This window comes from Gardnerella sialicivorans subsp. sialicivorans, from assembly GCF_056746795.1.
Map to the genome: position 1 here is coordinate 173,014 of NZ_JBWPXA010000003.1, position 57,671 is coordinate 230,684.

General features: G+C 40.9%; 52 protein-coding genes (2 of these 52 only partly in view). 35 read left to right on the top strand and 17 right to left on the bottom strand.

The features are described from left to right. The 3 genes from AC1EKB_RS02985 to AC1EKB_RS02995 all read right to left on the bottom strand — a co-directional run. Positions 1 to 1,019, bottom strand: the 5' portion of a protein-coding gene (locus AC1EKB_RS02985) for an FtsK/SpoIIIE domain-containing protein (protein WP_481248806.1). 757 nt of this gene lie to the left of the window's left edge; the window shows 1,019 of its 1,776 coding nt (coding positions 1-1,019); it begins with the start codon at positions 1,017 to 1,019; its stop codon lies off the left edge, out of view. A 97-nt stretch (positions 1,020 to 1,116) separates the two neighbouring features. Continuing rightward, the gene (locus AC1EKB_RS02990; protein ID WP_481248807.1) at positions 1,117 to 2,466 is read right to left on the bottom strand and encodes an LCP family protein; all 1,350 of its coding nucleotides are present in this window, start codon (positions 2,464 to 2,466) and stop codon (positions 1,117 to 1,119) included. Between the two features lie 201 nt (positions 2,467 to 2,667). Beyond that, positions 2,668 to 4,149 (bottom strand): LCP family protein, encoded by a 1,482-nt coding sequence (locus tag AC1EKB_RS02995; protein WP_481248808.1) that lies wholly within the window; start codon positions 4,147 to 4,149, stop codon positions 2,668 to 2,670. A 100-nt stretch (positions 4,150 to 4,249) separates the two neighbouring features. Between AC1EKB_RS02995 and AC1EKB_RS03000 the strand changes: the two genes are divergently transcribed. Together AC1EKB_RS03000 and AC1EKB_RS03005 are read left to right on the top strand one after the other, a co-directional pair. Then, positions 4,250 to 7,552: a glycosyltransferase family 2 protein gene (locus AC1EKB_RS03000; protein WP_481248809.1), complete on the top strand. Its 3,303-nt coding sequence runs from the start codon at positions 4,250 to 4,252 to the stop codon at positions 7,550 to 7,552. A 71-nt stretch (positions 7,553 to 7,623) separates the two neighbouring features. Then, entirely contained in the window at positions 7,624 to 9,249 is a 1,626-nt protein-coding gene (locus AC1EKB_RS03005; protein ID WP_481248852.1) for a DUF5719 family protein, read from the top strand. A 39-nt stretch (positions 9,250 to 9,288) separates the two neighbouring features. Here AC1EKB_RS03005 and AC1EKB_RS03010 read toward each other — a convergent pair whose 3' ends face one another. Then, entirely contained in the window at positions 9,289 to 9,717 is a 429-nt protein-coding gene (locus tag AC1EKB_RS03010; RefSeq protein WP_415693873.1) for a metallopeptidase family protein, read from the bottom strand. Between the two features lie 118 nt (positions 9,718 to 9,835). Between AC1EKB_RS03010 and AC1EKB_RS03015 the strand changes: the two genes are divergently transcribed. Together AC1EKB_RS03015 and AC1EKB_RS03020 are read left to right on the top strand one after the other, a co-directional pair. Next, positions 9,836 to 10,648 carry an HAD-IIB family hydrolase gene (locus AC1EKB_RS03015; protein WP_481248810.1) on the top strand — a complete coding sequence of 271 codons (813 nt, stop codon included), beginning with the start codon at positions 9,836 to 9,838 and terminating at the stop codon, positions 10,646 to 10,648. A gap of 77 nt (positions 10,649 to 10,725) precedes the next feature. Continuing rightward, complete coding sequence (locus AC1EKB_RS03020; RefSeq protein ID WP_481248811.1) at positions 10,726 to 11,463, top strand: ComF family protein; 738 nt, start codon at positions 10,726 to 10,728, stop codon at positions 11,461 to 11,463. A gap of 67 nt (positions 11,464 to 11,530) precedes the next feature. Here AC1EKB_RS03020 and AC1EKB_RS03025 read toward each other — a convergent pair whose 3' ends face one another. The 3 genes from AC1EKB_RS03025 to glgB are packed head-to-tail and all read right to left on the bottom strand — an operon-like array spanning position 11,531 to position 15,701. Further along, positions 11,531 to 12,580 (bottom strand): sensor histidine kinase, encoded by a 1,050-nt coding sequence (locus AC1EKB_RS03025; RefSeq protein ID WP_409256831.1) that lies wholly within the window; start codon positions 12,578 to 12,580, stop codon positions 11,531 to 11,533. Positions 12,581 to 12,638: 58 nt separating this feature from the next. After that, complete coding sequence (locus tag AC1EKB_RS03030; protein ID WP_481248812.1) at positions 12,639 to 13,388, bottom strand: response regulator transcription factor; 750 nt, start codon at positions 13,386 to 13,388, stop codon at positions 12,639 to 12,641. Between the two features lie 42 nt (positions 13,389 to 13,430). Continuing rightward, positions 13,431 to 15,701: a 1,4-alpha-glucan branching protein GlgB gene (gene glgB, locus AC1EKB_RS03035; RefSeq protein WP_481248813.1), complete on the bottom strand. Its 2,271-nt coding sequence runs from the start codon at positions 15,699 to 15,701 to the stop codon at positions 13,431 to 13,433. A 146-nt stretch (positions 15,702 to 15,847) separates the two neighbouring features. Between glgB and AC1EKB_RS03040 the strand changes: the two genes are divergently transcribed. The 11 genes from AC1EKB_RS03040 to AC1EKB_RS03090 all read left to right on the top strand — a co-directional run bounded on the left by AC1EKB_RS03040 (position 15,848) and on the right by AC1EKB_RS03090 (position 28,345). Beyond that, positions 15,848 to 16,444 (top strand): CarD family transcriptional regulator, encoded by a 597-nt coding sequence (locus AC1EKB_RS03040; RefSeq protein ID WP_415693888.1) that lies wholly within the window; start codon positions 15,848 to 15,850, stop codon positions 16,442 to 16,444. Positions 16,445 to 16,501: 57 nt separating this feature from the next. Beyond that, positions 16,502 to 17,485 carry a tRNA (adenosine(37)-N6)-dimethylallyltransferase MiaA gene (gene miaA, locus AC1EKB_RS03045; RefSeq protein WP_481248814.1) on the top strand — a complete coding sequence of 328 codons (984 nt, stop codon included), beginning with the start codon at positions 16,502 to 16,504 and terminating at the stop codon, positions 17,483 to 17,485. Positions 17,486 to 17,628: 143 nt separating this feature from the next. Then, complete coding sequence (locus AC1EKB_RS03050) at positions 17,629 to 18,588, top strand: cation diffusion facilitator family transporter (RefSeq protein WP_481248815.1); 960 nt, start codon at positions 17,629 to 17,631, stop codon at positions 18,586 to 18,588. An 81-nt stretch (positions 18,589 to 18,669) separates the two neighbouring features. After that, on the top strand, positions 18,670 to 19,647 hold the full coding sequence (locus AC1EKB_RS03055) for a TrmH family RNA methyltransferase (RefSeq protein WP_481248816.1): 978 nt from the start codon (positions 18,670 to 18,672) through the stop codon (positions 19,645 to 19,647). A gap of 53 nt (positions 19,648 to 19,700) precedes the next feature. Continuing rightward, positions 19,701 to 20,768, top strand: coding sequence for a phenylalanine--tRNA ligase subunit alpha (gene pheS, locus AC1EKB_RS03060; protein ID WP_032815474.1), 1,068 nt, complete (start codon positions 19,701 to 19,703; stop codon positions 20,766 to 20,768). A gap of 3 nt (positions 20,769 to 20,771) precedes the next feature. Beyond that, a complete protein-coding gene (pheT, locus tag AC1EKB_RS03065) occupies positions 20,772 to 23,390 on the top strand; it encodes a phenylalanine--tRNA ligase subunit beta (protein ID WP_481248817.1) in 2,619 nt (872 codons plus the stop codon). Positions 23,391 to 23,630: 240 nt separating this feature from the next. Then, positions 23,631 to 24,173 carry an arginine repressor gene (locus tag AC1EKB_RS03070; protein ID WP_016636269.1) on the top strand — a complete coding sequence of 181 codons (543 nt, stop codon included), beginning with the start codon at positions 23,631 to 23,633 and terminating at the stop codon, positions 24,171 to 24,173. A gap of 127 nt (positions 24,174 to 24,300) precedes the next feature. Continuing rightward, complete coding sequence (locus tag AC1EKB_RS03075; protein WP_481248818.1) at positions 24,301 to 25,179, top strand: exodeoxyribonuclease III; 879 nt, start codon at positions 24,301 to 24,303, stop codon at positions 25,177 to 25,179. Between the two features lie 69 nt (positions 25,180 to 25,248). After that, positions 25,249 to 26,085, top strand: a complete 837-nt coding sequence (locus tag AC1EKB_RS03080; RefSeq protein ID WP_415693945.1) for a DUF3710 domain-containing protein — start codon at positions 25,249 to 25,251, stop codon at positions 26,083 to 26,085. Positions 26,086 to 26,154: 69 nt separating this feature from the next. Beyond that, complete coding sequence (locus AC1EKB_RS03085; RefSeq protein WP_415693944.1) at positions 26,155 to 26,928, top strand: DUF3159 domain-containing protein; 774 nt, start codon at positions 26,155 to 26,157, stop codon at positions 26,926 to 26,928. 10 nt (positions 26,929 to 26,938) lie between these two features. Then, positions 26,939 to 28,345: a class I SAM-dependent RNA methyltransferase gene (locus AC1EKB_RS03090; RefSeq protein ID WP_481248819.1), complete on the top strand. Its 1,407-nt coding sequence runs from the start codon at positions 26,939 to 26,941 to the stop codon at positions 28,343 to 28,345. Between the two features lie 417 nt (positions 28,346 to 28,762). Here AC1EKB_RS03090 and AC1EKB_RS03095 read toward each other — a convergent pair whose 3' ends face one another. The 10 genes from AC1EKB_RS03095 to AC1EKB_RS03140 all read right to left on the bottom strand — a co-directional run bounded on the left by AC1EKB_RS03095 (position 28,763) and on the right by AC1EKB_RS03140 (position 39,377). Next, complete coding sequence (locus tag AC1EKB_RS03095; RefSeq protein WP_116440699.1) at positions 28,763 to 30,172, bottom strand: ABC transporter ATP-binding protein; 1,410 nt, start codon at positions 30,170 to 30,172, stop codon at positions 28,763 to 28,765. Continuing rightward, on the bottom strand, positions 30,169 to 30,903 hold the full coding sequence (locus AC1EKB_RS03100; RefSeq protein ID WP_116440700.1) for an energy-coupling factor transporter transmembrane component T: 735 nt from the start codon (positions 30,901 to 30,903) through the stop codon (positions 30,169 to 30,171). The genes AC1EKB_RS03095 and AC1EKB_RS03100 overlap by 4 nt, the downstream gene beginning before the upstream one ends. Then, positions 30,903 to 31,487: an MptD family putative ECF transporter S component gene (locus AC1EKB_RS03105; protein WP_116440701.1), complete on the bottom strand. Its 585-nt coding sequence runs from the start codon at positions 31,485 to 31,487 to the stop codon at positions 30,903 to 30,905. Before AC1EKB_RS03105 ends, AC1EKB_RS03100 begins: the two co-directional genes overlap by 1 nt. Before the next feature lie 47 nt (positions 31,488 to 31,534). Next, complete coding sequence (locus AC1EKB_RS03110; RefSeq protein ID WP_481248820.1) at positions 31,535 to 33,352, bottom strand: ABC transporter ATP-binding protein; 1,818 nt, start codon at positions 33,350 to 33,352, stop codon at positions 31,535 to 31,537. Then, the gene (locus AC1EKB_RS03115; protein WP_174182613.1) at positions 33,285 to 35,039 is read right to left on the bottom strand and encodes an ATP-binding cassette domain-containing protein; all 1,755 of its coding nucleotides are present in this window, start codon (positions 35,037 to 35,039) and stop codon (positions 33,285 to 33,287) included. The genes AC1EKB_RS03110 and AC1EKB_RS03115 overlap by 68 nt, the downstream gene beginning before the upstream one ends. Next, positions 35,036 to 35,782, bottom strand: a complete 747-nt coding sequence (locus AC1EKB_RS03120) for a TetR/AcrR family transcriptional regulator (RefSeq protein ID WP_116440743.1) — start codon at positions 35,780 to 35,782, stop codon at positions 35,036 to 35,038. The genes AC1EKB_RS03115 and AC1EKB_RS03120 overlap by 4 nt, the downstream gene beginning before the upstream one ends. A gap of 375 nt (positions 35,783 to 36,157) precedes the next feature. Continuing rightward, positions 36,158 to 36,361 carry a helix-turn-helix domain-containing protein gene (locus AC1EKB_RS03125; protein ID WP_116439679.1) on the bottom strand — a complete coding sequence of 68 codons (204 nt, stop codon included), beginning with the start codon at positions 36,359 to 36,361 and terminating at the stop codon, positions 36,158 to 36,160. Further along, positions 36,351 to 38,015, bottom strand: coding sequence for a DUF2326 domain-containing protein (locus tag AC1EKB_RS03130; protein WP_116440704.1), 1,665 nt, complete (start codon positions 38,013 to 38,015; stop codon positions 36,351 to 36,353). The genes AC1EKB_RS03125 and AC1EKB_RS03130 overlap by 11 nt, the downstream gene beginning before the upstream one ends. Further along, positions 38,006 to 38,230 carry an ABC-three component system middle component 7 gene (locus tag AC1EKB_RS03135; protein WP_481248821.1) on the bottom strand — a complete coding sequence of 75 codons (225 nt, stop codon included), beginning with the start codon at positions 38,228 to 38,230 and terminating at the stop codon, positions 38,006 to 38,008. The genes AC1EKB_RS03130 and AC1EKB_RS03135 overlap by 10 nt, the downstream gene beginning before the upstream one ends. After that, positions 38,214 to 39,377 (bottom strand): ABC-three component system protein, encoded by a 1,164-nt coding sequence (locus AC1EKB_RS03140; RefSeq protein WP_481248822.1) that lies wholly within the window; start codon positions 39,375 to 39,377, stop codon positions 38,214 to 38,216. The genes AC1EKB_RS03135 and AC1EKB_RS03140 overlap by 17 nt, the downstream gene beginning before the upstream one ends. 371 nt (positions 39,378 to 39,748) lie before the next feature. On the opposite strand from AC1EKB_RS03140, the gene AC1EKB_RS03145 reads away from it, so the two are divergent. The 20 genes from AC1EKB_RS03145 to AC1EKB_RS03240 all read left to right on the top strand — a co-directional run. Continuing rightward, a complete protein-coding gene (locus AC1EKB_RS03145; RefSeq protein ID WP_481248823.1) occupies positions 39,749 to 40,366 on the top strand; it encodes a hypothetical protein in 618 nt (205 codons plus the stop codon). Positions 40,367 to 40,378: 12 nt separating this feature from the next. Further along, entirely contained in the window at positions 40,379 to 41,137 is a 759-nt protein-coding gene (locus tag AC1EKB_RS03150) for a phage antirepressor KilAC domain-containing protein (RefSeq protein ID WP_481248824.1), read from the top strand. Beyond that, the gene (locus AC1EKB_RS03155) at positions 41,130 to 41,498 is read left to right on the top strand and encodes a DUF7768 domain-containing protein (protein WP_481248825.1); all 369 of its coding nucleotides are present in this window, start codon (positions 41,130 to 41,132) and stop codon (positions 41,496 to 41,498) included. The genes AC1EKB_RS03150 and AC1EKB_RS03155 overlap by 8 nt, the downstream gene beginning before the upstream one ends. Next, on the top strand, positions 41,492 to 43,711 hold the full coding sequence (locus AC1EKB_RS03160) for a phage/plasmid primase, P4 family (protein ID WP_481248826.1): 2,220 nt from the start codon (positions 41,492 to 41,494) through the stop codon (positions 43,709 to 43,711). The genes AC1EKB_RS03155 and AC1EKB_RS03160 overlap by 7 nt, the downstream gene beginning before the upstream one ends. A 401-nt stretch (positions 43,712 to 44,112) precedes the next feature. Further along, positions 44,113 to 44,403: a VRR-NUC domain-containing protein gene (locus tag AC1EKB_RS03165; protein ID WP_415692600.1), complete on the top strand. Its 291-nt coding sequence runs from the start codon at positions 44,113 to 44,115 to the stop codon at positions 44,401 to 44,403. Beyond that, the gene (locus AC1EKB_RS03170; protein ID WP_481248827.1) at positions 44,384 to 45,823 is read left to right on the top strand and encodes an SNF2-related protein; all 1,440 of its coding nucleotides are present in this window, start codon (positions 44,384 to 44,386) and stop codon (positions 45,821 to 45,823) included. Before AC1EKB_RS03165 ends, AC1EKB_RS03170 begins: the two co-directional genes overlap by 20 nt. After that, positions 45,783 to 46,211 carry a sigma factor-like helix-turn-helix DNA-binding protein gene (locus AC1EKB_RS03175; protein ID WP_019260867.1) on the top strand — a complete coding sequence of 143 codons (429 nt, stop codon included), beginning with the start codon at positions 45,783 to 45,785 and terminating at the stop codon, positions 46,209 to 46,211. Before AC1EKB_RS03170 ends, AC1EKB_RS03175 begins: the two co-directional genes overlap by 41 nt. 143 nt (positions 46,212 to 46,354) lie before the next feature. Further along, entirely contained in the window at positions 46,355 to 48,565 is a 2,211-nt protein-coding gene (locus tag AC1EKB_RS03180; RefSeq protein WP_481248828.1) for a glycoside hydrolase domain-containing protein, read from the top strand. A gap of 67 nt (positions 48,566 to 48,632) precedes the next feature. Then, a complete protein-coding gene (locus AC1EKB_RS03185) occupies positions 48,633 to 49,082 on the top strand; it encodes a hypothetical protein (RefSeq protein ID WP_019260869.1) in 450 nt (149 codons plus the stop codon). A gap of 259 nt (positions 49,083 to 49,341) precedes the next feature. Next, positions 49,342 to 49,527, top strand: coding sequence for an HNH endonuclease (locus AC1EKB_RS03190; RefSeq protein WP_481248853.1), 186 nt, complete (start codon positions 49,342 to 49,344; stop codon positions 49,525 to 49,527). Between the two features lie 159 nt (positions 49,528 to 49,686). Further along, positions 49,687 to 50,238, top strand: coding sequence for a P27 family phage terminase small subunit (locus tag AC1EKB_RS03195; RefSeq protein WP_032842293.1), 552 nt, complete (start codon positions 49,687 to 49,689; stop codon positions 50,236 to 50,238). 11 nt (positions 50,239 to 50,249) lie between these two features. Beyond that, entirely contained in the window at positions 50,250 to 51,035 is a 786-nt protein-coding gene (locus tag AC1EKB_RS03200) for an S-adenosylmethionine synthetase N-terminal domain-containing protein (RefSeq protein WP_481248829.1), read from the top strand. 14 nt (positions 51,036 to 51,049) lie between these two features. Continuing rightward, entirely contained in the window at positions 51,050 to 52,318 is a 1,269-nt protein-coding gene (locus AC1EKB_RS03205; protein WP_101887640.1) for a site-specific DNA-methyltransferase, read from the top strand. Continuing rightward, entirely contained in the window at positions 52,311 to 53,798 is a 1,488-nt protein-coding gene (locus tag AC1EKB_RS03210) for a DNA cytosine methyltransferase (RefSeq protein WP_481248830.1), read from the top strand. The genes AC1EKB_RS03205 and AC1EKB_RS03210 overlap by 8 nt, the downstream gene beginning before the upstream one ends. 66 nt (positions 53,799 to 53,864) lie before the next feature. Continuing rightward, entirely contained in the window at positions 53,865 to 54,500 is a 636-nt protein-coding gene (locus tag AC1EKB_RS03215; protein ID WP_481248831.1) for a virulence protein, read from the top strand. Then, positions 54,500 to 54,727, top strand: coding sequence for a DUF4314 domain-containing protein (locus AC1EKB_RS03220; RefSeq protein ID WP_481248854.1), 228 nt, complete (start codon positions 54,500 to 54,502; stop codon positions 54,725 to 54,727). The genes AC1EKB_RS03215 and AC1EKB_RS03220 overlap by 1 nt, the downstream gene beginning before the upstream one ends. A gap of 114 nt (positions 54,728 to 54,841) precedes the next feature. Continuing rightward, complete coding sequence (locus AC1EKB_RS03225) at positions 54,842 to 55,126, top strand: transcriptional regulator (RefSeq protein WP_422119066.1); 285 nt, start codon at positions 54,842 to 54,844, stop codon at positions 55,124 to 55,126. Between the two features lie 132 nt (positions 55,127 to 55,258). After that, the gene (locus AC1EKB_RS03230; RefSeq protein ID WP_065189446.1) at positions 55,259 to 55,483 is read left to right on the top strand and encodes a DUF7678 domain-containing protein; all 225 of its coding nucleotides are present in this window, start codon (positions 55,259 to 55,261) and stop codon (positions 55,481 to 55,483) included. Positions 55,484 to 55,603: 120 nt separating this feature from the next. Next, positions 55,604 to 57,196, top strand: a complete 1,593-nt coding sequence (locus tag AC1EKB_RS03235) for a terminase large subunit (RefSeq protein ID WP_481248832.1) — start codon at positions 55,604 to 55,606, stop codon at positions 57,194 to 57,196. Between the two features lie 11 nt (positions 57,197 to 57,207). Next, on the top strand, positions 57,208 to 57,671 hold the start of the coding sequence (locus tag AC1EKB_RS03240; RefSeq protein ID WP_481248833.1) for a phage portal protein. It continues 826 nt past the right edge of the window; the window shows 464 of its 1,290 coding nt (coding positions 1-464); it begins with the start codon at positions 57,208 to 57,210; its stop codon lies beyond the right edge, outside the window.

Here is a 57,671-nt window from a genome sequence, read left to right on the forward strand (position 1 = left end):
TCTCTAACTCTTAAACAAATGTTTATAGACATATTCGCCTTCATATCTGCGTTTACTTGTCCCATTGGGTTTTGTGTGCACGCTATAAGATGCATTCCAAGGGACCTTCCAACCGAAGCTATGCGTATTAGGCGATTCATGTAATCGGGTAGTTGATTTTTAAGGGCATGAAACTCGTCTATAACAATCACCATTGAAGGCTCGATTGGTTTTACTTGACTAATATCGTGGCAGCCTTGATTTGCAACTAATCTTTCTCGCCTGTCTAATTCCATTTCTAATCCTCGCAATGCTCTTGCAGCATGCTTAAGATTTAAGTCTCCAACGTTTCCAACGCTGTGTGGAAGCGTAGAAAGTGAATCGAATGTAGCTCCTCCCTTAAAATCCATAAACACAAATTGCAATAATTTAGGTGAGTATCTAAAAGCTAAAGCCAAACACCAAGATGTTAGTAAAACGGATTTTCCAGATCCTGTTGTTCCTGCTACAAGCGCGTGCGGCCCATTTTTAACAAGATCTATACAAAAATAACCGCTGCTGTTTATTCCGATTGGAGCTTCTAAAGAGTTTTTAGAAGACACTAGCCAAGCGTATACAACATTTTTCCATGGAGGAACACGATTTTGCATGTTTTTAGAGTAATTTGTAGAAACAATTTGATTTGCGTTATTAATCAGCATTGCTTCTAGGTTGATTGGAACAAGAGTTTCTGGAACACCTTTAATATGAGAGTCGACTGTTGTTTTGCTAAAGTGAATGCTTTGATTCGTATTATTCTTTACTAAACTTTTGTTGTTTTTGTTTGAATTATATTGAACAATTTGCGGTATTAAGCAAGCAATATACATCATTATGCTAGGAACAATCATTGCAAGCATCATCCAACTTTTTTGCAAAAACGCCATTATAGCAAGAGCAATATTGGCTAAAATAGGCACAATATTTGCCATTATTTGCATCCAAAACATTGGTTTTGAAGCTATGCTTTTAGTATTATTTGCATTGTTTTCGTATTCCATAACGCAATAGTGTATTGCGATTAAGAAATATGCAAGTAAAAACTATAAATGTGGTTAAAGGCTAAATTGGCTAAATTATGATTAGCCAAAATTATGTTTATTGCTCTGCAAGCGTTCCAACGTTTCCAGGCGCATGCGTTCCAGCAGATAATTGATCGAATAGTTCAATGTTTTTAGCATCGTCTAACAAAACGGATGATCCAACTGAATACACCCAATAATCTGGATTAGTCCAGTAGACTGTGCCTGTTACGCCGTCTTTTCCTGTTGCTTCCTTAAAAGCAAGACCCATGTTCAGCAGTGTTCCAGGATTTGAGTTTTCGTCTAATGTTGCAGAATCAAGCGATGCTTTTGCAAAGCCTTTTACTGTTGAAAAGTTTGTAAGCGTGCTACTAGATAAAGCTTTTTTCATTATTGCGCTAATTACCATTCGCTGTCTTGCAGCTCTTCCAAAATCAGATTGAGGATCCGCATATCTCATTCTAGAAAATGCTAATGCAACGTTTCCGTCTACACTGTGGCATCCTGCAGTCCAATTAAGTCCACTGTAGGCATCGCTAACTGTGCGATCATAGCATAAGTCTATTGTTCCCAGTGAGTTTACAACGTTTGTAAGTCCTGCGAATTTTATTTCTGCAACGTGGTCTATTTTGTGACCCGTAATTTTTTCAACAGTTTTTGTTAGTGCTCTATTTCCAAGATCTTGTGCAACTGTGTTAATCTTCATCTGTTGGCCGTTTACAGAAACTAGCGAGTCTCTTGGAATGGATATTAAGGAGCTGTGCCCACTTACTGGTTTTGTTAAAACAAGAATCGTATCTGTTCTAAATCCAGTTATTTCTTTTGCTTCTTCGCCTTCTCGCTGATCCGATCCCAGGATTAGCCAAGTTGTTTCTTGAGTATCTGGAGTATCCGTTAGCCAATTATCTCGCTTAATTTGAGAGTCAATCCAGTTCCAAGATAAAACGCCGCTTGCTCCTACAAGAATCAATATTATTACTAAAAGCAAGGATAAATACTTTAGTAAGCGATGTTTTTTTCTAAAAGCAAGAGCTCCAACAGAAGAATTACTTGCTATTGGCCTAATTTCATTTTGACTAAAGTTTTGGATTCTGTTTGGAGTAAAGCTAGATGCACTTGCATTATTTTGACTCAAACGTTGATTTTGTTCGGGGTAGTATTGCGAGCTGTAGCCTTGTGCTCTGTGATTTTGTGCTCGATAGCTTTGTGAATTTTGGTTTACTTTTCTAGGCTTTGGCTCAAACGACGGTGCGCGCTGAATAGTTTCTTGCTTGTTTGGTTCGTTGTTTTTATGCGCGTTATTGTGTGCATTCTTAGGCGGAAAACTCGGTATTGAATTTGCGTTTTTGTTGTGTTTATTCGATGGAACAAAGCTAGGTGGATTATTTTGATTCCCCAAAGCGTCTTCTGGACGTTGCTGGCTCATTTATCCTCCCGTAGCATTTTGCAAATTTGATTGCGTTCATCGTTCAGCGTTTAATGTTTAACGTTCAGCGTTTATCTGTAAGCTTGTTTTTGCTTATAGCTTGTTATTGCTTGCTTATTGTTTATTTTTATTGCTAAAAACTAACAATGGCATTATAAAGCAACGTAGTTATAAACGCTTTAACAAAGTTTTATAAGCGCGTTATTTTCCTTTTGGAACAGCGCATACTGTATTATTTAGGTATTTATCTGCAATTCCCATGTAGTGACCAGTTTGCGGGTTTCTTATTGTTCCGTCTTCTGGGTTAACGATTCCGCCGCTATTTGGATCAATAAGTCTGCCTAAGCTGTCTTTTGCTAATCCAGTTTTTGGATCCACGCGCCCAATTTTAACTGCATTTGAATCTGCATAGGAATTAGAGGAATTAAGGCTATTCTCGCCAGAATTTGTAGACTCCGCAGAGTCGTTAGAATCTGCACTAGACGAATTGGAGTTCTCTTTAGAATCAGACTTTTTACTGCTCTTTGAGTTCTTTTTTGAAGACTTTTCACTTTTACTTGATTTTTCGCCTAAATCTTTAGTTAAAGGCTTATCTTTTTGCATTAAATCCCAAACGTCTTGCGCACTTTCGTCTAAAATAACACGATTTTCATCGTATGGGTCGGTCGCAATAGGTATTGTTTGCGCGTAAATGTTCGAAGGTTTTAGATTACGAAGACTTGCAGCTAAACCAACCAGTGTTGTAGGGTTTGCAAGACCCTGGCTCATATTAAGTGACTTTAGAGCTGATTTTGCAAGTTGATAAAGTTGGCCCGACTGTGTTAGAAGATTCTTAGATAGCGCTTGATGAATAAGTTGCTTAAGAAGATATTGCTGGCGCGTTGTTCGCATAATATCGCTTCCGTCGCTTGCGCTGTCGTGCCTCATTCTTGCGTATTGTGTTGCTTGCACGCCATCAAGGTGTTGGAGTCCGCGCTTTAGATTAACGCCCGTGTAGTAATCCCTAGTGTTTACAGGAATGCACAAGGTTACTCCGCCAATCGCATTAATCATATCGCTTAAACCGCTAAAGTCTGCAACAATAAAATCTGTTATGTTTAATCCAGTAATCTCGTTTACTGTTGCAAGCGTACATGATGCTGCACTTGCTAAGTCGCCTCCTTTAGCGTATCCAAGTGCGAAAATCGAGTTAAACATAACTTTACGTCTAGCTGGAATTCTGCCTTTAGACGTATTGCACGATGCGGCTTTAACCATTGAATCTCTTGGAATTGAAACAATGTTTATATAAGACCTATCTGCGCTGATTTGAACAATCATTGCTGTGTCTGATTGATGATTTTCGTCTTCTCCGCCGCCCTGAAAAGCGCGATTCTTACCTTCTCGAGTATCTTGACCAAGAACAAGAATATTAATAGTTTTACCAGCATTAGGGTCTATTGACTGAATCTGTTTGGTGCTTGTTGAGATGGTTTTTATAACGCGCGAACTAATGGTAGAAGAAAAGTCAAGCCATACGGATGCGATTATTGTAGTTAAAAAGGCTAGAACGGCAATAATTGCCATGCAAATGATTTTACGAGTATTATTAAGCATTTGACTATTGAGAGTATGGTGCGGTGCAGATGAGTCCCAATAGTTAGTTTGGTACCGACGGTCTTGATTATACCGAGAGGCTGCCATGCTTCCTTCTTTCGTAAATGCACATATAAATCACCATTATAGTGTATTCTATTGAGATTTTAACATGCATAATACATACCCCTTGCGTAAACTATTATGTATGGATTCAATAACCGCTGAAACTTGCACTTTTGAAAACGATGTTTTACAAGTCTTTTCTGCTATGAATAGAATAAAGCCTCGCGAGGTTGATTCTTCTATTGTTTCAATAATGAGTGTTGAGCAAGATACGCGGTTTTACGAAGAAACTTTGCAAGCGGTTATAAATCAAAGTGTTCTTCCTGGAACTATTGTTGTAGCTGATTGCGCTAGTAAAACACAAAAAGAGTTAGTAAAGTCTTTTAACGTTCAAATAGAGCCAACTCAATTAGCAGAATTAATTTCTAGTGCGGATTTTTCCAACAGTAATCCGTTGTACGGTAACGGGTACGCTAACGACTATAACACTGATTCCTATAAACAATATAAACAAGTAAAAGTTGTTATTCTTCCAATTAAGTCTGCAAAATCATTCGGCGATGCCGTAGAAAAGTCTTTAAGAAAACTCTTACCATTGCAAGGAGTTAAGTCGCTGTGGCTTTTGCACGACGATTCAAAACCTTGCGATTCAAAATGCCTGGAAGCTTTAAGAGAGACTTGGAGAAACACTCCAACAGCTTGCGTTCTTGGTGCAAAACAAGTTGATTGGCAAGGAAAAATTCTTCACAACGTTGGCATGTATGCGTGGAAGCATAAAGTGCATTCGCTTAGCGTAGAAGGCGAGCCAGATCAAGAGCAATACGATTTTAGGGGAGACGTTTATTCTGTTTCTCTTGCAGGCGCTTTAGTTTCGCTTAGCACTTGGCAAACAATGCGAGGAACTCAGCCTTGGCTTACCACTTTTGAAGAGTCTAACGATTTTTGTAGGCGAGTCGTTTTAAGCGGTGGGCGAGTTGTTGTTGTTCCGCAAGCCAGAATCGCGCATAGAAGAGCGCGTTTTGACGGTCTTCGCACTAGGAGCGGCGAAGAGCGCGATGCAGAAAAAACCAATGTTTGCTACGGCTTAGCCTATTCGATTATGGCAAAGCAAAGATATATGTATACAGATGTTAGCGTTATTATGTGGCCGCTTATTTGGCTTTGCACTGTTCCAATGTCAATAATCCGCGCACTTCAATCTTTGTTTGCTAAGCAGCCGTATGTTGCGTTTATGCATCTTATGCTTCCTTGGATTGCGTTAGCACAATTACCTCGCGCTATTTTTGCAAGAAGACGAGTGTCTAGAGTTTCAAAAGTTTCCTTAAAACGACTCACTTCTCTTATAGCAAGTCGTAGTCAAATTACGCGTTGGAAAGACAAAACTATTGCTTTTAAGACTCAAAAAAAGGGTGTTATTTTAAGTCCACTTGCAAGAAAACACTTGCATAGAAGAGTTTTGTTTAGATGGAGCGCAGCAATTTGTGCATCTCTTCTTGTTTTTGCAACCGTAATACTTCTTTACGGAGCGCCAATTAACAAGATTCTTTCTGGCTCTTCGCTTTATTCAAGCCAGCTTCTTTCTACTGGAACAAGTTTTAGCGATTTATTTAATGCTGCGATTGGAGCATACATTCCAGACGACGGTTTTGCGTCTCCTCTTCCTCCATCTCCGCTTCTTATGATTTGGATGCTAGCTTCCATTGTATTTGGTGGAAATACGTTAGCTGCAATAAACGTCATATTTTTCCTTGCTGCCCCTGCAATGCTACTAAGTTTTTGGGCTCTAGCAGGCGTGTTTACTAGATCAGACATTGTGCGAGTATGTTCCGGCCTTTGTTGGGCAATGATTGCAATGGCTTTTGGAGTTTTTGCTAGAGGCGATTTGCCAATGATTCTAACAATGGTATTTTTGCCAGCTGCATTTGCGTTCGCTTTCCACGCTGTAGGAATGTACGTTACAGAAGACCCTGTTGTTCCAGTTGCGTCAATCCAAAGCGCAGCTTGCGCATCTTTGTGCTTTATGGTTCCCCTTGCTGCAAGTCCTCAGCTTTTGCTGCCAATGTTTGTTATTTTTGTTGCATCAATAATTATGGTGCGCTCGCATCGTTTTATGCTTGCGCTAATGCCTATTCCATCTGTTTTGGTTCTTTTGCCAACTCTTGGTAGCGTTGTGCGCTATTTTGGAACTGGAATGTGGCGTCAAATTTTTGCTAGTATGGCTTTGCCTTCTCAAAAAATAAATGGCGCTCCTAGAGCTAGCAGCTATATAGACGTTTTGCTTCGAGCGTTTAACATTGATTTGAATCATTTTTCTTCGGGTTCAATGCTAATTTTGCAACTTCGCGGAATAATCATGATTGTGTTTGCTGCGTTAGCTGTACTAATGGCTTTATGCGCGCTTGCTCTTCCGTTTGCTTTAAGGGCTTCAAGAATGATGTGGGTTGTAATAGTTAGCGGAATGGCGCTTTCTTTAGTCGCTTGCCGCGTTGTTGTTGCTTCAGATTTTGACGGTCCTATTAGCGCAAGTGTTCTTTCAGGCGTAAGCTTAAGCGCGCTTGGTGTTCTTGCATGCATGTGCATGGTTGCAGGAAAAGCTGTTCGTAGGTTTGAGCCTTTGCGAAAATCTAATTCTGCTAATCAAGACAATAATCCAGACGATTACACTACGCGTGTTTCTAAGCGTGCAGCTATGAATCGTTCTGCTAAGGCAATGATGAAAAGGCTTATTCATATTGCAAGAGGAATTTTAGCTTTTGGAATTTTTGCTGTTGCTGCTTTGCTTGGATTATTCGCGATTATTAGCGGACCTGTAACATCCGTTTACGCAAGCGATAGTGGCCTGCCGATGGTTGTTTCGGACTACTTGAATAAGAATAGTGCAAATCGCGTTCTTGCGATTAAAGCTGTGAATAGTCGTGAGTTGAATATTTCGCTTATGCGTACCGCTCGTGGCGATTTAGTTGACTTATCTCCATCTTTGCAAGTTAGAGATGTTTTATACGGATATTCTCCTAGTACAAATACGCTTTATTACGCAGCTTCCAAGCTTCTTTCTCATGCAAGTGATGAGTCGATTGTAACCTTAAAGCAGCTTGGTATTGGCGGAATTTACATTGTTAATAATTCTAAAGCTAAAGATAATTTGGCTGCTAATAATTCAATGATTGCTTTAGAAGGGTATGCAAATAAAGACGCAACTGAAAAGTTGATTGCAAACGTAAACGCTTCGGAAGGAACTCAGCTTGTTGTTTCATCTAGTCATGGAACGTATTGCAGATTCGACGATGTAGCAGACATGTCTTCTTCTAAAACTTCGATTTATAGTCATTCGCGCCCACTTTCTTGGAGAATTCCATGGATTGTTGTTTTTGCTTTAGTGCTGCTATTGTATTGCCTGGTTGCTTTGCCTCGTTTTAACAGCAATAACGTAATAGAGCGTGAATAATAGAGCGTGAATAATTAGGATGATTAGTTAGAAGCTATGATTGATTAGACGGATAAATGGCAGGTAGATTAATGAAGTCAAATACGAATTCTAAAAATAGTCATCGTCATGCACAAGATGCTGCTTCAATTAGCGCTTCTGTTCGTTTTAGAAGATTCAAACTGTGGTCTTTGTCTATTTTAAGCGCAACAATACTGGTTTCTTGCGCTGTTGTTGCGTCTTGCATATGCCCACTAAAACAGCTAACAGATGACCCTATTTTTCCTATTGGAAGCGTGGAAAAGCGTGTTAGTTCTACAAATTTGCAAACAGTTTGCCCTAGCAGAATAGCTCTACCGGATTTAGCAAAATATGGCGATAGCGAGTTTCAAGAATCCGAAGGAGACTTAAAGTCAATATCGAAATATGCATCTTTTGGAAGCGTTTACAAGTCCACTCTTAATGGCGTAAAATATGCTGGCGATTCTAAAGATTTAGTTAACAAATCTTTTAACAATCCTTCTAGTTCTTCTAGTGATCCTAGTGATTCAAGTGAAAGCCAAAATAGAGCTTATTTTGCAGAAAGTAATGTAGATAAAGACGCTCAAGTTTTGGAAAGTAGTCTTTTAAGTGCGCAATCTGGAACTGGGTCTGCTGCATCTGTTGCATCTTGGGCTACAAACGGCGACTTAAAAGGCTTATCTGCCACTTCTTGCGTATCTCCTTCAATGCGCCAAAACTTTATTATTCCAAAAATAGCTGAAGGCGTTTCTGTAAGATTAAACTCTGTTAATCTTTCGTCTAAGCCTACAGTTGTAAGCGTTAAAGCGTGGTCAACTAATAAATCGGGAGCGCAGCTAAATCTTTCTACAGGAAGCACTTTTACTGTTCCAGCGCATAGTGACGCTTACTTTAACATTTCTGCAGCTGCAGCAAAGTCGGATGGTCTTTATATTCAAGTTTTAAGTGAGCAAGCTCCAGTTTCGTCGTTTGTTAAGTTTATTCGTTCATCCGGTCTTGTTTCTAAAGGCGTGGATGTTATTTCTCCGCAAGAATCAGCATCTTTAGAGCCTGTTTTGCCAGGTGTTATTGAGGGTGATCAAGCTAAAGCTTATATTTGGTCTAATAAAAGCGGAAAAGTCGATTTGTATTGGCTCGATGATTTTGGAAAAAAGAGCATAAAGCAAGTAGATTTTAGTGCAAGACAGATTCAAGTTGTTGATTTACAAGAAGTACCTAAGGGCGTTGGGGCGATTTTTGCTCAAAGTAACGTTCCGATTTTTGTTATGGCTTCTGTTGAAAGAAGTGGCAAAGATGGTCAAAGCGATATTGCTTTTGTTAATTCAGTTCGTTCTATTACAAATAGTGCACTTGTTTCCCCATTTTCTGCAGACGAAGCTTCGCTACATATTGCAAATGGATCTGTTGATAATGCAAATGTAAAGCTTAGTGCTTACGATTCTTCTGGCTTAAAAGTAGCGTCTAAAACTATTGAAGTTAAGTCTTATACTGTTTCAACAATTTTAGCGAAAGATATTAATCCTAAAGCTGTTATGTTTACTCTTAAGTCTAAATCTGGAGTTTCGTTTGCGTCTAGAATTCAGTCAAAAGCAGTAAACGACGCTGGTTTTGCAAGCGTTGCGTGGCTTCCTTCTAAGTCGCTTGACCCTAATAGCATAAGTGTTAAAGTTCGCTCAAATCCTTCGATTGTAAAGTAGACTTAGGGCTTTTAGGTTGCTATTTACAATCCCCAATATTTACAATCCCCAATCCGGATCGATTTCTTCTGGTCTTCTTCCGTACAATTCTGCTAAACGTTGCACTATCTCGTCTCTAATCGCGTATTGAAGCTCCGCTCTGCTAGTAACGTGTGTGCATAGTGGAAGCCTGTATAAAACTACTCTTTGTGGTATTCCTTTAGATGCAGGAAAAGCTTGAGACATTATTCTTTTATTGCTTTCCCACAAAACGGGCTGGCTTGGAGGAACATCTTCTACAGCAAATTGAACGTCTTTTATAAGATTTGACCAAGCACTGTTAAGTCTTCTAATTTGAGCTGCTACCATTGAATCGAACATTCCGCTGGCTGTTCTGTATCTAGGAAGTCGCGTGCCAAACATTGGCGCACGCATACCGCGTCCGTGGCGGTTTCTATATCTTTTTTGTTCCCATACTAAAGACGTCATACACTTAACTTTATTTGTACGCTAGGGCATTTGATTAATGTGCAAACACAAAACGGTGTAGTAAATATGTTGATAATATGGAATACTTGAATTGCACAGTTTGTACAGGAGGAAATCGTTGGAGCCAAATATTCATGAGTACAATGAGCAGGGGCTTTGTGAGCGTCTTGCTTTGTGTTCACTTATTGGTTTTGACTTAGACAACACTCTTGCATGTTCTAAAAAGCCTATGATTAGTCCAATGTGCAAGGTTTTTGGCGATTTAATCAATAAAATGCCAATTGCGCTAATTACTGGTGGAGACTTGCGACTTGTTAAAAGTCAAGTTCTAAGCGTCTTGCCTGCTTCTACGAATTTAGACAATTTTCACATTATGCCAACTAATGGAACAAGCTATTATCGAATTGTTGGTGGCAATCTTAAATGTGTGTATTCTCACACGATTTCCGTAAAAGACGCAAATCGCATTATTTGTGTTGTTAAAGATTGCGCTAAAAAAATGGGATTGCTAAAAAGCAGTGGAGACAAAGACCTTTGGGGTAGTCAAATAGAAAATCGTGGCACTCAAATCACTTTTTCTGCACTAGGTCAGCTTGCTCCAATCGAACTTAAAAAGAATTGGGATCCTAGTGGCAAGCTAAAGGAACAGCTAGCTGAACAAATTGCTAAAGATTTGCCCGACTTTTCTGTTCGAGCTGGTGGAGAGACAAGTGTTGATATTGTTTGCAAAGGAAACAATAAAGCATATGCTCTTGATTCTCTTTGTAAGATTTGCGACATTTCGCTAAAATCTGTTGCTTTTGTGGGAGATCGCATGTACAAAGGCGGTAACGATTACCCAACTTCTTTAACAGGAGCGCTTGCGATTTGCGTAAAAAACCCTAATAATACTTTTGAATTGTGCTCTAGGCTATTGGAAAGTCTTAATTAAAGTCTTAAGTAAAAAGCCTTTAACCACATTGCTCTAATTTTATTGTTATTTGTTTTTAGTGTTGCTATCGTCTTTTTATGATTTACAAAAACCTTAACAAAAGCAAACAAAATCGGCTTATTTCCAACGTTTCTTGGGTAAATGTGCTTAATACTATTCTTAATCTTGCTTTTCCAATTTGCTGCGCTGGCTGCTCAATGGAAGATTGCGTGCTTTGCAACGAATGCAAATCAAAGTTTAGTAAATGGCATAGAGACCCGTTTAGTGGCGTATTTTGCAAAAACATCTATTCTTGTGCAACATACGGATGGGCTGTAAGAAGGTGTATTTTGCAATGGAAAGATCATGGAAACCAACTTTTAGATAAGCCTTTTTCGGACTTGCTTTTTAGCTTGATTATTAGTGTTGTTGGAAGCTCAAGCAAAGTGGCCATTATTCCAGTTCCTTCGTCTTTTGCATCTAAAAGAAAGCGCGGCAGAAGTCATATGGATCCAATAGCTAAAAATGTTGTTAAAAGTCTTAAAAAACAAGGCATTGATGCTACTTTTGTTAAAGCAATTAAAATGATTAATGTAAGGGGAAAGTCGGTTCAACTAAGTGGGAGTAGGCAAAGGTCTTTGCGCACGTCTAAAGGTTTATTGGTGGATGCAAGTGGCATTAAAAACGGGTACAAAGTGATTATTATAGACGACATTATTACTACGGGGTCTACGCTAAAAAACTGTGTTAAAGAGCTAAATAAAAGCGGTGTTGCTGTTTTTGCGTGTTTTGCGCTGGCTGGAGTGTGGTCTAAAGAAAGCGTTTTATACTCTTAGATTTGCGTGTTTAAGGATTTTGCGTGTTTAGCTTGTATGTTTAGCTCTTAAAGCTCGCGCGACTTTGCTATTCGCTATATGTAAGCGGCAATGTTATCTCAAAATTAACTCCGCGCTTATCGTCTACAACTCTAACGTTTCCGTGATGAAGCAGCGCAGCCCATCTTGCAATAGAAAGTCCTAATCCAGTTCCGCCAGACTCTGTTCCTATTCCTTGATTTCCCTTAACAAATCTGCGGAAAATGTCTGCTCGATTTTCTTCAGGAATTTGCGTTCCAAAATTAATAACATTGCAAACTAAAATATTTTTTTCGTGATTCGACTTAGCGCTTATAAGAATCTTAGTGTTGTCTGCAGAATGTTTGATTGCGTTAGATACTACGTTTGTAAACAATTGAGATAGGCGATTTTTGTCTCCAACAAGCATAATGTTGTTCTCAATATTAAGACTTATGCTGTGATTGTGACCCGCGTCTGCGATTTTTACCGTTTCTACAATGTTGTTAATAAAGTCTTTAAAGTCAAAGCTTGTAATAACAAGGCTCTCTGCGCCTGCTTCTACTCTAGATAAGTCAAGAAGAAAAGTAATTAAATCAGCTAATTTATGTGTTTGATTTACTATTGCTTCCATATTGGAAGGCGTTGGCTCTACAACGCCATCTGCAAGGTTTTCTACCATTGCCTGCAAAGCGCTAACAGGCGTTCTAAGCTCGTGGCTAACGTTTGCTATAAGGTCTCGGCGCATATTGTCTGCGTGCTCTAGTTCTTCTGCCATCTCGTTAAAAGCAAGAGTGAGCTTTCCAACTTCGTCTTTTCTGCTTTCGATCTGAACACGTACAGAATAGTCGCCATCTGCCATAGTCTCTGCAGCATCGCGCATTTGTCTAAGTGGGGAAGTTAATCCTCTAGAAAATGCGTATGTTATTCCTAATGCAACTGCAAGAGTTAGTGGCATTGCAATCCAACCACTTAATCCAACTTTTAGTAAAAACCATGCCATAACAAATGCTATAGCTGTTGCAAAAACAATAATCGCAGACAATTCGCCTTTTAATGACGTAAAAAATCCTATTGCGCTTTTAGGATGAGGCAGTGGATTCTTTAGAGTGTTCTTCATCGAATTTTTTAATGAACTCTTTAGTAGATTGCTATTTTTTATGTTCTTATGATCTTTGCTATTTTTGAGAATCAAATTTTGGCTCATAATCTTCTTTAGGTGGCTCAAAAGCGTAGCCTACTCCATGTATTGTGCGAATCCAATCAGATCCAATCTTATGTCTTAAAGATTTAACGTGGGAATCAACTGTGCGCGTTCCCGAAGCATCTGGCCAATCCCAAACTTTTTCTAAAAGCGTTTCTCTTTTTAACACTTCGTGAGGGTGATTTGCAAAAGTCGTAAGTAAAGAAAACTCTGTAGGCGTAAAGTGGATTGCTTTTTCGCCAATCGTAACAAGTCTTTGCTTTGTGTCAATAATCAAGTTTCCAAACTTAATTAAAGTGTTGTATTGTTCTCTTTTTGCTATTATTGCAGCACGCTCAACTCTTCTTAAAAGCGCACCGCATCTTGCAATAAGCTCTCTAGGGGAGAATGGCTTTGTAACGTAGTCGTCTGCTCCTGCGCTTAGTCCAGCCAATTTATCTGCTTCTGAGTCTCTTGCTGTAAGCATAAGAACAGGAATCGGGCATTTAGATACTATTCTTCGCGTTGCTTCTATGCCATCCATAACAGGAAGCATAATATCCATGATTATAAGGTCTGGTTTTAAGCTTAACGCTGCTTTAACGGCAGACACTCCATCGCAAACAACTCTAGCTTTCCAACCTCTAGCAGCAATTCTTTGCGCTATAGCTGTAGCTAAATCTGGCTCGTCTTCTACAACAAGAATTGTTCGAGGAGCACTTGTTTGTGATGGAGTGTCCAACATTTTACCTAGTTTAGATTCCTTTTTAGCTATTTAATCATTACCTTAATCTAGTGGCTTAAGGAATACAGCTCCAAGTGCTGGAACAGTAATCCTCGCAGAATATGGCCTAGAATGATACTCTTCGGCTGCAGCAGTAAATGTGCCGTTGTGAATATCGGATCCGCAATACTTAGCGTCGTCGGTAGTAAGAATCTCTTGCCACTTTCCGCCCTTAGGCAATGCCACTTGGTAATCTTGCCATGCTTGACCAGAGAAGTTAACAACAACAACGATTTCTTCGCCGTTGTCTCCGATTCGCATGTAGCTTAATGTGTTGTGGTCGGAATCGTCGCTAGTAAGCCACTGGAATCCGTCTGGCGTAAAGTCTTGGCTCCAGAATGCCCTAGAGCTCTTATACAAAGCATTAAGATCTGCAACCAGCTTTTGAACTCCTTGATGGAATGGCCATTGAAGCTCGTGCCAATTAAGCGAATTGTTGAAGTTCCATTCGCAAGACTGGCCGATTTCTCCGCCCATAAACAGAAGATTCTTTCCTGGGTGAGACCATTGATACGCCAAGAGCGCTCGAAGGCCAGCAAACTGTTGCCATTCGTCTCCAGGCATCTTTCCAAGAAGAGATCCCTTGCCATACACAACTTCATCGTGGCTAAGTGGCAACACATAATGCTCGGAATACGCGTAAACCATAGAGAATGTGATTTCGTTGTGATGCCAACGGCGATTAATTGGCTCTTCTTTAAGGTATTGCAAAGTGTCGTGCATCCAGCCCATGTTCCACTTTAAGCCAAAGCCTAAGCCACCCATGTCTGTAGGAGCAGTAACGCCTTGGTATGCGGTGGACTCTTCTGCAATCATCATAATTCCAGGATTATTCTTGTATGCAGTAGCGTTCGCTTCCTTAATAAAGTCAATAGCTTCAAGGTTTTCGCGTCCGCCATACATGTTTGGACGCCATTGGCCAGCTTCGCGGCTGTAATCCAAGTAGAGCATAGAAGACACGGCATCTACTCGCAAAGCGTCAACGTGATACTCGCTAAGCCAGAAGCACGCGTTAGCAACCAAGAAGTTACGAACCTCGTGTCTGCCAAAGTTAAATATGTACGTTCCCCAATCTGGGTGCTCACCGCGGAGTGGATCTGGGTCTTCGTAAAGCGCAGTGCCGTCGAATCTGCCCAAAGCAAAGTCATCCTTAGGGAAGTGTGCTGGAACCCAATCCATAATCACACCAATTCCAGCCTTGTGGAGCTTGTTTACTAAGTACTTAAAGTCGTCTGGACTTCCAAGTCTGGAATCAACAGCGTAATAGCCAGTAACTTGATATCCCCAAGATCCCGAGAATGGATATTGTGTAAGAGGCATAAACTCAACGTGAGTAAAGCCTTCTTGCTGAACGTAGTCAACCAAGTGATCTGCAAGCTCGCGATAATTGTCGTAATCGCGATTCCAGCTATTTGCTTGAACTTCGTAAATGCTAACAGGGCCATCATGCGCATTCGTCTTTGCGCGATGCTCAAGCCACTCGTTATCGTGCCACTTAAAGTCGGAGTCAACAACAACAGAACCAGTGTTAGGTGGAACTTCGTGCGAGCGCTCCATTGGGTCTGCCTTCATAATCCAGTTTCCAGCTTGAGTCATAATCTCAAACTTGTAAACCTCGCCTGCGCCTACTCCTGGAATAAAAAGCTCCCAAATGCCACTAGAGCCAAGCGAACGCATTGCGTGACGGCGGCCATTCCAATAGTTAAAGTTGCCAACAACTCTTACAGCGCGAGCGTTTGGGGCCCACACAGTAAAGGATGTTCCAGTAACTTTTTTAACCATTTTGCCTGTTTCTGGGCTTACAAGACCCCAAGAATCAGTAATGCTTTTAACATGAGCGCCTAAAGCTTCCCAAAGTCTTTCGTGCCTGCCTTCGCCAAACAGGTACATGTCCATATCGCCGATTTGAGGCAAGTAGCGGTACGGATCGTCGTCTACGGACTCGGTGCCGTCTACTTCTACAGTGCGTATGCGGTAGCTAGGAACAGACCATTCTTTGCTTTTAGCGTGCTTAGTTGCAGGAATAGTGGCAACAAAAATGCCATTGTATTCGTGCTGAGCTTCGTATTCGCCGCTCTTAGTGAGAATTGTTACTTTCTTGGCCATTGGTCGTAAAACGCGAACAGTGGCAGTACCAGCGCCTTTGCCAGTTCCGAGATGTCCACCAAGGACCTCGTGCGGATTGTAATATTCTGCGTTGCTCACCGCAGCAAGCACGTCTTGACGAACGGCCACTGCGATTGCATCTTCATTGATGTTAGATACTGTACTCATGTTGTCTATCATACAACATTATTTGTGTATGTCTTGTGTGTTTTGAGTAAAGTTTGACTAATAAGTCAAAAAAATAATTTAGAAGCATTCAAGTCTTTGCCTTATGGGAAACTGAAATGAGTTTTTCTGTGCATACGGAGGGTTCTGTGGGTTATCAAGTCGGCGATATGGTCGTCTATCCTCGTCATGGTGCGGCTAGAGTCGAGGAAATTAGTGAACGTACTGTTAAGGGTGTTACTAGGCAATATTTGCGCTTAGTCGTATTGTCTTCAGATGGTTTAGAGATTAACGTTCCAGTAGATAATGTTAAAAAAGTTGGCGTTAGAGACATTGTTGGCGCCAAAGAAGTTGCTAAAGTTTTTGAGATTTTGCGTACGCCAATCATTGAAAAAGAGATGAATTGGTCTAGAAGATACAAGCTTAACGTTGAGAAAATTGCTACTGGCGATGTTAATAAGATTGCGGAAGTTGTTCGCGATTTGTCGCAGCGAGATGTTGATGAACATGGACTTTCTGCTGGAGAAAAGCGCATGCTTGCTCGCGCCCGCAGTATTCTTATCTCGGAAATCGCATTATCGGAAAAGATTGACGAGACTCAAGCAGAACGTTTGCTTAATGTGAATCTTGGATACGCAGATCCCTTGCCAGGAGACGAAGACCACCATACTTATGCTCCAGAAGAAGCAGCTGCAGATACTCTTAGATTGCTTGCGGAAAAGTCTAAAAAAGCTAAAAAGAAGTAAGTTTATTTTTATTAGCTTAAATTTTATTAGCTTAAATTTGCTACGTAGGAGCGCATTGTGTGCAAACCGCCGAAAGTGATTTCGATTGTAGGGCCAACAGCATCTGGCAAAACGAGTCTTGGTATTGCAATTGCAAAGAAATTTGCTGAACGCGGTGTAAAAGCGGAAATCATAAACGCAGACGCATATCAAATGTACCGTTACATGGATATTGGTACAGCAAAAGCTACTAAAGAAGAGCAAAGCGAGATTAAGCATCATTTAATAGATGTTATTGACCCGCAAGAGGCAATGAGCGTTGCAAAGTTTCAAACGCTTGCACGCCAATGCATACGTGATTTGCAAGAAAAAGGCATTCGCCCGATTCTTGTTGGAGGATCTGGCCTATATGCTCGCGCTGCCGTAGACGATATAACTTTTCCTGGCACAAATCCTGATGTTCGCAAAGCTTTGGAAGAGCGCGAAAAATCGCAAGGAGCAATGGCGCTTTTTGAAGAATTGCAAAAGTTAGACCCCGTTGCAGCTAAAAATATGGATCCAAGAAATTCGCGCCGAACAATTCGCGCGCTAGAAGTTATTGAGCTAACAGGTAAGCCGTATTCTGCAACTTTGCCAAAATACAAGTATTTGATTGATTGCGTGCAAATCGGATTGGACTTAAGCAGAGAAGATTTGGATGCGCGAGTGGATCTTCGCACAAAAATGATGCGCGAGCAGGGTTTTGTAAACGAAGTTAAGGCGATTCGCTCAAAGCTTGGTGTTACTGCTAGCAGGGCTTTGGGGTACAAGCAGATAATGGACTATTTAGACGGCTTGTGTAGTGAAGACGAAGCATTTGACGATATTGCGCAAAAAACTAGGCGACTTGCGCGCAAGCAAATGGGCTGGTTTGGAAGAGACTCGCGTATTCATTGGATTAATGCTTTGAAGCCAAATGTTGTTGACGATGCTATGGAAATAATCGACGCGGCGGATAATGGCAATTTCAAAGATGATTTGATTGCTGAATCAACTTCTCATCATCTTGGTGAATTGCAATGAGAATACTAAAAAGTGGCAACAAAGTGTGTACAAATTGCACACAATGTGCGCTAAATGTATATAAAAGCGTATATCAAAAATGAATATCAAAAGTGAATATTAAAAGTGAATATTAAAAGTGAATATTAAAATAGGAGATTTTTGTGCATAATCATTTAGAAAATTCAGGCGCTAATGCCGCTTCTGTTAAAGACGCTATTAGCGCAAGTCACGCGCATCAGCATAAGCTTTCACTAACGCTAGCGCTAACGTCAATTGTGTTTTTGGCAGAAGTAATCGGCTCTATTTTAACTAATTCGATTTCTTTGCTAATTGATGCAGGTCATATGCTAACGGATATTTCCGTTTTAGCTGCATCTACGGTTACTGCGATTTTAATGCGCAAAAAGCCTAACGCAAAGCGCACTTGGGGGTGGGCAAGACTAGAGGTGATTACTGCTGCAGCTGGCGCTCTTGTGCTTCTTTTTGTAGGCGTTTATGCGATTGTGGAGTCGGGAATGCGTCTTTTTGGCGCAAGTCATAATGAAATCCACAGTGTAAATCAGCTGCTTTTCTTTGGTATTCTGGGTCTTCTTGCAAATATTGCTTCGCTTATAATCCTAGTTTCTCAATCTAAAGACAATATGAATATGCGAGCAGCGTTTTTGGAAGTTATGAACGATGCTTTAGGCTCTGTAGCAGTAGTTGTTTCTGCATTGGTTATGATAGCTACAAATTGGAGCGGTTTCGACGCTGTAGCTGGCGGAGTTATAGCGATTTTGATGATTCCGCGAGCGTTGCACTTGCTTAAAAATGCTGTAAAAGTTTTGCTTGAGCAAACTCCAGAAGGATTAGATATAGAAAAAGTTCGAGACCATCTTGAACATGTTCCGCATGTTCTTGCTGTTCACGATTTGCACGCAAGCACAGTTTCTACAGGAATGCCTATTTTTATGGCTCATGTTGTTGTTGAGCGCGATTTAACAATGGGGCAGTGTGCGGATATTTTGAGCCAGCTTCAAGATTGTTTGCGCGAGCATTTTCCAGTTTCTGTTTCGCACACAACATTCCAGTTGGAGCCAAAGGGCTATACTACTCAAAGTTCGTCGGAGCATCACGAGTAGTTTTGTTGAGTAGTTTTGTTGAGTAGTTTTGTATTGTAACAGTTAAGCGTGTTGTAAATACGTATAAAGTAGAGTGATATTATGCCGTTAAAAGAGTTAATAGACAACGCGCATAGCGATCGTGTTAAGCGCATTTGTGCAATAAGTCGCGCAAAATCGCGAGGGGATGGGCGCTTTTTAGTTGAAGGACCGCAAAGCGTTAGTGAAGCTGTAAGGTACGCGCATAAGTCGATTTTAGACATTTATGTTTTGCAAGATGCTGTTAATAGTGGCAGTAATCGTAGATATAGTAGCGTCAGTAGTGGTGGCCCTATAGAAGTAATCGCTAAAATCGTTGACGAATCATTAAAAAATAATTGCTATGTGCACCCTGCAACAGCAGAAGTTATGCGCAAAATCAGCACGGATTGCCAAGGGATTGTTGCGCTTTGTGATTCTAAGGTTTTAGACGAAGAATTTAGTAAAGAATTTAATAAGATTAGTGAGGCTAATAAAGCTGGGCTAGAGAGCGGCGATGATGCTAAATCTTGCAAAAACAAAAACATATTAATTGCATCTTGTTGGCAAGTAAGAGACCCAGGCAACGCTGGCGCGATTATTCGCGTTGCAGACGTAGCTGGATGCAATGCTGTTGTTTTTGTTGACGATTGCGTAAGTCGATTTAACTCAAAGCTTGTTCGATCTAGTGCAGGATCGTTATTCCACTTGCCAGTAGTAAAAATGAGCGAAAACGAATGGTTTGATTGGGCAAAAAATGCAAAAATCAAAGTGATTGCTGCAGATATTTACGGCACGGAAAATAAAAAGCCAAAGTCGTTTGCGCGTGTTTTAGATTCGTTTAGAAATGAGTCTAATATCGCCGATAATGTCACCTCTAATGTCGCAATATTATTTGGAAACGAAGCCAGAGGATTGCCGCAAGAAGTCTTAAATAAAGTAGACGAAATATCGGTAATACCAATCTACGGAAAAGCAGAATCAATGAACTTAGCAACCAGTGCAGCGGTAATGCTAATGGGCTTGGCTATGTCTAGTCATGAGCGAAAAATGGGGATTTGAGACGTTTTTTGAATGCTTCACAAAAGTACGCATACACGGATAGGAAGGGTGCTGTGGCAAAGAGTCAGCCATTTGACGCAAAGTCAATTACAAAGGTAGTAAAAGAGGGCATTGCTTGTGTTCAAGCCGCTAAAACAATGGAAGATTTAAAAGCGGCAAAAACTAAGTATGCTGGCGCTCAGTCTGCAATGACACTTGCTAGCAAAGCTATTGGAAGTCTTCCAGTAGAAGAAAAGAAAGAAGCTGGCAAAGTAATGTCTGCTTTGCGTGCTGATTTTGGTAGGGAATTTGCGGCGGCTCAAGAGCGTATTAAAGCTCAAGAAGAAGCAAACATGCTTCAAAAAGAAACAGTCGATATGACTTTGCCAATAAATCGTAAGCCGCTTGGCGCTCGCCATCCGATTGCGCGTATTATTGAAGATTTTGAAGACTTTTTTGTGTCTATGGGTTGGCAGATTTCTGCAGGTCCAGAGGTGGAAACAGAGTGGTTTGATTTTGACGCGTTGAACTTTGGTCCAGATCATCCTGCTCGCCAAATGCAAGACACTTTCTACGTGCAAGGAAATCAGGCGAAGGATGCTGCAGGATTTGTTGGATCTAACATGGTTTTGCGTACGCAAACTTCCTCCGACCAGGTTCGCGCGCTAATTGAGCGAGGCGTTCCTCTGTACATTGCATCCCCAGGTCGCGTGTTCCGCACGGATGAGCTTGATGCAACGCATACGCCAGTCTTCCATCAATGCGAAGCTTTGGCTGTAGATAAGCACTTAAGCATGGCAGATTTAAAGGGTGTGCTTGATCGCCTTGCTGTTGCAATGTTTGGCCCAGATGCAAAAAGCCGTTTGCGCCCAAGCTACTTCCCGTTCACGGAGCCTAGCGCGGAGTTGGATCTTTGGTTCCCAGATAAAAAGGGTGGCCCAGGTTGGATTGAATGGGGCGGATGCGGAATGGTTAACCCGAACGTTCTTAAGTCTGCAGGCTTAGACCCAGATGTTTATACGGGATTTGCTTTCGGTGTTGGTTTGGAGCGCACTTTGCTGCTTCGTCACGATATTAACGATATGCACGATTTAGTTGAAGGCGATAAGCGCTTCGCAGAACAGTTTGTGATGGGAGAGTAACTCATGCCAATGGTAGATATTGACTGGCTTAAAGATCATGTTGAAGTGCCAGAAGGTTTGACTTATGATCAGCTTGCTAAAGATTTGGTGCGAGTTGGCTTAGAAGAAGAAGAGATTCACGATTCTCAAGTTACAGGTCCTATTGTTGTAGGCTACGTTGTTGATGCTACTCCAGAGCCGCAAAAAAACGGCAAGGTTATTAATTGGTGCCATGTTGATGTTGGAGATAAGTACAACGAGGTAGACGAAAATGGCAATAAGGTTCCTCGTGGAATTATTTGTGGCGCTCCAAATATGGCTGCTGGAGAAAAGGTTGTTGTAACTCTTCCTGGCGCTGTTTTGCCTGGCGATTTTAAGATTGAGCCTCGCAAAACTTACGGCCACATTTCTAATGGAATGTGCGCGTCCGAGCGCGAGCTTGGTTTGGGAGATAGTCACGATGGCATTATTTTGCTTCGCGAATATGGATTCTCTAAAGCAGAATATGAGGCGTTAAAGCCTGGAGATGACGCAATGTCGCTTCTTCACTTAAACAAGCCTTTGCTAGAGATTAACATCACTCCTGATCGCGGATACGCGTTCTCGTACAGGGGTGTTGCGCGCGAATATCACCATTCAACTGGTGCTGCATACACGGATCCTGTAGTGGAACTTAATAATAAGGCAAGTCAAGTTTCTGTTGAAAACGCGTCTACAGATATTGAAGTTAGCATTGAAGATACAAACCCTATTCATGGTGTTGTTGGATGTGATCGATACTACGCGCGTGTAGTTAGAAACTTTAATCCAGATTCTGCAAGCCCTAATTGGATGCGTAGGCGTTTAACTCGCGCTGGAATGCGTGGAATATCTCTTGCAGTAGACGTTACAAATTACGTAATGCTTGACTTGGGTCAGCCTCTTCACGCTTATGATTTAGATAAGATTGAAGGTCCTATTGTTGTTCGCCGCGCTAAAGCTGGAGAGCATTTAACAACTTTAGATGGCAAAGATAGAGAGCTTAACGTTGAGGACTTGCTTATTTGCGATTCTCCAAAGGGAAATCACGGTTCGCGTGTTCTTGGACTTGCTGGTGTAATGGGCGGAATGTATGGAGAAGTAACAAGCGAAACAAAGAATATTCTTGTTGAAGCTGCACACTTTGATCCCGTTTCTATTGCGCGTACAGCTCGTAGACACAAGCTTCCAACCGAGGCTTCTCGCCGCTTTGAGCGCGGAGTAGATACTCAGCTTCAGCCTGCAGCTACACAAATGGCTGTTACAATGCTTAGCGAGTTTGGTTCTGGAGAGCCTTCTAATACGCCTACAGACGTAAACAATACTGTTGATAGAAACGTTATTGTTTTCAAAGCTAGCGAGGTAGAGCGCGTTTCTGGATTAAGCATTGATTTGAACCGCATTAGCGATATTCTTACAGATATTGGTTGCTCGGTTGCTGGCGGCGGAAATGGTTCGTTCTCTGTTTTGCCTCCAACTTGGCGCCCAGACTTGAATGATCCATGCGATTTGGTTGAAGAAATCGCGCGCTTGGTTGGCTACGATGAAATTCCTGTTAAGGTTCCAGCTGTTCCTGTTACTGGCAAAACTGGTTTAACGCAGGAACAAGCAACTCGTAGAGCTATTGCTTATGAGCTTGCAGAAATGGGCTTAGTTGAATCTTTGAGCTACCCGTTTGTTGGTAAGGAAGATTTTGATTCTTTCCGCGAAGACGTTGATTCTGTTGCTGAAGTTAGCGTAAAAATCGCAAATCCTTTGGCTGGCGATCGTCCTTGGCTTCGCAGGAATGTTCTTACCACTTTAGCTGGAACGGTTCGCAGAAATATTCGCCGCGGCTTGAGCAATGTTTCGCTTTATGAGCTTGGCCACGTGTATTTTGCAGATCCTAATGCTCCTGCAATTCCTGCTTTGCCTGGCTCGGTTCGCCCTACGGATGCTCAGCTTGCAGCTTTGGATGCAGGTTTGCCTAAGCAGCCTTTGCATGTTGCAGCGCTTTTTACTGGCAAAGCAGAAGAAACTGGCTGGCTTGGTACGCATCGAGACGTTGATTACAGCGATGCTCTAGAAGCTGTTCAGCGTTTAGGAAAGCGCATTGGCGTTGATTTTAAGATTCTTCAGCTTAGTGCAAACGATGCTCCTGCTTCTTGGCATCCAGGCCGTACTGCCAAAGTGTTTGTTGCTGTTGATGGCGGTGACGATGTTGAAATTGGCATTGTTGGTGAGCTTCACCCTAGCGTGAATGAGAATTTGGATTTGCCAAAGCATTCTGCAGCATTCGAGCTTGATTTGAGCGCATTGTTTAATGCTATGCAAGTTAAGCCTGTTCAAGCAAAGCCTGTTTCTACATTCCCACCTGTTAAGCAGGACTTTGCGTTTGTTGCTCCTTCTTCTTTGAGTGCTAGCGACTTAGAGAAAGCTATTGTTAAAGCTTCTGGCGATTTGCTTGAGTCTATAGAGTTGTTCGATGTTTATGAAGGTGAGCAGCTTTCAGATGGTTTGCGCTCTCTTGCTTATTCTGTGACTTTTAGAGCTGCAGATCGTACGCTTTCTGGAGAAGAAATGGAAGCGGTTCGAGAAGCAATTACAAAAGCTGCTAAAGATTTGCATGCAACTTTGCGCGTGTAAAATCGTGAATTAGCTTTTGATTAATGCGGCTGAATAACTATCTTTAGTTGTTTGGCCGCATTTTTTATTGTATTTTATTGTGATTTTTATTCAGTATATTCGTTATATCCAATATGCAGATATTAATAAATATCAATAAATATTAGTAAATATTGGCCAATCTTGGTAAATATACGGAAAGTTATGCATATATACATGTATATTAGATTGGAATAGTTTTTTTAGAAAGGTTTGTCAGCTATGGTTCATGCAAAGAAGAATTTTGGGAATTTTGATGATAATGACTCTGCTGGCAAGCAACGTCCTGCAACCAAGGCTGCACGATTAAACGCGATTGAGCAGGCGCTTTTAAGCGAGGTTATTACTTCTCAATCGCAGCTTGCTTCTGTTTTGGCTCGTAATGGTTTTGATGTTACTCAAGCAACTCTGAGTCGCGATTTAGACGAGATAAATGCTGTTAAAATTCGTCTTACAGATGGCAGAATTGCGTACGTCTTGGGAGATGGCACTGGCAACCGTCACGCAATGGATACGGTTAGGATTGATCAGCAAGTTGCAAGAACTCTTTCTGGTCTTATTACAGAAGTTGGATTTGCTAATAATATTGTTGTGATTCACACTCCTTCGGGTGCTGCTCAATATGTTGCTAGTGTTATTGATAGACAGCCGTTAAAGGGGATTTTAGGTTCGGTTGCTGGCGATGATACCGTGCTTATGGTTTGTGTTTCTAACGAAGAAGCGGAAAATCGTGCAAATTGGATGCTTTCTGTTGCGTCACGGTAGTTGAAAATCTGTAGCAAGTGGCGCGCAAAGATACAATTATTGATATAAATATACAATTATTCGTTATTTTGTAATATGCATTTGTAATATTCATTTGTAATATGCATATTCGATTAGAGTGGATTTTATGATTACTATTGCAACTTCAAACTTGAATGGTATTCGCGCTGCCGAGCGCAAGGGGATGCTTGATTGGGTGCAAAATCACACTCCAGATGTGTGGTGTATGCAAGAGGTTCGCGCTCCGCAAGATGCGATTGACCCGATTATGAGCAAAATCAAGGATTTGTATGCGTCTAAAAGTGGTGAATCTGTGCAAGATGAATCTGTGCAAAATGACAAGCAATTTTGCGTTACGAACCAAATCTGCAAGGTAAAAGGCCGTGCTGGAGTAGCGCTTGTAACATCTTTGCCAGTTGTAGAGCAGCGTTACGGTTTGCCTGGTTTAAGCGAAGACGTGGATTCTGGCCGCTGGATAGAAACCGACGTTCATACGCCTGAAGGGTATGATATTACTGTTGCGTGCGTGTATGTTCACGCTGGAAATGTTGACGATCCGCAGAAAATGCATCAAAAATTCCGCTTTTTAGACACTATGCTTACGCGATTAGGGGAGCTTAGAGATATTGCTGCAAGTGGCGGAAATCAGGCGATTTTGTGTGGTGATTTTAATATTGCTCACACTCCTCTAGACATTAAAAACGCTAAAGCGAATGAGAAAAGTGCTGGATTTTTGCCAGAGGAGCGCGCGTATATTGACCGCTGGATTAACGAATACGAGTTTGTAGACGTTATGCGAATGCTTGCTGGCAATATTCAAGGACCATACACGTGGTGGAGTCAGCGCGGCAAAGCTTTTGATAACAATGTTGGATGGCGTTTAGACTATCAATTTGCTACTCCAGAGCTTGCGGAAACTGCTTGCGGATTCGTGATTGATCGCGCTCCAAGCTACGATTCGCGCTGGTCGGATCATGCTGCGCTAAGCATAAGATACAATGTGTGATTTTGCTTTGCTTGTGGTAATCTTGTGAAGTTGAGTAAAAGTGGCATTGGCCGTTAGAAAAGAGGAATTATGGGATGGTTTAAGTCGAAGCGCAAGGCTAAAGCTGATAGTAAAAATGCTGGAAATCTTGCGGATTTGCAATCCCAAAATTCGGCCTTAAACGAGCTTATTGAAGGCGGATACAGCGCAGACACGTATTTGGGTCGAGGAAATCTTAGAGGACCTTGGGATATTGCAGACGAAAAGGTTCCTGATTTAAGTACGTACATTGACTTTGGGTCTATTCGCATTCTGTATTTGCAAGGAATAGAGTTGCGCGTAAAAAAGCAACGCGAGTCTAACCAAGTTCTTGGCATAACAGTTACGTATAAGTCTTCTAGCGTAGAAGTTGAGGCGTTTGCGGCTCCTAAAACAGAAGGAATTTGGAGCGAAGTTCGCGCGGATTTGCTTAAGGGAAATGCTGATGCCAGGGAAGTGAATGGCGTTTTTGGCAAAGAGATTATATTGCCAGTTAAAGTGGAAGATAAAACTGTAGATACGCGAATTGTTGGAGTGGATGGCCCGCGTTGGATGCTTCGCGGAGTCTTTTCTGGTGTAGCTGCTGGCGATTCTTCGGTTGCTGGCGATTCAAAAAAGGCGAGTGATGAAGCAGTTTTGCTTAATAAGTGGTTTAGTGACATTGTTGTAGATCGCGGAAGTGAGCCATTAGCACCAAGAGATATGATTCCAATGCATGATGTTTCGGTTCCTAGAGATTCTGGCGATGGTGATTCTGATAATGTTGATTCTAACAATGGTGATTCTGGCGAAATTCCAGGCCGTCCAAAGGGTCCGCTTGGCGCAGATCAGCAAGTAGAAGTCAAAACTACGCTAACTCGCGGCCCAATGTTCTCCGAAGTTCGTTAGTAAAATAAAACAGTAAAAGTCGAATAGTAAAAGTCGAACGGTAAAAGTCAGGCAGCAAAGGATATTGTCTTGGAAAAAAACGCGCGCAACAAAAAACGCTCAGGATTAGCCTCTTTAGCTTCCATTGGATCCGATGGAAAAGCGTTTTCTGTTATTGACTCCATTGGCGGAGTTCGAGGCGTAATCGAATCCATGCTGCCAGGTTTGTTGTTTGTTATTTGCTTTGTTGTAACGCGGAACGTACAAACAACAGTTATTGCGTCTGCAGCTCTTGCAGTTTTGCAAGTGGTGGCGCGACTTATTCAACGCCAGTCGATTATGGGTGCGCTAAGTGGGCTTGTTTCCGTTGGAATCTGCCTTATTTGGGTGTGGACGAGTCATCAAGCGCGCGACTACTACATGATGGGCTTTATTACAAACGCTGTGTACGGTGTGCTTCTTGCGATTTCGCTGATTGCGCGCGTGCCAGCGCTTGGGCTTGTGATTGAGTCGATTCGCAAAATGCCTACGGAAAATTTTGGCGCGTGGCTGCACGAATGGCTTGATTATAAGCCACTTAAGCGCGCGTACATGTATGTTACTGGATTATGGATTGGCGTTTTTGCGCTGCGACTCGTTTTACAAGTGCCATTATATTTGACAAATCACGTTGTGTGGCTTGGCACTGTTCGATTGCTTATGGGATTGCCGTTCTGGGCGCTCGCGATTTGGGTTTCTTACTTGATTATTGCAACGCCGTTTATGCGTCTTCATCATAAAAATCGCGAAGAAAATTATCGCGAAGAAAAGCAGGTTGATGAAAAACAGATTAGCGAAAAGCAAAGTGAAGAGAAGCAAAACTAAGGGGTAGTACATGCAAGTGACGATGCGAATCGAGAGATATGCGGATCAAGGCAGATGCATAGGTCATCTTGACGGACGCGTTGTATTCGTGCGATTTGCGCTGCCTGGTGAGCTGGTTGTTGTGCGCATGGACGAGCCGATGCGTGCAAAAGCGCACTTTTTTACTGGCGAAGTTGTAGAAGTTTTGGAGCCTAGCGCGGATCGTGTGGAGCCGCAATGGAAGCTCGCTGGTCCTTTGGCTCAGGGCGGCGGAGTTGGAGGAGTGGATTTAATTCACGTTTCTTTGCCTGGTCAGATTCGTTGGAAGGCTTCCGTAATTGCCAATCAATTCCAGCGCTTAGCGCATATGGATGTTTTAGATAATGATGTTAACGTTGAGCGCATTCCAGGGGACGAGGAGCTTAACGGATTTAATTGGCGTACGCGCATGGAGTTGGTTGCGGATGATGAAGGCCGATTATCTATGCGTAAGCGCGAGTCGCATGATCGCATTGCGATTGATACTATGCCACTTGCGTCGCGCGCGGTTTTAGCAGTTGCGGATTCTTTGGACTTGTGGAATCGTTCTTTCTCGCCAAATGCGCAAATTCGTCTTGCTGTTCCAGAGCCTCGGGTTGAGGGTTTGGATTTTAATGACAAGGCTGCGCTTCTTGATGCGATTGGCGAAAATTATGCGCTTATAGTAAATGATGAGTTGGTTGCAGGATCGGCATTGTTGCGCGAGCGCGTGCGCGTTGCGGCTGCTGGCGATTCATCGCGTGCGCGTACTTTTGATTACGATGTTGACGCGCGCGGTTTTTGGCAGATTCATCGCTCAGCTCCAGAGCATTTGGCGAGTTACGTTTTGGGATTAGTCCGTTCTGCGCTTGGTGGGCGTAGTAAGAATACGGTTTTGTGGGATTTGTATTCTGGATCTGGTTTGTTTACGATTCCGCTTGCGACTTTGGCTAATGTTGGCGGAGCTTTATCTAGTTCTGCTGGCGATTCTGGTTCTGCAGAGCCAGCGCGCGTGCTTAGTATTGAGGGTGCACCGATTGCTGTAAAGAATGCAAGGCGAAACATTGGGCGCGCGGGTCTTAGCAGAGATATTGTTGAAGCTTTGCAAGGCGATGTTGCGCAAACGCTTGAATCGCAGGTGTTTAAGGCGAGTAAGTCGTCTAAGATTGTTCGCCGATTTGCGCATCCTGATGTTGTTGTGTTAGATCCTCCGCGCGCTGGTGCTAAAGCTCAAGTTTGTAAGCAGATTGCGAAGTCTGGAGCAAGAGCTGTTGTGTATGTTGCTTGCGATCCGACTAGTCTTGCTCGCGATGTTGGCACGTTTAGGGAGCTTGGCTACAGCGTTCAGTCTTTGCGTGCGTTCGACATATATCCCAACACTCACCACGTTGAGACTGTCGTATTGATGTCAAGGGCTTAATAGGTGGGTGCAATTTTGCCCTTGTGTAGCAAGGCTTAGCGAGTGCTATCGTTAAAAGGTTTAATGCGAAGCGGCTTTAAGCTGGGTTCTCGCGGTTTTTGAGCGTGATTTGGCTGTATGAGGAAACATGTCTACGGTCTGGGGTCGAGTGCACAGGATGTTAACGTTAAAAAGTGCACCCACTTTGCACCCACCTTGTGAAGTGGGGAAATGTTAATTAAGCACGATTCATGCACAGTATGATTAAATAATAGTTGAATCGTATGTGTCAACAAGGCACGCAACTTTAGAACAATTTTGATTTGCTTCGGAAAAGAAACGAGTTCATCTGCGTTTATATTCATTCATACTCCCTTTTGGTGAGGTCATAGTATGTGGTTCAAGATAAATAAATTCTATGCATTTCGAGAGCTAACTTTACATATGAATCAATCTTGTGCAACATGCATGTATGAGTTCACTATCGTGAGTTACTACAACAATTGTTGTATTCATTGACTTAAGTTTTGATAGTAGCTGTGCTAGTTCTTGCATATGCGCATAGTCTAATCCGCTCGTCGGTTCGTCTAACGTTAGAATTTTTCTACCTGTTGCCAGCGCGCATGCAATTGCTAATCGCTGTTTTTGCCCACCCGATAGACTCTGCGGATGACGGTGTGCCAAAAAGTCCAAATCAAATTGTCGTAATATATTCATCGCAACATCGTTCTTATTTTTGCTGCGCTTAGGCAAACTAATTAAAACTTCATCTAAAACGCTTTCTGTAAACAGCTGGTTGCCTGTATTTTGCATCACCATAAAACATAATTTTTTACGTTCTCGATTACTTACAATTCTATCCTCGTATTTAAAAATACCTTTGCAACTTTTTTCTAAACCGCAAAAACAATTGAGAAAACTGGTTTTGCCAGCTCCATTTTTTCCTACAATTGCTGTAATTTGATTACGCGCAATAGCGAGCGATTTAATATTGACTATTTTCTTCTTTACGTCATGATACGCAAAGTTGAAATTTTTTAATGCGATTATCTGATCGTCTTGTGTGACAGATGGCATTTTATTAATTTGTATGGGTGATTCCATAAGTCGCGTTCTCAGTCCCATTTTTTGCAAATCTAGGTCATTGAGCGTATTTTTTTGTTCGGATTTAATATCTTTAACGATCTCACCTTGTTTCATAACCACTAGGCGATCCATAATGTCCCAAAGATAAGCTATTCGATGCTCAGCTACAACAATTGTTCTTCCTTGTTTTTTCCAATGCAAAATCAACTTTTTAAGCATCAACGTTGAGTCGTAATCTAAATTTGCTGAAGGTTCATCTAACAAAATTATGTTTAATCCTGCTACTTCAATTGACGCACAAGCTATTTTTTGCTTTTCGCCGTCAGATAGATGAAAAATATTGCGATCCATCAAATTTTCCATGTGCAAATCAGCAACTGTTGTATCAATACGCTGATAAATATCAGATTTTGGTAGTCCTTGATTTTCACACGCAAACGCTAGTTCACTCGTTGTATCAACATTATAAAATTGTGACTTAGGATTTTGAAAAACTGTGCCTACAACACGTGCTAAATCATATAATTCATTATTCTTAAAAGATCGACCGTTTAATAATATATCGCCTTTTACATTTCCTTGATAGAAGCGTGGAATTAAACCATTTATCAGCCGTAACAGCGTTGTTTTACCACAACCCGAAGGCCCGGTTATCAAAATTAATTCGCCATCTTCTATGCGCAAGTTAATATCATTTAATTCACTTGTATGCTGGTCATCTTCAGTTCCATAATGGAAATAAACATGCCTAAATTCGATCATACGATTACTCCTAAGCTAAACAACAACCAAAAACATATGACCGACAAAGAAATGAGTAATAAAAACCAATCTTGTATTCGAAAACCAATTTGGCAAATATTGGTTCGCTTGATAGGGGAGCCTAATCCTCGAATTAACGCTGCTGCCGATAGTTCTTCGCCAATACGTACACTCGAACTAATCATAGGAATTAATTGGTACTCTAATATTTTTCCAATACCAACTGCTCCTATATGAATTTCACGCATATTCATAGCGCGACAAATTGATTTCCATTCTGTTGCAATCGTTGGAAACATTCTAAGCATAACTGACATTGGCACAATAATGGCTTGCGGCATATGTATTTTTTCCATTGCTGCAATAAATTCACTCACTGAAGTTGTTGCTATTACATATTCACCCATTGCAACTGTTACAACAAGACGAGTAAAAATATATCCGCACATTAAAGCGATAGGTTTTAGCATACTAGGTAGATATGGTATTGCTAAAAGACAGCTATATCCAATTACAAGCATCATGCTTACATGGAAAAATTTTTTCCATCTTTGTTCGATCAAAAGCAGCGCAAAGGGAATAATTGATAATGCAAATCTTACATAATGCAAACGCATACCACCCACGCCACCCATTACGAATATTGCTAATAGCAAAACAAGGACTATTTTTACGCGTGGATCTAGAAAACTGCGTTTGTTCTTTTGCGCTGCTAGAGATGAATATGCCATTAAACAAGACCAGCTTTTTCAAAATGCTTTTTCAAAACTTTCTGACCAAACAGGCCGCCTAAAATACCGCAGATAAAGCATGCAATTAGCAGAACGAACGCCATCCAATTTGGTAGGAGCTGAGCAACAGCCTCGGCATAAGCTTTACCAAAGCTTGCACGTTGTGCAAAATATTGTTCGCGATCAAGAAACAGTGACATATAGTTGCCATACATCCACAGGCTAAAAAATCCATATGTCAAAACAGCTTTTTTAGCACTGGCATAGTTGCCACTTTTGAACACAATTTCTGCAATCAAACCTGCAATCGCACTTGTTAACAACGACCACATTCCCATGCCCGTGAGCACCATCAATAGACCCATAATGATTGCCATAATAAAAATCATTCCTGGCTTTTTAACTTTGGTCAAAAAGAGCATAAAAGGAATACCGCCTATAATTGGCACTAATACCGCAAGGAGCGGCAAAAAGACGGGTACTATCCCAAGCATTGATATTACACATACAATAACAAAATAAATGGCTCCAAATATACCAATGTTTATCAGGTCATGACCACTTAATTTAGTTGCGCGTTCCATAACAAATTCCTCCTTTTTCTATCATGTGCGTTCTACACGCGCTCAAACTAATACGAAAACTCCTCTGCTGCACACGTTTTATCAATAAGATTTTGATAAGTAGGGCTTATCTGGATAAGCTCGGCATGTGTACCGCATGCTTCAACGTGACCATCTTTTAACACAACTATTCGATCAACATTTTCAATTGACTTCATGCGGTGAGAAATAATAATCACAGTTTTATTTTTTACCAATTCGGTAAGCGATTGTTGAATTTTAATCTCGTTGTCAACGTCTAAACTTGAAGCAATTTCATCAAGAATAAGAATTGGTGCGTTTTTCAAAAATGCGCGCGCTATTGATATACGCTGACGCTCGCCTCCAGAAAGCTGCTGTCCATTTTCGCCGATAATGGTGTTGATCCCATCGGGGAGTGCGTCAATAAAGTCACAGTGTGCAAGCTGAGCAGCGTGTTTTACTTCTTCGTCCGTTGCATCCTCGCGTCCAATGCGAATGTTTTCCAGAATGGTTGTGTTAAAAAGCGTAACATCTTGGAACACAATGGATATATTGCGATAAAGACTTTCGGTAGACACGCTTCTGATATCTTTGCCACCAATACGAATACTGCCCGACGTAAAATCATACAGTCGCGCTATAAGTCGAAGCAGAGTTGTTTTTCCGCAGCCTGACTGCCCAACAAGTGCGCAAACTGTTCCATGCGGCACAGTAAAACTTACGTCGTTTAGCACAGGAGTAGTGTCATCGTAAGAAAAGCTGAGCTTGTTTATCTCTATATCAAAATTAGCAAATTGAGTAGCGCGTTTATCTGTAGCGCGTACGTCTGTAGCAGCTTCCGTCTGCACATCTAATACCTTTGCGTCGCGAATTTCACGAATACGCTTCACAGCCGAATTGATATAGAAAACTTCCATAAGGAATTCCATATTCGAGTCCACAAATTCTTTGAGCTTCATGGCAGCAAGCACGTAGCCTAGCAGATATAGCACAGAAATTTCGCCAGTTTGCATAAGAAAAATGCCACCGATAATCGTGAATGCCAACGAAAAATGCGAGAAAATATCGGCAAATATCAGCAAGAACCCAGCGTTGCGTTCACTTTTCCAGTGGACGCGCAATGTGTCATCAAGCTTGGCATAAAGCTTTGTTTTTACGCTTTCTGCAAGATTAAAAGCTGTAATTTCTTTAGAAAGCTCAATGCGATCCTGGAAAGCTTGCGAGTTTTCGCGTAATCGTAGGTAATGTTTGTTGTGCTGCGCACGTACATAGCGCTTTGATACTACAATCAGCAAAAACGAAAGAAGCGTAGGGCCAACGGCACAAATCGCCATTTTCCAGTTCCCTATGAACATTAATACAGAAAGAAATGGTAAGAATAAACAAAACGCGAGCAGTTTCGGAACTGCGTGACTTTCTGCATGTTCAAGCGATGCTACGTCTGCCATAATACTTTGAGCGAGATCGGTAAGATCGTGTTTTGCGAAGTAAGACATTTCTAGTCGCGAAAGTTTCTCTGCGATATTAAGGCGCAAATGAGCTGCTTCTTTATATGTTTCGTTATATTGTGCTTCGTATTCAAAACTCAATAGCACTGCCATTACCACCAAGGTCACAATAGAACACACAAGATAGATGGCTGTACTATGTACATGGCATAGTAACAGATGATCTACCAACAATAGCAGCAGCATTGAAGGAACCATATTGATAACAAATACCAAAAAACTAAGTACACTCGATTTAAAAGTGCCTCGTACACCTTGATCGGTAAGAGCAAACGTATTTTTTAAAAACTTAATCATTAACAACCCTCCACTCATTAGCTTTGGTGTAAATTGTGTACAAATGTGTATATTGGCCATTTTGCGCCATAAGCTGAGCATGTGAACCGCGCTCAACAATGTGTCCGTGGTCAACAAGCAAAATCTCATCCACACCCGTAATGGACGTCAGACGATGTGCAATCATAATAACCGTTTTTCCGCGCATCAGTCGCCTGAAGGCTTTTTGCAGCTCATACTCATTATCGGGGTCAATAGAAGCAGACGCTTCGTCCATAATTACGATGGGAGAATTTTTTAAAATTGCACGAGCAATCGCAACGCGTTGAGTTTCGCCACCTGAAAGATACACGCCTTTTGTTCCAATTATTGTGTTTTCTCGTTTATCTAATTTATCTAATACCGAATCAAGTCCTGCTGCAGAAATCGCAGACATTACTTCCTCGTGGCTTGCGTCATGTTTTACGCAGCTAACATTGTTATATAGTGTGTCACTAAACAACTTAGAATCTTGAAAAACAAAGGAAATTTCTTGCATGAGCGCTTCTTGAGAATATGTGTTAAGAGGTTTATTGCCAATTAAAATTTCTCCAGAACTTATGTTGTAATATGCGCACATCAGTTTAGCAATTGTAGATTTACCTGATCCAGATTTTCCTACTAGAGCATATATCTTATTTTCGGCTAAATTGAAGGACAGATTTTTCAAAACTTCTTTTTTGTCATACGAGAACGAAACGTTACGAAACTCAATGTTGTGATTTGCAAAATGATCTTCATTGCCAAAATGTATTTCTTCTTTCGACATTTGCGCATAAAGCTTCTCAAGCGAATCAACCGCATGATTACCCTGGAATGAGTACATGCCAATGTACATAACGCGCATAAATGCTGCAAACATTAATCCCGATACGAAAAACGTCATAATTAAATCGAGAGCCAAACGTTTGGGACTGCCCAAATCGTCAATAAAAAATACCAGCGGCAGTGTAAGTATTGCAATAATACCAAAGAAAAGGCATTCATACACAACGTATCCTGCTTTGCAATGCTTTGAATATTGGTAAGCGTATGTTGAATAATTGTGAATAAATTTGGAGAGCTTTTTCATGGAGCGAACCGAAACGCCAAAAATTTTAATGACCGCAATACCGCGAATATATTCGACTGTTTCTGCTGATAGATTATCAAGCGCATCTTGGTACATTTTCATGAATTGCTTGCCACCCATCATGCCGGCCATGATAGCGCCACCGATAAGTGTAAGTGCCAACATGCATACACCCACGCGCCAACTACTACAAAAGCTGAGCACAATAATAAAAATCGGCATAAGGATTGCGCGCGTAGCGTCTGGAATCATGTGTGCGACAATCGTGTGAGTGAGCGCCGCATTGTCGTCAATAGTTTTACGAATAGCTCCAGATGAATGTGTGTCAAAGAATGTAAAACTTGCATGATTTAAGCCTTCGACACCGCGTTTGCGCAACACGTTTTCTAAGTTGAATCCCACGTAATGTGCCATAAGCCCAGACGCTCCAAGACATAGACTTCCAGCAAGCAAAAGCAGTGCAATAACAAACGCAAGGCTTTGTGCGCGGGGCATATTTTGGTCCGCTATAAGCGCGTACAAAAAACAATTTATGGCATAATAGCCGCAGGTAGTAAGCACCGCCGATAAACCCGAGACAAGAACTGCCCCAAGAGCCAAAGCCCTAAACTGCGGAATATACGCAAACAGTTTGCGGTATGTATTGTACGTATTCATGAGCGCTCCTTTCCTGGTAAAGAAGTTGAAGATGCTGGAACAGACCCTTGCATGCTGCCGAACTGATTGCTTCCCTCGTCGCTGGTGCGAGCAGTGCCGTGGCTGTTACCCTCATTGTTGGGTTGAGCGCCATAGCTGTTATCCTCATCGAGGGTGTGAGCATTACCCTGCTTCAAAATATTCAAGAGCAGCTGCTTAATAAGCGCCTGATTATCTTGTACAAGTTTGTGTTCGTTGAGCACGCTCGCAGAAAGAATGATCGCGTTTACAAAAAAAGCCATAAGTTCAAAATTTGAAGGCTTAACAGAAAGCGTTTCGGCATCGATGTTATGTGCCCTAAACGTATCAAAAGCAGTGTGTTCAAGCTGTCTATACAGCTGTTCAAGCTGAGGGTTTCTCTTCTTAGCCAACAAAAGCTCTACGTAGACGGGCATAAGCGCATTGCTATCAACTACTTTTCTGGCCATTTCATCAGCAAGAAGATCAATGCTCCATTGCTTGCCATCCTCTATAGATTTCATCATGATGGTGTTGCGGTATGCAATGCCGTCGAGCATAATGTCGTGGAGTATGTCGGTTGTATTTTTATAGTAGTGATAAAACCCACCCTTTGATAAGCCCGTTTCTTTTACCAGGTCTTCCATGGTTGTGTTCTCAAAGCCTTGTTCGACAAAAATACGTATAGCAGCATGCTTTATTGCTTGCTTGCGTTCATCAAAACTAAGCCGCTTATTACGAGTCATGCAATTCACCTCACAATCTTGCAAAGGGTTAACGCGCCAAATGGTTGTCATGAGTCAACGCGTAAAAAGTCTTCGCGCCTTGGCTACATCTAAGGGGTCGTCATCCTATCGACGGATTCGTCGATACATGCAGTATAAGTTAGATAGTGTTTACTGTCAAGCTCTTGCTTGACAGTAAAAATATTTGTCGATGCTGGTTAGAAGAGTGCCTGCTTGTGCTAATAAAATTTATAAGAAACTAGGCAATAGTTCAGCAAATCCATAAACACATACCGTATTTATAGTTTGCATATATGTACCACAGTACAAAAAAGTTCAATCGTTCGTGTATTTTGGGCTATATTGAGTGAATGAAAAGTTTTTAGTTGCACATAATTATTCCTTTACGATTTCAGCAATATCACTGATGTCACAATCTAAAACACCACATATTTTTACCAGTATTTCAGTAGTTACGTTTCCACCATTGCTAAGTTTTGCCATGGAAGAGGAACTTATTTTTGCCTCTTCACGGAGTTTGGATTTAGTCCAACCCTTGTCGATTAGTAATTTCCATAATTTGTTATAACTAAATTTCATTTTTATCACCTTTAATTTCTCTGTTCCAAGATTGTCCATATAGCTCGCCTCCGCCACTGTATAGTTGAAGGACTTTGTTGTCTTGTAGAATTTCATATGTTTCGTTACTGTATGAGCTTTGCTTATCAAATGCAATGAAGATTTGTTTATTCAAATTTGCTGTATCTTTGTATATTTTCATAATTCCGTCAATACCCTCGTCGTCAATATTCTTAAAGAATAATGAGTCATGCACCAAAGCTGGTAATGCCGAGGTGTAAAGTATAGCAAGATCTAGTAGGATTAAACCTTTGAAGTTTGTACCAGTCCCAGTATCTTTTGGCGTGGAGAATCTATAACTGTTATAGTTTCTTAGTTCTATCTTTGGTGAATTACGTTTTTCAACGTATAGTCTATCGTTAAATTCATGCATCTTTGTATTGAGGTTGTATTCTATTTCAGAAAGTATATGTTCGACATTTTTCTCTAAGTTTTGTGTAGCTGATTGCTTTGCCTCTTGTAGTTGTGTTTCTTCAAGATAGGCTTTGTTTTGTTCTTCTAGGGCTTCTATTTTTTTGTTAAGCTCAGAGTGTTTGTCAAGAAAATCTTTAGAAATAGAGTTAGTAATATTTAATTCTGACATTTGTTGTTCTACTTGTTCTATAGAATCTTTTATTTCAGCAGTCTTTGTATCAAGTGATTCTTTTTCTGATTTGAACTGATCTTCTAATATGGCTGAAAGTTTTTTATGGAACTGCTCGATTTCATAAATTTTCTTTAAGTTGATATCAGGGAAAAACTCGGCTAACGATTCAATGTCAGCTTCTGTCGGTAATAATCCAAACTCTATACTGATTTCTAATAGTTTAGATTGTCGTTGAAGTCGTTCAAGTTGGGTGTCTAAACTTAATTTGTTAGCTTTCAAATTTTCTCGAGCTTTATTGCTTTCGATTTCTTCACTGCTTGCATTTACCTCATAATTAAGTGTTAACGCATTAAGTTCAGCCCGTAGATTGGAAAGGGTTTTAATGTTTTCTTCATACTGTGTTTTGCCACCAACCAGATTGGATATGAAACTATATTTTCTAGCGTTTTTAAATGTTTTGAGCTTGTCTATTTGTACGTCTAATTGATTGTGATATGGTTCTATATCTTTGTAGAAATCAAATAAGCTCATGAGAATTTTGATGGATTCTTTTGTTGGTTGATTTCTATATCCTTGCAGAGGATAATTTTCATCGTGATTATTCTTTCCATAGATTCTAAAAAATGTACTGGTTAATTGTCTAAAGGAAAGATTGGTTTTATTGCTGACGTATCTTTCTTTCAACCACTCGATGAATTCTTTTCTGGACAGTGTTTTGTCTGTGGTTTTATATTTTTCATTACATACAGTAATCGTATCTGCATTAGCTGTGCTTCTACTAAAAAAGTATTTCTTGTCAAACTTGAAACAAAAATATATAACGTGGTTGCCTACGTATTTCACGCCATCGCTATCAAGGTAGGAGTTGCCACCGAAAGCAAAATCTATTGCTAATAGAGCAGATGATTTGCCTATTGAGTTGGATCCTGTTTGTGTCCCTTGAATAACATTAAGACCTTTTTTAAATTGAATGACTGGTCTAATATTGTTATTTTCTTTAAAGGCAGGAGAATAAATTTCTATAAGCATAGTTTCACCTCACCCTCATCTGTCATATCAATTGCATTAAGAGCGTAAAGACAGTCCATAACGGATAAAAAGTCAGTAGGCTCGTCTAAAGAGTTCAAAGCAGACTGAAAAATATCTTTTACATTCGTTTTTCCGCTTTTTATTATTTTTAGCACTACTGGTAGTGTTGCCAGAGTGCTTTTTTCATATGGGTATAGCTTATTTGGTAATTGCATCGAACACCTCGCACTTCTGCACAAAGTAGCTCACAACGATTTGACAATAAATCAATTGCTGAAGAGTTAGTTTATGCAGTTTCTCAGAAATTTCTTCAAAAATCTCCATGTCACTCCGTTCGGCTTTTTTAAGCTTTTTATAAATGGATCGCATTTGAGCTTGTAAATCTTCATAATCGATAACATTACTTTTATCTAAGTTAACAAGAATTTCTTGGACTTTCACGAAGTAACTAGTAACTTGTTGTTTTACTGTTAGATAAAGATGGAAATCATTGCTAGGATCTATTTTTTCCTTTAATTCTTTTGGATCTAGAGAAGAGCCAAATAAATCTTTTTGATTAAGTTTAGTAATTTTGTAAATAACGTCTGTAAGTCCCTTTTCCAGCTGTGAGGAACTAAGTAAGCCTATGTTTGCCATGTGGTTAGCTAGGGCTTTTTTTCTTTTGAACAAGAGACTTGTAACTTTTTTCCTATTGTCCATTTGGTATACAGCAAAACATTGAGGGCAAAGAGCTATAAGATTATCAATAGTTGGCTCCTTAGTCTTATCAATGCGGCTTATTTCATAGACTTCTGAAACATTGGAATCATTAGAAAGTACGAGTGTTTTAGAACAACCGTTCATTACACAATGGTTTTCACATTCTTGCAATAAATATTTTCCGTATCTGGTTTTTAAATCAGAAGAGGATTGTAGTTGCTTTTTCTTTTCCAATACATCAGGTGCGATTATTCCTGCTGTTTCTCTAATAATATTGACGAATATGTCAGCAAGTTTTTCAGCAACATTAGCAGTAGTAACATTCGGATCATACGGACGTAAATCTTGAGCTAATAATTTCAAAACTTCTGAAGGTCTTGAGTTCAGGCTTTCTATAAAAATTTCAGGGGTAAGCCTATAGCAAATTGTTCTAGTAACTTTTTTTGAAATACCTCTTTTAGCAAAATTACGATATGTATTTGTGCTTACGGATCCAGAGGGATCTTTTTTGGTGCCCCATTCATCTTCGGGCACGCTTGTAATCATGGCAATTAAATCTTTCACAAATTGAGGAACATCAGAATCGTCACTGATACGTTTGTATAGCATTGCACAAAACATTTTAAAGTCCAAAGATACCCCTCCTTTCTTTTTGAACCACATTGAACCACATTGATCCAAACAAGAACCAAATAAAAAATCCGATTTAATACAATCAAATCATCAAAGAAACAACTTTGCTGATGTGTAAATTATATCACGCAAAGATACCTTTGAGCAAAGCAAAAATTCGATAAAAGGACAGTAGCTTTGCAAAGAGGCGTATGCCTCAACCTCTATGCGGAAATATCCCTTAGCTAAGGATTATTCGGAGTCCGCATAGAACAACTAAATAAGTACAGCAGTCTTACCGAATAAGGCAGCTGCAAGTCAAGATGAAGGAATTCTTCATTCTAGCTTGTGGTGTTTTGTCATGCCTTATTTGAGCTGAATTCAAGAAATTCCTTCATCGGAAATCAGATGGAGGATTTTTTATGAGAATTCAATTACGTTGTGACAATCATTTTACAACATTCGACCTCAAGCTTGATGAGGTTAAAGGCTGGCTTAATATCGACCTTCTTCCCGATGAAAGCGAAGAAGAGTTTGAGAAAAGAGCACAAGAAAAGGTAGATGTTGAGTTTAACCGTCCCGAGTATAACTCTCTGCATAAATATGAGAGGCATAAAGGCTTTACTAAACCTTACAGCAGTGAAGACGCTGAGGAAGCCGATGATTATGAGTCTTGCATGAGCGATGTTAGAGACCCCGGCATCTTTTTCAAAACAGTAAATCAGATTAACGCTTCAGAGGAATATAGGGCAGTAGAGTCGTTTGTTTACTCGATTTTAAAGCCGGATGTTGCGGATCTTTTTATGGCTGTCCGTATTAGGAATATGGCGATTAACGAAAAGGCTGCATCCATGCTTAGCCGTGATGCTTTTGAAACGGAGGCTGATTATAAAAAAGCCGTGGATCGCTTGGCTAACAATATTACACATAAGCTGAAGCGGGCTGAGAAAAAGTTAGTAAAGAATATTAAAAAAGCGTCAGATTTTGGCATTCGCCGTGGCTACTTCATAGGAGGAGCCAGTTCCTCCAATAAAAATTAGGAGGTAGCTACTATGAAAGAGCTAATCAAAATAAGTTATAGCAATGAACGTCCGACTGTAGATGGCCGTGTTTTGCATCAAGCGCTTAATATCGGAACACCTTATGATAAGTGGTTCCCAAGAATGTGTGATTACGGTTTTGTTGAAGATAAGGACTTTTCGACATTTTTGTCGGAAAGTACTGGTGGAAGACCAGCAACCAATCATCAGCTTACTATCGATATGGCAAAACAGCTATGTATGATTCAGCGTACAGAACTTGGCAGAAAATTTCGAGAATACTTTATTTCTGTTGAAGAGAAGTGGAACTCGCCTGATGCGGTAATGGCACGTGCGTTGCAAATAGCCAATAGGAAATTGAGTCTGCTTGAATCGCAAAATCTGAAGCTTACCAATACTGTAGCTTTGCAAACACAGCAGATAGCAGAGCTTAAACCGAAAGCCAGCTATTACGATGTGGTGCTTAAATGCAAAGACATAATCTCTATGCGTGTGATTGCAAAAGATTATGGCAAGTCAGCACAGTGGATGAATAACTTTTTGCATGAGCTCGGTGTGCAGTATAAGCAGTCTGATATTTGGCTTTTATATCAAAAGTATGCCAATCAGGAATATACGAAATCTCGCACAAATACATACGAGGATTCTAATGGTGTTACACACTCAAAAATGCATACTTATTGGACTCAGAAAGGCAGGCTTTTCATCTATCACCTCATGACACAACACGGAATCTACCCGTTGATTGAACAGGAGGCTAAAAGTGAGTAAGTCTTATAAAAAGCATTTAGAAACAACACCGAATTTTAAGCCTATCGTCTACATTTGTGCTCCCTACCGTGGAGATAAGGAGAAAAACGTGCAACGCGCTATTCGGTGTGCGGCTTACGCGTATTTGCATGGAGCAATCCCTATCACTCCACACCTGCTTTTCCCGTTTATGGATGATGAGAATCAAAAGCATAGAGGGGATGCGATGTTTATGGACATTATTCTCTTAGGCAAGTGCAACGAGCTGTGGGTGTTCGGAGAAAAAATCACAGGCGGCATGCAAGTAGAAATCAATCTGGCTGAAAAACGAAACCAGCCGATTAAGTATTTTACAGATAAGGATTTAGGGGGTGAATGTTGATGCTTGAGTGCAAAATTTATACAGCTTCCTGTGTGGGAACCAGTAGTAACTGCTTGTATCCTGACGAAATAAAAGTCTGTGATCGAGATAGTTTTAATAAGGCTATCTCTTTTGACCATGTCACAGCACAATTTACTAACAGTTATAGGTCTAAAGATAATTTCATTTCATCTACCTGTATTCCGATGGACTGTGATAACGATCATTCTGATGTTGGTAAAGACTGGGTGACGCCTTTTGATGTTGCTTTAGCGTTTCCGAACGTGTGCTTTTACGCGTCTTATAGTAGAAACCACATGAAAGACAAGCATGGGAAGTGTGCAAGACCACGTTTTCACGTGTATTTTCCAATTGAAGAAGTAAGCGATGCTAAAGCTTATGTGGAGCTTAAAACAAGGATTCAATCAGTATTCCCGTATTTTGACAGTAACGCTCTTGATGCGGCACGTTTTCTCTACGGTGTTAAAACTCCACAGGTAGAACTTTACGATGGTGAAAAAACAATTACTGATTTTCTCTCGGAAGAAGATTTTAGTGAATTTGATGCAGGAACAGAAGAAATACCATCAGGGCAGAGAAACTCTAGGCTTAGTCATATCGCAGGAAAACTCATCAAACGTTATGGGGCGACAGATGAAGCACATGAGAAGTTTTTGAGGGAAGCAGAACGGTGTAATCCTCCTTTACCTGACGCAGAATTATCTAAAATCTGGTATTCGGCTAAAAAGTTCGGGCTTAAAGTAGCAAGTCAGGAAGGTTATATTCCGCCTAGCGAGTATGGCAAAAGCTATGAGGAGTATAAGCCGGATGATTTAACAGATATTGCGATGGCTGAGGTTTTTGCCAAACATAACAAGAATAAGGCTGTTTATACGATGTCTGCAGGCTGGCTTTACTGGACGGGAAAGAAGTGGGAAGCGTCTGAGCTTAAAGTTATGAAACTTTACATGCTTATTGCTAAAAAGGTTTTGAAGAATGCCGGTGTTGAGTTTAAGACAGCTTACGAAGAGTTCGTTCAAGCTGAATCATCGGGTGATAAAGAGCAGGCGGATAAAGCAAAGAGTGAAGTGAATCAGGCAAAACAGTATCTTTCGTTTGCTAAGAAGATGAATGATCACAGTAAAGTGTCCGGGATATTAAAGCTTGCTAAATCCATGCTGGAAGTTGCAAACGAAGAACTGGATCGTGATGCTTTCATTCTAAACACGCCTTGCGGAATCGTGGATTTAAAGACTGGAGAGCTAAAAGCACATGATCCGTGTTTGTACTGCACGAAAATGACCGCTGTTTGCCCTTCACAGGAGAACATGGGTTTGTGGCAGACAACGCTTGATATGGTTACCGCAGGTGATAAAGAGTTTCAAACATTTCTTCAAAGCCATGCGGGTAGTACGCTTATAGGTCAAGTGTTTGAAGAATCGCTTTTGCTAGTGTACGGGTCAGGCGGTAACGGTAAGTCGACCGTGTTTAACGCGGAAGCACACGTGCTTGGAGATTATGCGGGGAAAATACCTGCAGAGTCTTTAACCACTCGGGCTAAAAACGTGAAAGTGGATTTAGCGGAGCTTTGCGGTAAAAGGTTTATTCTTGCCTCGGAAACTGAGGAAGGGCAAAGGCTTTCTATTTCCATGCTGAAACAGATAGCAAGCGTGGATGATATTTCAGCTGAGAGGAAATATTATGCTCCTTTTACGTTTACACCAAGCCACTCAACTATTCTCTACACGAACCATCTGCCGAAAGTCGGTTCGAACGATAAGGGAACGTGGCGGAGAATCTTTGTCGCACCGTTTACGAAAGAAATCAAGAATCCGAAAACAGACTATGTTGATGAACTTTTGCAAAAAGCAGGTGGGGCAATACTTCAATGGATGATTGAAGGAGCCAAGCTTTATATCCAAAACAGTTATAAATTCCCTATTTGTAAGGTGGTAGAGCAGGCTAAGGACGCTTATCGGGCTGAAAACGACTGGATAGGCCATTTCATCACTGATTATTGCATTAAGGGCGTGAATGAAACGGAGATGAGTAGGAGTCTTTACTTGTCTTACCGCCAGTGGGCAAACCTTAACGGTGAATATGTTAGAAACGATAGGGATTTTTCTAAGGCTTTACTGTTAGCGGGTTATAGCAAAAAACGGACGGGTAAGGGCTACCAGTGGTGTGGGCTTTCCATTAATCCGAATTTGCAGGCACAGGAGGATTTTCTTTGATGTAAAGCACGGTAAAACTGAAAGATACTTCCTGAAAAATGTATTGGCGTGTAGGCAAATGTTTCGTATGGTAAAAACCGGGTTCAAAGAGAAATGCTCTATAGGATTTTTTCATACACGAAAATAGGCGTTGCCTACACGCTACCATGCACGTTTTCAAGAAAGAAAAGCCTGATAAATAGGGGTTTTGTATTGTAGTGTACCCTTTTTCTTTACTTTTTATATAAGAAGAAAAAATAAAAGAAATATAAGTGTATATAGAGAAAAGTAAAAGATGGGTCTAAAGCATACATGGCTACACAAATAACATTCGCCTGATGTAAACGGGGCAAAAATGAGGAAAACAGGAATCCCATGTTTTAAGGGATACAAATTTAAGTATAAGAACAAAGAGGTATCTGATGGGCTTTTTACGAGAAAAGGAAACTGAGCGAAAACTCGTCCGTGATGTTAAAGCTGTGGGAGGACTTTGTTTAAAGCTTACGAGTCCTTCTGTTGACGGGCTTCCAGACAGGCTGGTTTTACTAAACAGTGGAAAGATTGGTTTTGTCGAGCTTAAAGCACCAGGTAAAAAGCCTAGAGTCTTACAGGTGAAACGGATGAAAGACTTACAGGATTTAGGTTTTAAGGTTTTCGTGGTTGATGAGAAAAGTCAGATTGGAGGTGTGATTGATGCGATACGAGCCACATGAGTATCAAAAGTATGCGACTGATTTTATTATCACACACCCGGTTTCAGCGGTTTTGCTTGAAATGGGACTTGGTAAGAGTGTTATAAGTCTTACAGCGATTAACGACCTGATGCTTGACTCGTTTGATGTTTCCAGGACTCTGGTTATCGCTCCTCTTAGGGTTGCGAACACTACGTGGCCTTTAGAGTTAGAAAAGTGGGAGCATTTAAAACACCTGACTTATTCTGTTGTGACGGGCACTGAGAAGGAGCGGATTCAAGCACTAAAAACGCCTGCTCACGTTTATATTATTAACCGTGAAAACGTGGAGTGGCTGATAATGAAAAGCGGCCTGCCGTTTAATTTCGACATGGTTGTGATAGATGAGCTTTCAAGTTTTAAATCGTATCAGGCGAAACGTTTTAAAGCATTACTGAAGGCTAGGCCGAAAGTTAAAAGGATTGTAGGTCTTACAGGCACGCCTTCTTCTAACGGGCTTATGGATTTGTGGGCTGAGTTTAGGCTGCTTGATATGGGTCAAAGGCTTGGCTGCTACATTACGTATTATCGGCAGAACTTTTTTAATCCTGATAAGCGTAACCAGCACATGATTTTTTCTTATAAGCCTAAAGATGGTGCTGAGAGTTTAATCTATAAGCAGATAGCTGATATTACGATTTCGATGAAGTCGAAAGACTATTTGAAAATGCCAGCGTGTGTGATAAACGAGGTGAAAGTAGAGTTATCCGGTAAGGAGCGAAAACTCTATGATGAGCTGAAACAGGATATGGTGGTGTCGTTGGAGGGTAAAGAGATTGATGCGATTAACGCAGCGTCTCTTTCAAATAAGCTTCTTCAAATGGCAGGCGGCGCGGTTTATAACGAGAAAAAAGAAAGCGTTCATATTCATGATCGTAAGCTGGACGCTTTAGAGGATTTAATCGAGGCTGCTAACGGTAAACCGGTGCTTGTAGCTTACTGGTTTAAGCATGATCTTGAGCGGATTAAGAAACGTTTTAACGTGCGTGAGATTAAAACGAGTGCTGATATTGCTGACTGGAATGCCGGCATGATTCCTGTAGCATTGATTCACCCGGCTTCCGCGGGTCATGGTCTTAACCTACAGGCTGGCGGTTCAACGCTTATCTGGTTTTCCCTGACTTGGAGTTTGGAACTTTACCAGCAGACGAACGCCAGGCTTAACCGTCAAGGGCAAATCGACACGGTTGTAATCCATCACATCATCACTAAGGACACGATTGATGAGGATGTGATGAGGGCTTTAAGCATGAAGGCTAAAGTGCAGGATGCTTTAATCGAGTCGGTTAAAGCAAGACTATCAATTAACGAAGTGAGGGAAAGGGGTTCTAAAGAGAACTTACCTCAAAATGGAGGTAAGAATGAACAAAAAAGAATACTTACGGCAAGCCTATCTTCTTGATAAGCGGATTAAAGCTGACATGGATGAGGTAGTAAGACTGCGTGAGCTTGCTACAAGTGTTTCTTCATTAAGATACGACAGGGAGTATGTGCAGACGACTCGAAGTATAGAAGCTCCGTTTGTGAAAGCTCTTATAAGGGTTATGGATTTAGAAGCAAAGATTAACATGGAGATTACGATGCTTATCAGTTTGAAAGAGCAGATTTTGGATGTGATTTCTAAACTTGAAAGCGTGGATGAGCAGATGATTTTACGCTACCGTTACATGAGTAACATGACGTGGGAGGATATTGGTAAAGAACTCCATGCTAGCAGAATGACGATTATAAGGTGGCATGGTAAAGCGTTAGAGCACATGGTTTTACCAGATAATCTAATCCAAATCTGAAAAAATGGTACGGTTTGGTACGCTCTGATACGAGATGACACTGCCTTCTATATGGTATTATATAGTTAGCAAAAATTATAAATACTAAGCCTTGGAAGAGTAATCTTTCAGGGCTTTTTTCATGCCTAAAAGGAGGGCACAACATGGATCAGATGGTATTACTAACACAGCAATGGTTAAACAAAACCTATGGTGATAAGCCTGGGTTTGGTTCAGTTATTACTGATGGGAATACTGGTTGGGATACAATTAATGGGCTTATTCGTGCTTTGCAGATTGAGCTTGGTATAACAGCAACAGCAAATAATTTTGGTGCTGGTACAACACGTAAATTTAATCAACGTTATCCACATGGTGTTAAGCAACAATCCGATAGTGATAAGTCGCAAAGTAATGTTTACTCGATTATTCAAGGTGCTTTATGGTGCAAGGGTTACTCTACTGGTAATGATATTACACAAAACTTTTATGGTGGTACTGGGAATGCTATTAAAGAGTTGAAGAATGATATGGGCATTGGTGGTGATTCTACTGTCACAATTGATGTAATGAAAGCTCTTCTTTCTATGCAGCAGTTCGTTTTACTAAAGCGTTACGGTGGTATTGACGTTATTAGGATTATTCAACAAACTATTAACCGAACCTATAAGGATTATACAGGTATCATTCCTTGTGACGGCTTGTATGGTCGAGAAATGAATACCGCACTTATCCAAATTTTACAGTCGTTAGAAGGCTATTCGCCTGATGATGCCACGGGTAATTTTGGACATGGTACACGAGGTAATTTGAAAACTATTAGCAGGCAAAACGCTTCTTCCTATGGTAAGTGGGTATGGCTAGCAAAAGCTGTACTTAATTGTATTAGATATGATTGTCTTCAAAATGAGAATTGGGATGATGATTTTGCTGAGCAACTCACTAAATTCCAGAAAGACTATAAGCTTCCAGTCAGCGGAGCACTTGATGTTAACACGTGGATGTCGTTGTTAACTAGTAAAGGCAATCCAGACAGAGCTGCCAAGGCGTGTGACTGTGCAACGGTACTAAATGCTCAACAAGCTAAAGATTTAAAAGCGGCAGGATACCAGATTGTTGGAAGATATTTGACTGGGTATGTTGGAAAGTCAACATCTAAAGCTCTAACTTTAGATGAAATTAAAAACATAAAAAACGCTGGTCTTTCCGTATTTCCAATTTATCAAGATGGAGGATATTATCCTGAATATTTTGCGAATCCTAACCAGGGAACTGTTGATGCACAGGTTGCTATTTCCGCTGCAAAAAGGATTTGTATTCCTTCTGGTAGTACAATATACTTTGCTGTTGATTTTGATGCTTATGGATATCAGCTGGACAGCATGATTTTACCGTATTTCAAGAAGATAAGTTTACTATTCAACAGTTGTGAAAATATTAAGAAATACCAAGTTGGTGTATATGGCCCAAGATTAATCTGCTCAAAAGTAAGCAAAGCAGGATATGCTAAATATTCGTTTGTAGCGGATATGTCTACTGGTTTTAGTGGGAATTTAGGTTATGCAATTCCTAACAATTGGGCGTTCGACCAATTTAATGAATTCTCTTTCCAATCTAGACCGACTTTTGCTCTTGATAAAGATGCATATTCTGGAAGAGATAAAGGTATCGCAAAATTTGATAGTGTAACAAAAATGACGAAAGGCGAACTAGAAAAGGAAAATATAAAAGACAAAGTAAATATTGCAAGAACACAGTTTGTGTATGATGTAGTAGAGCCTCTACATCTGCTAAATCAGCTTACTAGTTTTGGTCTTTCATATAATAAAGAAATTATTCTTAGTTATACTGAACTGCCTACTATTAGTATTCAAACCTCGGTAGAAGCAGTAACAGAATTGATGACAGTGCCTAATAATTCCTACAACGTTTCGATAGAACTAAATAGTGATGGTTCTCTAAGTGCTGCATGTGAAAATAAAATTTCTAAAATTGCTAAAGATATTAGAATTATGAAGGGCGGAGACATGATTCAAAAATCTATAGCAAATATTGCAGCATCAGTAAAATCGGGTGATATTGCATTCACTGGAAAAGTTATTTCTCCAAATCAAGTGGAGTTAGCTATTGAGGTAATGTCAGAAAATCTATTACCAACATTAGATGATGTTGATGAACATATAACGGTGATTGTAAAATACTTAATTACATTTCGTGATTTTACAATAAAGGTTCCTGAAATTCCTGAAGATGTTGTTGAAATAGGTGTAGCAGTAGCGGGAGTAGTTGCTATTTGTGCTTTTGTTCCAGTATTAATTACAGGTATTTTGGGATTCTTAGTAACATTAGGGTTGGTTGTTGCTGCTGATGCATAGAATGCATGAAAGAGAATAGGATCTGCTTTATGATAAGGTAAAGTTAGATATTAGAATTTGGTGGAGTATGAATAAGATAAGTAAAAAAGCGAAAGTGCTGATATTTTGTATTTCAATAGTTGTGGCTATCGTTTGTTTTATCACCTTATTCTTGCATCGTATTGATAATAATGCATTTAATGCTCAAATTGATAGTAAAGAGAAAATAGCTTCATATAGGGCTAACTATAACTACATAGATGTATATAAGCAAAAAGATAAAATAATTATCAACACCTATTCTGATAGTAAGTTTGACGAACCAAATCGGATTGTTGTTCCATTTGAAGGTAAATTAAGTAAAAGTGATATTCTAGTAAAGTGGAAAACCGCAAATGGTGATGTTATTGAGCAAGATAGTGATAGTATCCTTGCGGCGAGTATCATCATTGAGAAAAATGGAAAAACTATATGTAATGAAAACATAAATTTTTGTGAAAAAGGCTGGAAAGTATTAAACGATGTAATTGGAAAATAGTGATATAGTTTTGTAAATGATTTTGTTAAAAGCTCTTTGAGATTATCTCAAAGGGCTTTTTTCATGCCCGAAGGGAGGATAAGTCTTGCCAAGAAAACCTAAAAGACCGTGTTCTTATCAAGGCTGTCCGAACCTAACTGACGGCAGGTTTTGCGAGGAACACTTAAAACAAGAGAACCGACGCTACGAAAAATACGAGCGTCCTTATGATGCTCACAAGCGTTACGGCAGAGCATGGCAGAAAGTCAGAGATTCTTATGTGAAAGAGCATCCTTTCTGTGAGCTTTGCTTTAAGAACCATATGCTTGTGCCGGTAGAACAGGTTCATCATATTAAACCGATTGCTGAAGGCGGAACACACGCTAGAGAGAATCTTATTTCTCTATGCAAATCCTGTCATTCTAAAATTCACGCTAAGCGTGGAGACCGCTGGCATAACAAATAACCCACCCCCTAGGGGGGTTTAAATCTCTACGAGCCTACCCCATGGGGAACGGGCGCAGGGTCTCGCGTGCAAAAACAGCATATTCAAAAGGGTAATAGGCAAAATCAGACACAAAAATTTTTTAATAGTTAAAACTCACGTGGGAAGGAGGCGGAAAGTTTGCCTACAAAATCAAATAATATCGGCGGTCGTGGCGGCAGACGCGTGGGTGCCGGGCGTAAAAAGAAAGCGGTTGTTGAAAAAGCGAGTGAAGGAAACCCCGGTGGCAGGCCTTTAAGTGTTCTTGATATTCCGGAGCTTGAAGGTGCTGAAATGCCTCAGCCTCACGAGTTTTTATCTGCCACGCAAAAAGATGGTACTCAGCTTCAGGCTAGAGAAATTTTTGCTGAAACGTGGAAGTGGCTAAAAGACATTGGTGTGAGCAGTAAAGTGCCATCTCCTCTTATTGAACGGTATGCGATGAGCTGTGCTCGTTGGATTCAATGCGAGGAAGTAACCAGTAAACTCGGGTTTCTTTCCAAGCATCCGACCACGGGAAAACCGATACCATCGCCTTTTATCAATATTGGTATTAACTACATGAATCAGGCGGTCAGGCTTTGGAATGAGATTTTCCAGATTGTGAAAGAAAACTGTTCGACTGAGTTTGATGGTGTTTCACCTCAAAACGATTTAATGGAACGCCTGCTTATTACACGTAAAAACATTTAGGAGAAAAAATTATGATAGAAAAAGTAAACCCGTCGCATGTTGACAAGATTGCGGATCGTATTGCTGGAGCAATTGTTGATCTGGCTTACAAGATTGATGAGAATCCGAAGATTGCTGTTGAGGTGATGCTTGGGCATGGTAAGTGTGCCGTGTTTATTGAAAGCACGGTGATGTTTAAGTTTAAGGATATTAAAAATATTATCCACCGTTTAAGCCCTGGGAAAGTAAAGATTGATATTACGGTTGTGCCGCAGGATAAGCATTTAAGCCGAAACCAGGATGGTATGGTTCGTTGCGCTGATAATGGGATTTTTAAAGGCGTACCACTAACAGGCGAGCAGAAGAAGCTTTCTACTATTGCTCGAAAGGTTTATGAAAAGTATCCGTATGACGGCAAGTATGTTCTTGATGGTGAAAAGCTTATCATCTGCCAGTCTCACGCTAAACGAGAAGACTTATTGAAAGACTATCCGACAGCGTTTGTTAATCCTTTAGGCGACTGGACGGGTGGTATCAGCGTGGATACGGGGGCGGTTAACCGAAAACTCGGGTCAGACATGGCTGATGCTGTTACAGGCGGCGGCCTTCATGGTAAAGATCTTACGAAAGCTGACGTGTCGGTTAATATTTACGCGTTTTTGAAAGCGCAGGAAACCGGACGGGTGGTTGAGTTTTCTTGTGCTATCGGGGATGAAATGGTTGATGGTAAACCGTATGCGCAGATTGTGAAAATTGCGAAAGATTATATTGACTCGGTGGGTGGTTTTGAAAAGCTGGCTTGCTGGGGTCTTTTCTAACGGGAGGAAAGCTTATGGAAAAAGAAATGCAGTATTATTTGGCTGACGTAAGTGAGCTTATCCCGTATGTGAGAAACGCTCGCACGCACTCTGAGGCGCAAGTATCTCAGATAGCGGCAAGTATTCGCGAGTTTGGTTTCCTTTCCCCGATTCTAGTGGCGGAAGATAATACGATTCTCGCAGGCCACGGCAGGCTTGCCGCGGCACTAAAACTGGGTCTTAAAAAAGTTCCGTGCGTGAAAGAAAACCATTTAACTGAAACACAAAAGCGTGCTTATATTATTGCGGATAATAAGCTTTCACTTAACGCAGGCTGGGACAATGAGCTATTAGCAGTTGAATTGTCGGAGCTTGAAGGAGCTGATTTTAACCTTGATCTTCTCGGGTTTGACGAGGCAGAGCTTTCCAGTATTTTTGATGCTGATAAAGACGTAAGCGATGATGATTTTGATGTTGAAAAAGAATTGGAAGAACCGTGTTTTTCTAAAACAGGTGACATATGGACGCTTGGTAAGCATCGTGTTATTTGCGGTGATTCAACTGATTCGTCCACGTTTGAAAAACTGCTGGGTGAAACGAAAGTAAATCTTGTTTGCACGGACGCACCTTATTTCGTAAACCTTGAAAACGCGTCAGGGAAAATTAAAAATGATGATTTAAGTGATAAAGAAGGCTACGAGTTTTTAATGAAAGTTTTTACCAACTTCAAAAACTCTATGGCAGCTGACGCATCTATTTACGAATTTTACGCAACGATGAAAGCACGTGTTTTCTACGATGCTTTTGAGGACGCAGGTTTTAAGGTGGCAGCCGGTTTAATTTGGAAAAAGCCGAGAGCTCCACTTATGCGAACGGACTGGAAGTTTAATATGGAGCCGATTATTTACGGTTGGCGTAAAGACGGTAAACATAAGTGGTATGGTGATCAGAAACAGACAGCCGTGTTTGAGTTCGATGGGATTAAAAACTCGAAGGAAGAAGGCTGTGGGCATCCTTCAAGTAAGCCCGTGCCGTTAATCGCTTATCTTATTAAACAAAGCACGCAAACAAACAGTGTTGTGTTAGACGGGTTTTTAGGATCAGCGTCCACGCTTATAGCCTGTGAGCAGATTGGCAGAGTTTGTTTTGGAGTGGAGCTTGAACCTAAATTCATTGACGTTGCGGTTAAACGGTATATGAAGTTTCACGAGGATAAAACCAAGGACGTGCTTCTTATACGAGATGGGAAACAGTATAGCTTTAAGCAGGCAATTGAAATGATGAAAGAGGCTGGCGATGAGTAAAACACTTACACTCGCCAGCCTTTTTGATGGTTCGGGCGGTTTTCCTTTAGCGGCTACGCTTACGGGGATTAAACCTTTATGGGCAAGTGAAATTGAGCCGTTTCCTATAAGAGTTACCACTAAAAGATTGCCTTATGTTAAGCATTTAGGTGATGTGTCAAAGATTAACGGTGATGCTGTGGATGCGGTTGATATTATCACGTTTGGAAGTCCATGTCAGGACATGTCGATTGCAGGTAAACGGGCAGGCCTTAGCGGTTCTCGCTCGAACCTGTTTTTTGAAGCGGTTCGGATTATTAAAGAGATGAGGAGGAAAACAGGTGGACAAAAACCAAGATATATCGTTTGGGAGAACGTTCCGGGAGCGTTTTCCTCAAATAAAGGAGAAGACTTCGAGAAAGTTATCAAAGAAATCTGTGCTGTCAAAGGACATTCGTTTAATGCTCCTAGACCTGAAAAATGGAGCAGTGCAGGACTTGTCATGGCAGAAGATTTCTCACTCGCATGGAGGGTACTTGATGCTTCATACTTCGGAGTACCCCAGAGAAGAAAACGTATCTTTCTTGTCGCAGATTTTGATGGACAAAGTGCCGGAAAAATATTATTTGAGCAAGAAAGCATGCCTGGGGATTTTACGGCGAGCGGAAAGCCGTGGCAAGAAACTGCCGGACATTTTGAAACAGGCACTGGTGATGCAATCGAAAGATACTGTTTAAACGATCAGGGTGGAAGCAGAATGGACGTGTTTGAAAACAAAAGCGGCACGCTTACAGCAAGTGTGGGAAACCATCCACCGCTCGTGTTTGAAAATCACGGACATGACTCACGGTATAAAGGACCTCTTAGCGTGTCTCAAACCGTGCTTTCCACGTTTGGAACCGGCGGGAATAATCAGCCTTTTGTGGTTTGTGATAAAACCTGTTTTGACGTTCGTCTAACATCGCTCAACACGAAAAACAAGCGTGCTAAAGTGTATGAAACGAAACTGGCAAGAACAATTAACACAGGGCTAAACTCGCCTGAAGCTAATCAAGGCGGTCTTGCAATCGTGTACTCTACGAGTAAAAACTCGCATCACACGAATGCTCGGGCTGAAATGACAGACACGCTTGTGGCAAGTGACTATAAAGATCCTCCTGTCGTAAACGATATGAATGAGGATAAACACTATGTGGTTAGACGTTTAACACCGAAAGAATGTGCAAGACTGCAGGGTTTTCCTGACTGTTGGTGTGATAGTCTTCAAACGGAAAATCCGAGCGATGAAGAGCTTATCTTTTGGCAGGATGTGTTTGAAACACATCGAAAACTAGTCACGAACGCCTGTAAGCCTAAAAGCAAAAACCAGATAATCAAATGGCTTAAAAATCCTCACACTGATTCAGCGGAATACAAGATGTGGGGCAACGGCGTGGCACTTCCCTGCGTGTATTTCGTTCTCAAAAATATCGCTTATTTTCAGGCGAAAGAAAGCACATAAGACTTGCTATAAACCTTCTTTAGAGTGATGTATATACACAAGGAAAAACCTAAAGGAGGTATTAAAATGAGCTTAGAATATGGTTTAAAAGGTTCTAAAAGAAAACCACTCATACAAGCAATAGAAAACTTAACAGGTCTTAAAGCCGCGTATCTTAAAACACCCAGCATGGCTTACAAGATAGGTCCTTTCACAGTTGATAAAACTGGGACAGTAACATCTGCGGATGATGAAGACCTAAAGGATCTAAAACAAATACTCGAGGGCGATTATGGTATAAGCCTTCCGGAAAACCTGAGTGAAAGCACACGCATGCTTACAGTCGAGTTTCCAAAAGATAAGCTTGATGTGACTAAGCTTAGAAAAATCATCAAAAACAAGGGTGATTTAATCAAAAAAGCACTCGATGTGACAAGCCTTGAAATAGAAGAAAACGATGAAACAGTTAGTTTTCCCTGGTTTAAAGATGTAAGCCAAGATCATATGGATACTTACACGAAGCTTATTTCTGCTCTTTGCAAAATGAGCTTGGAAGTAAAACATGTGAATGAAACTAAGCATAAGCCGGTTAACGATAAGTATGCTTTCAGATGTTTTCTTCTTAGACTCGGGTTTATAGGAGACGAGTTTAAAAAGGATAGAAAGATTTTGCTTTCCCGTTTAGAAGGCTCGTGTGCTTTTAGAAACGAAAGAGGTGAATGATGAGAACGGTAAGTAGAGAACAGGTTGAAAAGCTGAGAAAAACTTATCCGATAGGTTGTGTGGTAGAGCTTATCTTAATGGATGATGTTCAGGCACCTCCTATCGGCACTAAAGGCAGAGTACGAGGTGTTGATGATATGGGTTCAATCATGGTTTCTTGGGAAACAGGAAGCGGGCTAAGTGTTGTTTATGGCGTGGATAAGTGCCGAAAAATTAGCGACTTGTAAGAACAATAATTAGTGGAAATATCAGCGGTTTTATCCCATTTATTGCTTGATAATATGTGCTTTTAGAGTGATATATAGTATCAGCAAAAGCAAAGAAGCAAAGGAGAAAAACCTATGAAAAAAGAAACCTTACAAAGACTTACAAGCGAAGTTAAAGCCTGCAGACGCTACACGCTAAACGCAATCAAAAAAGCTGAAGAAGGGAAAATTAGTTCGGCTATCAGCATGCTCGACATTGCGCAAACAGCAAAAACCTGCGCCAGTAAAGCTCACGAGGAGCTTTGGAAGGTAAGCGAAGGAAAACTAAACGATACGGAGTTTGAACTGTTTGCGGATGCTGAAACCTTGGACAAGGATATTCAAAAAGCCTACCAAGCGATTAAACAGGCAAGAAATTAAAAAGAAAAATTGGTTAAACCTAAAGAAAAATCGTGGAATTACCTGCGATTTTTTCTCATTTATGACTTGCTATTAGGTGCTTTTAGAGTGATATATAGTACTAACAAAAAGCACAGAAAAAGGAGCAAAACCATGTGGGAACAAGATACGCTTAAAGTTGAAGATCAGGTTGTAAGCTACAGTATGAAGGTTTTTGAAGAGCCAAGCGAATATGGGATTAACCAGGGTCGAATTTCCAAGCTTACTTTGAAAAACAATAACAAGGTTATCGCAAACTATGATAGAGGCTGGGATATTATGCCAACAGGCAAGCTTGCAAATGAGGCTTTAGAAATGATCCTTGACGCTAGAAACTAGAAACTGAAGTTTTATTAAAAGTAGCAGGGCTTTTAGGCCCTGTTTCTCGTAGGAAAGATAAGAAATGATGTGGGCGCTGAAAGCGTCTTTTTTTATGCCTAAAGAAAGGAGGAGCTTAAGTTGCAAGCATACGAGGTTACTAAGTTTAAAAAAGAAAATTCAACCTATAGTAAGGATTTAGCGGATTATGCTGTAAGTTTTATTGAATGTTTAACACACACGAAGGGAACGTGGGCTGGTAAGCCTTTTAAGCTCCTTGACTGGCAGGAGCAGATTATTAGGGACTTGTTTGGCGTGGTGAAACCGAATGGTTACCGTCAGTTTAATACTGCTTATATTGAGATACCTAAGAAGATGGGTAAAAGTGAGCTTGCTGCTGCAGTGGCACTGCTTTTATGCTGTGGGGATAATGAGGAGCGTGCGGAAGTTTATGGTTGTGCGGCGGATCGTCAGCAGGCAACGATCGTGTTTGATGTGGCGGCGGACATGGTTAGAATGTGTCCGGCTCTTAATCGTAGGGTTAAAATTTTAGCTTCGCAAAAACGTATTATTTTCCTACCAACTAACAGTTTCTACCAGGTGTTGTCGGCTGAAGCTTACTCTAAACACGGTTTTAACATTCACGGTGTCGTGTTTGATGAGCTTCACACGCAGCCAAACCGTAAACTTTTTGACGTGATGACTAAAGGCTCCGGGGATGCTCGCATGCAGCCACTGTATTTTCTGATTACCACGGCTGGTACGGATACGCATTCTATCTGCTATGAGACGCATCAGAAAGCAGTGGATATTCTCGAGGGTAGGAAAATTGATCCAACTTTTTACCCAGTGATTTATGGTGCAAAAGATTCGGATGATTGGACGGATCCGAAGGTGTGGAAGAAAGCTAATCCTTCTCTTGGGGTGACGGTTCAAATGGAGAAAGTTAAGGCTGCTTTCGAGTCAGCCCGGCAAAATCCCGGTGAAGAGAATGCTTTCCGTCAGCTTCGTCTTAACCAGTGGGTGAAACAGTCTATTCGTTGGATGCCGATGGAAAAGTGGGATGCTTGCGGTTTTCAGGTGAACGAAGAAGAACTCGAGGGCAGGGTCTGCTACGGGGGTCTTGACCTTTCAAGCACCACCGACCTTACCTCCTTTGTTTTGGTCTTTCCACCAGAAGATGAGTCGGATAAGTTTCGTATCCTACCATATTTTTGGGTGCCTGAAGAAACCTTGAGTTTGCGTGTGAAACGAGATCACGTGCCTTATGACGTGTGGGAAAAACAAGGGTTTATTAAAACTACGGAAGGAAACGTTGTTCACTATGGGTTTATTGAAAAATTCATCGAAACTTTAGGTGAACGTTTCAATATTCGTGAGATTGCTTTCGACCGTTGGGGCGCGGTGCAAATGGTGCAAAACCTTGAAAACATGGGGTTTACCGTGGTTCCGTTCGGACAGGGATTTAAGGATATGAGTCCGCCTACCAAGGAGCTTATGAAGCTTACACTCGAGCAGAAAATCGCACACTCCGCTCATCCGGTGCTTCGCTGGAATATGGATAACATTTTCATTCGCACTGATCCTGCAGGAAACATTAAATGCGATAAGGAAAAATCAACCGAGAAAATAGACGGTGCTATCGCAACCATCATGGCACTTGACCGTGCTATCAGATGCGGTAACGCGAACACGAAGAGCGTGTATGACGCTCGAGGAATCCTATTCATGTAATAAGGAGGGGTATGAGTATTTTTAGTAAAATTTTTAAGAGTAGAGATAAGCCTGAGAATCGTTTTAACTTGAATGCTCAAAGGTTTATTAGTGGCATGTCTTCTTCTGGTAAGAGGGTGAATGAGCGTTCGGCGATGCAGATGACGGCTGTCTACTCGTGTGTGCGTATCCTGTCTGAAGCGGTGGCGAGTCTGCCGCTTCACGTGTATGAGCGGACGAGTACGGGTACGGCTAAAGCGGTTAAACATCCTTTGTATAAGGTGCTTCATGATGAGCCGAATCTTGAAATGACAAGCTTCGTGTTTAGAGAAACCTTGATGACGCATCTACTGTTATGGGGTAATGCTTACGCGCAGATTATTCGAAACGGTAAAGGCGAGGTTTTAGGCTTATACCCTTTAATGCCTGATCGTATGAGAGTTGACCGGGATGAGAGTGGTCAAATTTTTTACGAGTATACGTTAAATGATAGTGA

Bases quoted from the DNA above. Each gene is read 5' to 3' on its own strand.
- AC1EKB_RS02990 (WP_481248807.1), bottom strand. From the start codon at position 2,466: ATGAGCCAGCAACGTCCAGAAGACGCTTTGGGGAATCAAAATAATCCA.
- AC1EKB_RS02995 (WP_481248808.1), bottom strand. From the start codon at position 4,149: ATGGCAGCCTCTCGGTATAATCAAGACCGTCGGTACCAAACTAACTAT.
- AC1EKB_RS03000 (WP_481248809.1), top strand. From the start codon at position 4,250: ATGGATTCAATAACCGCTGAAACTTGCACTTTTGAAAACGATGTTTTA.
- AC1EKB_RS03005 (WP_481248852.1), top strand. From the start codon at position 7,624: ATGAAGTCAAATACGAATTCTAAAAATAGTCATCGTCATGCACAAGAT.
- AC1EKB_RS03010 (WP_415693873.1), bottom strand. From the start codon at position 9,717: ATGACGTCTTTAGTATGGGAACAAAAAAGATATAGAAACCGCCACGGA.
- AC1EKB_RS03020 (WP_481248811.1), top strand. From the start codon at position 10,726: ATGATTTACAAAAACCTTAACAAAAGCAAACAAAATCGGCTTATTTCC.
- AC1EKB_RS03025 (WP_409256831.1), bottom strand. From the start codon at position 12,580: ATGAAGAACACTCTAAAGAATCCACTGCCTCATCCTAAAAGCGCAATA.
- AC1EKB_RS03030 (WP_481248812.1), bottom strand. From the start codon at position 13,388: ATGTTGGACACTCCATCACAAACAAGTGCTCCTCGAACAATTCTTGTT.
- glgB (WP_481248813.1), bottom strand. From the start codon at position 15,701: ATGAGTACAGTATCTAACATCAATGAAGATGCAATCGCAGTGGCCGTT.
- AC1EKB_RS03055 (WP_481248816.1), top strand. From the start codon at position 18,670: ATGCCGTTAAAAGAGTTAATAGACAACGCGCATAGCGATCGTGTTAAG.
- pheT (WP_481248817.1), top strand. From the start codon at position 20,772: ATGCCAATGGTAGATATTGACTGGCTTAAAGATCATGTTGAAGTGCCA.
- AC1EKB_RS03070 (WP_016636269.1), top strand. From the start codon at position 23,631: ATGGTTCATGCAAAGAAGAATTTTGGGAATTTTGATGATAATGACTCT.
- AC1EKB_RS03075 (WP_481248818.1), top strand. From the start codon at position 24,301: ATGATTACTATTGCAACTTCAAACTTGAATGGTATTCGCGCTGCCGAG.
- AC1EKB_RS03080 (WP_415693945.1), top strand. From the start codon at position 25,249: ATGGGATGGTTTAAGTCGAAGCGCAAGGCTAAAGCTGATAGTAAAAAT.
- AC1EKB_RS03090 (WP_481248819.1), top strand. From the start codon at position 26,939: ATGCAAGTGACGATGCGAATCGAGAGATATGCGGATCAAGGCAGATGC.
- AC1EKB_RS03095 (WP_116440699.1), bottom strand. From the start codon at position 30,172: ATGATCGAATTTAGGCATGTTTATTTCCATTATGGAACTGAAGATGAC.
- AC1EKB_RS03100 (WP_116440700.1), bottom strand. From the start codon at position 30,903: ATGGCATATTCATCTCTAGCAGCGCAAAAGAACAAACGCAGTTTTCTA.
- AC1EKB_RS03105 (WP_116440701.1), bottom strand. From the start codon at position 31,487: ATGGAACGCGCAACTAAATTAAGTGGTCATGACCTGATAAACATTGGT.
- AC1EKB_RS03110 (WP_481248820.1), bottom strand. From the start codon at position 33,352: ATGGCCAATATACACATTTGTACACAATTTACACCAAAGCTAATGAGT.
- AC1EKB_RS03115 (WP_174182613.1), bottom strand. From the start codon at position 35,039: ATGAATACGTACAATACATACCGCAAACTGTTTGCGTATATTCCGCAG.
- AC1EKB_RS03120 (WP_116440743.1), bottom strand. From the start codon at position 35,782: ATGACTCGTAATAAGCGGCTTAGTTTTGATGAACGCAAGCAAGCAATA.
- AC1EKB_RS03125 (WP_116439679.1), bottom strand. From the start codon at position 36,361: ATGAAATTTAGTTATAACAAATTATGGAAATTACTAATCGACAAGGGT.
- AC1EKB_RS03130 (WP_116440704.1), bottom strand. From the start codon at position 38,015: ATGCTTATAGAAATTTATTCTCCTGCCTTTAAAGAAAATAACAATATT.
- AC1EKB_RS03135 (WP_481248821.1), bottom strand. From the start codon at position 38,230: ATGCAATTACCAAATAAGCTATACCCATATGAAAAAAGCACTCTGGCA.
- AC1EKB_RS03140 (WP_481248822.1), bottom strand. From the start codon at position 39,377: ATGTGGTTCAAAAAGAAAGGAGGGGTATCTTTGGACTTTAAAATGTTT.
- AC1EKB_RS03145 (WP_481248823.1), top strand. From the start codon at position 39,749: ATGAGAATTCAATTACGTTGTGACAATCATTTTACAACATTCGACCTC.
- AC1EKB_RS03150 (WP_481248824.1), top strand. From the start codon at position 40,379: ATGAAAGAGCTAATCAAAATAAGTTATAGCAATGAACGTCCGACTGTA.
- AC1EKB_RS03160 (WP_481248826.1), top strand. From the start codon at position 41,492: ATGTTGATGCTTGAGTGCAAAATTTATACAGCTTCCTGTGTGGGAACC.
- AC1EKB_RS03165 (WP_415692600.1), top strand. From the start codon at position 44,113: ATGGGCTTTTTACGAGAAAAGGAAACTGAGCGAAAACTCGTCCGTGAT.
- AC1EKB_RS03170 (WP_481248827.1), top strand. From the start codon at position 44,384: ATGCGATACGAGCCACATGAGTATCAAAAGTATGCGACTGATTTTATT.
- AC1EKB_RS03175 (WP_019260867.1), top strand. From the start codon at position 45,783: ATGAACAAAAAAGAATACTTACGGCAAGCCTATCTTCTTGATAAGCGG.
- AC1EKB_RS03180 (WP_481248828.1), top strand. From the start codon at position 46,355: ATGGATCAGATGGTATTACTAACACAGCAATGGTTAAACAAAACCTAT.
- AC1EKB_RS03185 (WP_019260869.1), top strand. From the start codon at position 48,633: ATGAATAAGATAAGTAAAAAAGCGAAAGTGCTGATATTTTGTATTTCA.
- AC1EKB_RS03200 (WP_481248829.1), top strand. From the start codon at position 50,250: ATGATAGAAAAAGTAAACCCGTCGCATGTTGACAAGATTGCGGATCGT.
- AC1EKB_RS03205 (WP_101887640.1), top strand. From the start codon at position 51,050: ATGGAAAAAGAAATGCAGTATTATTTGGCTGACGTAAGTGAGCTTATC.
- AC1EKB_RS03210 (WP_481248830.1), top strand. From the start codon at position 52,311: ATGAGTAAAACACTTACACTCGCCAGCCTTTTTGATGGTTCGGGCGGT.
- AC1EKB_RS03215 (WP_481248831.1), top strand. From the start codon at position 53,865: ATGAGCTTAGAATATGGTTTAAAAGGTTCTAAAAGAAAACCACTCATA.
- AC1EKB_RS03220 (WP_481248854.1), top strand. From the start codon at position 54,500: ATGAGAACGGTAAGTAGAGAACAGGTTGAAAAGCTGAGAAAAACTTAT.
- AC1EKB_RS03225 (WP_422119066.1), top strand. From the start codon at position 54,842: ATGAAAAAAGAAACCTTACAAAGACTTACAAGCGAAGTTAAAGCCTGC.
- AC1EKB_RS03230 (WP_065189446.1), top strand. From the start codon at position 55,259: ATGTGGGAACAAGATACGCTTAAAGTTGAAGATCAGGTTGTAAGCTAC.